We start from the raw sequence: 57,671 nt of genomic DNA on the forward strand, positions 1-57,671 counted from the left end.
CTTGGATTAAGACAATAACATTTGACAATGGAAAGGAGTTTGCTCGGCATGGTGAAATAGCAAAAGACGTGAATGCAAAAACATACTTCACAAGACCATACACCTCTCAAGATAAGGGAACTGTCGAAAACAGAATAGGTGTAATAAGAAGATTTTTTCCAAAGAAAACAGACCTTAGAGAAGTCTCAGCTAAGAGAATAAAAGAAGTAGAAAAATTACTAAATTACAGACCAATTAGAAAGTTTAATTATAATAACCCTATTGAAGTCCTAAATAATAAGTGTGTTGCACTTATGGGTTGAACTCAGCATAGTTTTAATGGAATTACTAGAGAATTAAAACTAAAAATTTTTAGAGAACAATTTCTAGGTCTTTCTAAGATAGCTAAATCTTGTACTATTTTAAATGAAGATGATTTGATATTCAGATACGATAAGAAACAAAAAAGAATTTCTGCTTTTGCAAACAAACCAGTACTGGTTAAAAATGAAGATTTACAATATTTAGTATCTTTTGAAATAGGGACCTTTAGCATCGATTTTAGTTACGTTAATCTTGAAACAAAAGATTTTGTAATAAAATCTGTTTTTTATAAAGGCACATCGTTTTATACTCCCTTAGAAGGTTCTCAAAATATAAAAGCAATTAAGAATAGACAGAAAGCCTACAAGGGGTCTCTTTTACATTTTATGAGAGCATTATCAAAGCAAAATCTCAAAGAAGAAAAATACAGTATAGCTAGTGGTGGTTTTTTAGTAAACCCAGAAAAATATATTTCTGTATCCAAGATAGATAGTAATATGCTTTTTAAAGTAAAGTTGCGTGCTCCTTTATCTGTTCTTTATAAAAATAAGTTGCAATCTGATATAACATCACCAAAGATCTACAATTATCGAAAGCAAAAACCAAAAAAGAAAATGCCTTTTAAAGATGGAGATACTTTAACTCCTCAATTATTGCTTAAAACTTTCAAAAAAAAGAAGGAAGCGAAAACACAAAACCCATGTTTTAATACAGAGTTCTTTATAGACAACTTTGGAAACTATAATCCAATAGAAGCTTTCTCTCTTATTGGGTATATGGCAGATTTAAGAGTTGGAGATAGCTTACCTCTAGATTATAGTTTAGAGGTAGCTAAGTGAGTACGCACAAAATCTTTTACGTAATCCTTAATCTCAGTACTAGCTTTAAAAAAAGCAGCATGCTTTTCTTCGTCAGAACCTATCACTTTTGAAGGGTCAAAAAAGTTATGATGTAACCTCATAGCATTCTTACTTGGTATGTAAGGACAGTTTTCATTGGCGTGATCACAAACTGTAAGAATGTAATCAAAATCAATCTCAGTATACTCCGTTACATTGTTAGAGGTGTGGTTAGAAATATCGATACCGTCTTCCTTCATTATTGAAACTGCTCCAAGATTTATACCGTGTGTTTCAATCCCTGCACTAAAGATGTTTACTTTTCCTTCAGTTAATATATTAAGATAACCATGAGCCATTTGGCTTCTACAGGAATTACCAGTACAGAGTAGAAGAATATTTTTCATGTTTTAATTATTAACAACAGTTACTATTTGGATCACAACAAGCGTCAACCGTTTCATTCGCATTTTCTAAAGTGTTTATAACCACTTCTGGAATACCACACAATTCTTTAGCTTTACAATCTGTTTTTTCAATATCTAATTGACAAGTAAGCGTATCATTTTCAATTTTGAAGTCAATAACAAATAATTGTGCCGTATGAAATGATGCGTTACTATATTCAAATTTGACTTCAGAGTCTAAGTCATAAGACTTCTTTTTACCAACCGTTTTTAAAATACTTAAGGCTTTTAAAACAGACATATGTTCCGTTTTATCTTTCTCTAAAGGGCTTTCCCAAAGTTGGATTATAGTTTCATTCCAAAAATCGGTTTGAGCACCGCAATCTACTGAGTCTATCTTGACATGCTTAACCTCTGTAATATGGTAATTGGCGCCTACAAAATTGTTTGCTGTATATTCAAATAGTAATGTTTTGTCTTGGTTTTGCTCTAATACTGAGAATAATTCTTGTGTTTTCATTCTGATTATGATTTTTATTTATGACTATGAATGAGATACCTACAAAGTCGATTATCGACAACTAACAACAGTTGGTTTTTGTTTTTATAAAAAAGGAATTTAGTAAGATTTGAAATTCTTCAAAGCGTTCTATATTGATGCAATAACATTTTTTCTTTCCTTCAAACCGTCCTTTCAATAAGCCAGCATCACCAATCACACTTAAATGTTGAGAAATTGTTGCTTGTGATAATCCGATTTCATCAACCAAATCGTTGTTAATGCAACCTTCCTGCTCACTAATATATTTAAGGATAGCTACACGAGCAGGATGTGCAAACACCTTTGCTATGTTGGCAATTTCATTAATACTTTGATTATAAATAAAGCGTTTTGTAGCTCCCATAATTTATTAATATGAAGTAAAGATAAGCTTTATCATCGTAATATTGCAATATTACGATGATAAAATGAAAAGGAAAGCCAGAACACAAAATTCTGGCTTGTAAATTATATACTTTTAAACCACTCTTGAAACTGGTTTCCTAGTAAAAATACTGGTTTCTTTTCTCCACTTAAAGCCCCTATTAAGCTCATTATCCACATCGCAACTGGCAAAATCCATGCAATAAAATTAACGACAGGAACAATACTACAAACAAATCCTAGAAGCATAATCCCTAAGACTTGACGCACGTAAAATGAACCATATTCCGTTTTGTTAGAGCTATTCATTACAATGGCAATAATCCATCCTATTAGTGTAATATGTGCAATTATTGCTATATTCTTACCATCATCTAAAACATCCTTAGCGTCATTTGCAAAATCTTTGGTTGAAGCTTTAGCTTCATCAGCAAACTCAGACGCTTTTTCTTTGGCATCACTAGCAAACTCTTTCGCATCCTCTGAAAATTCTTTAGCCGAACTACTAATTTTATCTCCTACACTTTTAGCACCTTCTTTTGTGTCTCCTATCATATCGTCAAGGTCGTCACTCAAATTTTTATTATCATCTGACATGTTTCTATGTATTTAATTTATAATTATCCTATAAATTTAACAAAATTAATGTATAATCCTTTTATTTTCTACCGAATACCCTTTGAAAAAATCCTTTTGTTTTTTCTTTAGCCTTAGCATATGTTTCTATAGCATCTTCTGAAAAATCTTCTAATTTGTCTTCTGACCTCTCAGTAAATTCAGAAACTTTCTCTTTGGCAACATCAGCATATTCTCCTAACGTTACTTCCGCTTCACCTGAAAACTTAGACGCCTTTTCTTTAGCATCTTCTAAGAACTCTGCGGTTGTTTCTTTTGCATCATCTGTAAATTCAGTAAACTTCTCACCCGCGTTACTTGTCAATTGAGAAGCCTTACGCTTTGCATCATTAAGCATTTCTTTTCCGTATCCCTCCATAAAATGAGTCGCCTTATCTTTTACGTGTCCGAAAGCTTCTTTAGCATCAGTTGATAATTCTTTAGCTTTTTCTTTTGCAGTATCAAAAGCGTCACTTGCGTTTTCTTTTAATTCATTTGTTTTGTCTGCAATACCATCAGTTGTTTCTGTTACAGGATCTTCAGTTGATTCCACAATAGCCTCTAAATCTTGTTCTAGGTTGTCATTTTTTTTAGTCATTCTAATCGTTTATTTATGAGTAGTTTACTTTGCATTTTTGTTACATTACTTCTTAAAAACTTGGTCAATCGGTTCCCAAAGCTCAATTTTATTCCCTTCGTTATCTAGGATCCAACCAAATTTACCATAGCTGTACGCTTCCATTTCACCTACTATCGTGACCCCTTCTTCTTTTAAGGCCACTAATAACTCTTTTAAGTTTTCAACTCGATAGTTAAACATGAACTCTTTTTTAGAGGGTTCAAAATATTTAGTATCATTTTTAAATGGACTCCATTGCGTAGAGCACTCATTGCCCTCTTTATCTTTCCACCAAAATGTACTCCCATAATCATCTGTATTAAACCCTAAATATTTATTATACCAATCTTTTGATGCCTTAGGATCCTTAGTTTTGAAGAATATTCCGCCTATTCCTGTGACTCTTTTTTTCATTCCTATCCCTATATTAATTAATCGTTATTTTATTTCTTCGGAAATGTAAACGCAACCTAATGTAGTTTTATTTTTTGATTATAGCCTTATAAACACGAATCCACTCTTGTACAGACATTTTTTCTAAAAGTTGTTTCATTAAATCATTTGGAATATCATCCATTTTATTTTTAAAACGCCCACAGCTTTTGCCCATATCTAATTTATACTTACAATGTTTAGGATACTCTGTCACAAACCAATCATACAATTCCTTCTTAGCATATATACCAGAATGATCTAGTGCAATAAAATTATTTTGAGACCCTAAATTTATAAATGACAAAGGCGGAAACGGTTTACAGTGACACCCATCTGGACCAACAGATTTTGGAACATAATACCATATAATATTCCAGCTTCTAAACCTTTAGGCATGTGTTTTCTAATAAGGGTGTCTAATGTTCTAATTGGTCCTTTTCTATCCTCGGGTAGTTCGTTGATATACGCTTCTGGCGAAGTTGCTTTAGATTGCATAGTGGTTCAAATGAACACACTAAAGTTAACAAAATTCTAATGCAATCTTATCAACGATCGTTTGAGCAAGCCTCTCTTTACTTTCAAGAGTCCATCCAGCCACATGCGGTGTTAAAATAACATTTTCTGCGGAAATGAGATACTTGAAAGCTTCTGGCATCTCGACTCCGCTCGATGTGACAGAAGGTTTAAATAAATTTACAAATGATGATTTTTCGTATTCTAAAACATCTAAACCTGCACCTAATATTTTGCCAGATTCTAAAGCTGAAACTAAATCTTTGGTCACCACGCTTTTTCCTCTTGCGGTATTAATAAGCCAAAACGGTTTTTTAAAACCATGGATAAATTCAGAATCTACCATATCCATAGTGGATGCTGTTTCTGGTGTATGTAAACTCAGTACGTCTACTTTTTCTTGAAGTTCTTGCAACGATACTTGAGTCGCATTCTCATCGCCTACATGATCTTTAATGTCATAACAAAGCACCTCAACGTCAAAACCTCGTAGTTTTTTAGAAAAAGATTTTCCCATATTCCCATAACCAATGAGTCCAACAGTTTTCCCGTCGAGCTCTAGTCCGCGATTTTCCTCACGTCTCCATTTGCCTTGACGAACTTCCCTATCTGCTTTAAGCAACTTATTAAACAAAGACAGCAACATGGCCAAACTATGCTCACCAACGGCATTTCGATTTCCTTCTGGTGCAGCGATTAGTTTTATCCCTTTTTGCTCAGCGTAATCACAATCTATATTTTCTAATCCAGCGCCCACTCGAGCTATAAATTTTAGATTTTTTGCAGAATCTAAGAAAGACGCATCTATTTTAAATCGGCTACGTATTATAAAGCCGTCGTATTGATGGATGATTTTTTCTATGGCCTCTTTTGAGGACGTATCGTCTTCATCATTAGTGTGCCCTAGAGCATTGAGTTGCTCTGTGAGTAATGGATGATTTTTGTCTAGGTGGAGGATTTTCATGTTTACTTCCTGCAAAAGCAGGAATCTCTTTTTAGGTTAGATGCTATTAAGGCACTTCGACTGCCCTCAGTATGACATTAATTAATTACAAATTTTAGAAATGCTTAGTCTTATATTAGTTAACTATATTATTGATTTTAGACATTCGTTTGTTTCTTGTCATCTCAAAACGTTCTAAAAACTTTTGCCACGAGTACTACGAATTTACACAAATCAAATCGTTATCTGAAAACGTACGCAAATCAGATCCTATCTATTTTACGAATAAAACAGAGTTTCAGTCTGTTTAAAAGCTTACCTGTTCCAAAAATATCGAAAAATACAATTATGAGTTAAATTTCCAGACCTCACAGGTTTTGAAAACCTATGAGGCCTTTTTGATAATTATATTTCAGGATATTCGGTTTGAGTCCTATCATCTTGCACATTACCCGTGTGTGCTGTATCTAATTTTTCAAATAGCAGTAAATGCACTTCTTCACCATCTTTTGTGGTTGGATTATGTTCTACGCCTTTGGGTACAACTATGATTTCACCTTCTTTTACAACTTCTGTCTTATCTCTAAATTGCATGTATAATGTACCTTTCACAACTTGAAATAACTCGTCTTCTTCATCATGACTATGCCACACAAATTCACCTCTTATTTTAGCGAGTATGACTTGCATATTATCTACGGTTGCAATGCGATGTGGATGCCATTGCTTAGAGAACAATGTGTGCTTTTCTTTAATATTTATGGGTTTCATTATAAAATGCCTTTAAGTTGTTTAAAGTTACAAACTTCTGCGCTAACGATTGTAGTGGAAATCCTTTTACTTTTTAGCAAAAGATTGTAGCGAAAAGCGTGACGAACCGCAGCTTTTTTTTTGCGAAGGTTGGTAGCGTCCAAAAAATTAAAACCCAATAATCAATCCTGAGAGCACAAAAAACAGGTAAATACCGAGGATGTCATTACTGGTTGTAATAAATGGTCCTGTCGCGATTGCTGGATCAATTCCTCGCTTATCCAAGATGATAGGGACAAACGTCCCAACAAGGGCTGCAACAACAATAACAGACATCATTGACACTGCTATTGCTAGACTTTCAGTAGTGTCTTGACCAATAATAAAACCGAAAAGAATCACCAATAACGCCAATACAAACCCGTTAATAAGACTTAATCCAACTTCTTTTAATAATCGACTACCCATGCTTCCTTTGACGTTATCATTGGCAATACCTTGTACAATAATTGCGCTAGATTGTACGCCTACGTTTCCAGCCATCGCAGCGATTAATGGTGTATAGAAAAAGAGTGATGGTACGGTTTCCATGATATTTTCATAGCCTTTCATAATAAACACACTTCCGAGCCCTCCAAAAAGCCCTAAAACAAGCCACGGCAATCGTGCTCTAGTAAGTTCTAAAATACTATCATCTGCCTCAACATCACCAGTAAGACCTGCAGCCATTTGGTAATCTTTTTCAGCTTCTTCCTTTAATACATCAACGATATCATCAATGGTGATTCGACCTAAAAGGGTCTGATTATCATCCACAACAGGAATGGCTTCTAAATCATATTTAGCCATGACTTTAGCAACAACCTCTAAGTCATCATTGACATTAACTGAGTCCACCGTGTCTTTAGAAATATCTGAAATTTTTTGATCACTTTTGGCTACAATTAAATCTTTAAGCGATAAGCGCCCTATGAGTTTTTCTTCCTTATTTACAACATAAATGGAGTGCACTCTTGTAACTTCTTTAGCTTGACCTCTAATGCGACGTAAACAACCACCCACTGTCCAAGTTTCATAAACTTTTACAAGCTCTTTGGCCATCAAGCTACCTGCTGTATCTTCTTCGTAAGCTAATAACTCTGTAATTTCATCACGATGCTCTTCGTCTTCAATTTTAGAGATGACTTCTGCTTGCCGATTTTCAGGCAGCTCTGCAATCATATCTGCAGCATCATCGGTATCGAGTTCTTCAACTTCTTCGGCAATTTCTTTTGCTGATAAGTTTTTAAGTACTTTTTCTCTGATATCCTCATCTAATTCCATGAGGATTTCTGAGGTGATTTCAGAATCAAGTAGTTTTATAACATAAACAGAATCTTCTAAATCTAGTTCATCAAGAATCTCTGCAACATCTGCGAAGTGAAATTCGTTAAGCACTCTCTTGAGCTCCTTATCGTCTTTATTTTCAACGCAAAGTTCAACCTGCTCTATGAGCTCATCTGTAAGTTCAAATTGACTATTTTCTCTTTCTAAGATCATGAGGTTTTGAAGTTTCTCTCCGCCAAAAGTGACGCGTTTTTAATCTTGATTCTCATCGTTTTCAACCAGTAGCGTTAATTCTAAAAATGCATCTACGCTTAGTTGTTCTGGACGTTTGTCAAAGATAGCATTTGCTTTTAAATTATCTGAAAGATTAAAACTTTTTAAACTGTTACGTAACGTTTTTCTACGTTGTTGAAATGCCGTTTTCACAACTCTAAAAAACAACTTTTCATCAACTGGTAATATAAAGTTCTTTTTTCTTTTAAGTCTTAAAACACCAGAGTCTACTCTTGGTGGAGGAATAAAAACCGTTGGCGGTACTGTAAACAAATACTCAGCCTCATAAAAAGCCTGAACTAAGACTGACATGATTCCATATACTTTTGAACCTTCTTTTGAGCAAATACGTGCTGCCACTTCTTTTTGAAACATTCCTGAAAATTCAGGGATTTGCTCACGCATTTCTAAAGTTTTAAACACAATTTGTGTTGAAATATTATAGGGAAAATTACCAATGACAGCAAACGGTTCATCCTTAAATACCTCTGTTAAATCATACTTTAAGAAATCCTCTTCATAAACACGATCTGCTAAATTAAGATAGTTGGCTTTGAGATATTCTACAGACTCCCTATCGATTTCTATAACATGGGTTTTAATGTCTTTTTTAAGTAAGTATTTTGTCAAAACGCCAGTTCCGGGACCAATTTCTAGAACTTGTTTATAACCTTCTAAGGTTAAAGTATCTGCTATATCTTTAGCGATATTCTCATCATTTAAAAAATGTTGTCCTAAATGTTTTTTTGCTCTTACTTGATGGTTATTTGACACCTTATTTAAATTTTACGTTATACTCATCTACAATTTGAAGTTCTGTTCTAAATGCTAACATTTTATCTGCAAATTTCTTTAGACCTTCTTGACGTAGCCTATCTGCATCTTCTTTATAATACGCATCTAATGCTTCTCTTGAGTAGGAGCGAAATTGAATGGAGTACGTTTTTCCTTCCATCTCTTCTTCTACTAATACCCGAGAAAACGTTGCTTTTTCAAATTTCCCAGTGCCTAATACCTGCGGAATATGTTCAGTCTTCATCCATTCTAACCATTCGTCATGTGCCGAATCGTCAATATTTACTGTGATGTTGTATATAATCATACTTTGTTGTTTGACTGATGTTGGTCGTCGTTAAGTTATTTTTTGTAGAGTTGTTGCGACATTGACTTTTTGTCCATAACAAAAATAGCCTTCTTAGAAAACCAATAACGCTCTGAGTATCTCTGTGCATCTCTACGAATCACTGAATCACAACTAACCTCTAAATTTATATCGTTTTTTTTGCAAATAACAGAAGTTCTTTGTCATCATCAAAGAGTTTTACTGTTTTTTGGTAAGATACCTCTAATTTTCCAAAAGGGTAATAGACCTTTTTTTTATTGAACGTGTAATTGAAAAGATGGTTTTTATCCTAAATCCGTTTTTTGCCAAGTTTCATGATTTTACTGTTGCTTCGTATGCCTAACCTTTGCCATAATACTCTTGAAGCATTTAACACTTAATATCCACGTGCCCTAAATTGTCGCGTTTTAGTAATAAGCAAGCTCCAATAGTTTTTAGGTCTTCTGCTTTGACTTGCTTTTTATAATAGTCAAAATCATAGTTTTCATGGCATGTGAGTTGGTTGTTTCTTATGAGCGCTGCTGCTGATTCAACAGTTTTGATATTGCGATTCCTATGCCTTTAAGCCAGCCATGTATATTAATTCTAGACTGAATGCTGCATCATCTGTTGTGATCTTGGAGAGGATTAGACGGTTGGTTTGGGCTATTTGCCTTTTGGTATTGAGTTATATTGTTGTATGTAAAGTCTATCGAAATTGTTGGTGGAAAACACCAACAATGGCTTGATAGTCAAAATCATAGTTTTCATGGCATGTGAGTTGGTTGTTTCTTATGAGCGCTGCTGCTGATTCAACAGTTTTGATATTGCGATTCCTATGCCTTTAAGCCAGCCATGTATATTAATTCTAGACTGAATGCTGCATCATCTGTTGTGATCTTGGAGAGGATTAGACGGTTGGTTTGGGCTATTTGCCTTTTGGTATTGAGTTATATTGTTGTATGTAAAGTCTATCGAAATTGTTGGTGGAAAACACCAACAATGGCTTGGAATTGTTGGGTTGTTTGGACAGTGAACTGAAACTGTTGGTAAAAAAAACCAACAGTGGCTGGGAATTGTTGGTGGAAAACACCAACAGTGGCTTGGAGCACCAATCCATGCCAATCTGTTTTTGTGGTTAGTTTTTTAATTCCAACTTTAAATATGTAACCTCTTTTGTGCAATCACTATGAAATTGAGACTCAAGTTTCAAATAGTAACTATTTCCCGATACTTTAGATTCTTTAGTTCTCCAATCTTGAATTCCGATAACGTATTGTTCTTTCGTTTTTAAATCTGTCATTGCAATTTCTTCTTCTCCATAATAATTTGAGTAAGAAATGGCTGTTTCTCCATTTGCCGTTAATGGTTTTCCCATTTTAAAGAAGGTTGACCCATCTTCCAAGTCAACTGATAGGAATCCCCAATACTCATACCAAATAGTTTCAATTAAAGCATATCCACAATAAACACCTTTGATTGTATCATCTGAATGTTCCTTTGTTTGAATTTTATTTTTACACACTTTTACATCAATCGCTTTAATTTCAAGTGTCTTGTTGAGATTTGCAGAGAAGAGGTAACAAGAATCTTTAAGCCTAAATATTTCTGGATATTTTTTAGTGAGATTTTGTTCAGATATTATTGCCAACTCAATAAATTCTTTTGGAACATCTTTTATCTGTTGATATTCAGATTTCTCAATAAGTGTAATCTCTGCATTAAGGGAGTTTGATACATTCTGGGTTTCAAAATCATAATTTTGAGCCGAAGACATCTGGACAATAGCGATTGCAAATATTAAAATCAGTCTCAAATTCATGGAATTACTCAATATAACCAAGACTAGTTTATCGCATCTCCGCGCAGCATCCTAAAGCGTTTTCTGGCTTCGATAAAATAAATACTATCTTCGTGATTAAAGATGATTTTCTCATAGAGGTCTTTTGCTTTTTCCGGCTGTGCTAATTGATTTTGGTAGAGTTCTGCCAAATAGAAATGCGCATCATCTGCCAGAATCTCGTCTCTATAATTAGCTATGATATATTCGTAAGCAGCAACCGCTTTATCTAGTTGTTTGGTTTTCTCATAGAGTTTAGCTTGCATATATAGTGCTTGGTCTTCTATAGATTCGCCTTTATGTTCTTTTAGAATTTTATCTAAAAGCATAATGGCCTCTTCGCTTTTGTTTTGAAATGACATCAAGTCTGCTTTTGCATACAAGTTCAAAGCGGTTTGTAATGAGTCCTCATCTTTATTATCTGAAATAAGTAGCTTTAATTCTAAAGCGTCATTAGCAATTAACTGAGACGTGGAAGCCTTCAAAATTTTTAGTTGTGATTCTGCCCACTCAAAATCACCTTTGTAATAACTCGTCTTGGCGACTTTGAACCTCGCTTCTTGAGAGATTGTACTGTTTTTAAGATTAGCTTGTATTTGTGTGTAATAAATCAAGGCTTCATTAAATCGCTCTTGAAATACTAATATGTCTCCCAACTTCAGCTTAACGGTTGCTTCTTGGAAGTTAGACAAATTCAATTTCAGACTCTTTTTCAAGAAATCACTAGCGTCCTTTGGTTGCTGTTGGTTGAAAGCTAGAAAATTTCCGTAGGCAATCTGAAGCGCAATCGTTTGCTCATATATACCATATTTATCAAATAAAATATTAAATTTTTCATCAATCTCTTCAAGCTTCTCTTTGTCTGCGTTTTCAATCTCAATTTCAAGCATGTATTGATTGGCTGTCAATTTGGTATTGATATCTTGAGAATTATCTAAGACAAATTCAAAAATAGAATTAGCACTATTATAATCTTTCTGCTTTACGGTTGTTAAAGCCAGATCAAGAATACGACTCAAACTCTCTTGATCCCTGCGATACAAAGCTTTTTCTTGTATAAATGCTTTATTATATTCTTTTTGCTGGATGTATAACCAGCTCAACATATCATTCCAGTGTGGTTGCGGATTGGACTGCGCCTTTTTAAGAAGAAGCGTTCTTAAAATAAAATTGTTTTCGTTCTCTTTATTCTCTGACACAAAATCACTAAACGCTCGTTTTGCTGTGTTAAGAAAACTGGGTTTAGCTTCTATGTAATCTAAATAGTTTGAGAATAATAGTTCAATATTTCCTTGTTCTCCATAAATGCGAGCAATTTGCATATTAAAATTGAGGTCTGGATTTAATTCCATTCCTTTTTTGTAAGCGACTAAGGCTTCTTCTAATAGAGAATGGTCTTCAAATTTTTTAGCAATCCCGTAGGTATAGGTCGGCCTCTCTTCTACCATTTGTATGGCTTCTTTATAGTACTTGTTAGCCAAATCTAGACTATCTTTAAGTTGGTAGTTATATCCCAGCTCTACTAATAAAGGCGGATATTTAATTTCTTTCATGCGCTGCAAAATTTGCACTTGAGCCTCATCATATCTTTCTAATTGCTGCAGTGTTTCAATAATTTTATAGATGTATTTAGAGCTTTTTTTATTCTCGTTTAATTTTTGGTAAGAAATCAATGCTTTATCAAATTCACCACGCTTAAAATAGTCATCGGCTAATTGCTCGCTTTGCGAGAACAGAAGACCGTATGATAAAAAGACTAAACATATTATTATTTGACGCATATTAGATTTTAATTTATGTAAATATAATGAACTCATCTTCGCTTTTTATTCCTTCTAAAAAATGACATAAATCTGCCCATATTTTAACTATTTTATGAGGTATAGCGATGAAATACCTTTCAAAAATAGTTTTATCTGAACAGATTTATCCTAATTTTCGGTTAAAAATTAAAAGTCAATACACGCAATAAGGAGATATTGTGACTGTTTTTATAATTAATTCGCTAAATCTTTATTAATATATGTCATCCCCCTTATTTCATTTAGATTGGAACAAAAAATGCCTAAACTTACGTTTAGGCATTACCGACAAAATAAATGTGCTATTAATCTATTTTTTACAAAAATGATTCAGTTATTCTGCTTGGCATTTTTAAATATTTTATATCAAATAGGTTTTAAAAGAAAACTTTACTTGCTAAAACAATCAGTACAACGAGTAGGACTATGCGTTTTATATTTTTCATGATTAAGTAGGTTTGTTCAAATTTGGAAATCTAATCTCTTAATTTAAATCCATAAAACAAAGAAAAAAGCTATAAAATCGTTGAATAACGTCTTTTTTTAGCGTTTAAACGATATTCAAATGTGGTTTTCCTACAAAATTAAATTTTATCGAATCCTGTATATGGAATTAAAACCTCTGGAATATTGATACCATCTTCGGTTTGGTTGTTCTCTAGAATACCTGCTAAAACTCGAGGTAGAGCCAAAGAGCTTCCATTTAAAGTATGCGCCAATTCATTTTTACCGTTACTATTTTTAAAACGTAATCGTAAACGATTTGCTTGGTAAGACTCAAAATTAGAAACACTAGAAATTTCTAACCAACGGTCTTGAGCAGTAGAAAATAATTCAAAATCATAAGTCAATGCAGCAGGAAAACCTGTATCTCCACCGCACAGACGTAAGATTCTATAGGGTAGTTTTAATTCATTTAAAATTTCTTTTACATGATCAATCATGCCATCAAAAGCTTTATAAGAATTATCAGGATGCTCCACACGAATAATTTCAACTTTATCAAATTGGTGTAGTCTATTTAATCCGCGCACATGAGCACCATAACTTCCAGCTTCTCGTCTAAAACACGGTGTGTATCCAGTAATACCTATTGGCAAATCACTTTCAGCTAATAACACATCTCTAAACACATTAGTTCCTGGAACCTCTGCAGTTGGAATTAAATATAAATCGTCACGAGAGTCATGGTACATTTGTCCTTCTTTATCTGGTAATTGACCTGTACCGTAACAAGAGGCTTCATTTACTAGAAGAGGCAATTGATATTCAGTATATCCAGCATTTGTGTTTTTATCTAAAAAGTACGCAATTAATGCCCGCTGTAATCTCGCACCTTTTCCTTTGTAAACAGGAAAACCTGCACCTGCTATTTTGTTACCAAGTTCAAAATCGATAATATCATATTTCTTAGCTAATTCCCAATGTGGTAATGCGCCTTCATGAAGTTTCGGAATCTCACCTTCACTAAAAATTTCTTCGTTGTCTTCTTCAGAATTCCCTTTAAGAACACTCTCATGAGGTACATTTGGAATCTTGTATAACAAATTAGTAAGCTCGTCTGACTTAGCATTTAGTTGATCACCTAACGTTTTGGAATCCTGTTTAAGTATCGCTATTTTTTCTTTTAAAATATTCGCATGAGTAGCTTTCCCAGATTTATAGAGGATTCCAATTTCTTTTGAAATGGCATTAGATTCTGCAAGCGTATTATCTAATTCTGTTTGTAATTGTTTACGCTCTTCATCAAAGGATATAGCATCATCAACCATTTGTGTGGCATCTATATTTCGTTTAGCCAAACCTGTAATAATGTCTTCTCTGTGTTCTCTAATAAAAGCAACTTGTAACATGATAGTCTTATGTTTAAATTCACCTCATCATATTGATAAAGTGTATATTTTAAAACGCCAAATTTAATACATTGACCGTTATTCTAGTCTAGATTTGAAGGTAAAATCCAATCATGGTGTTTAAAAGGATTCCATTTAACACTAGCGAGGTCAACATTGGAATCAATAAGTTGTTTTTTAGGTCTCCCATTAACGCCTACATAAGCTTTTACATAGACCTCTACAGCCATACCTTTTTTAGCGTAAACAAATTTTAAACGTTGCGCAAATTGCCACATCATATCTGGTTTACTACTCACACTTCTTATTTGTTTTTTAGTCAAATAGTCTTCTAACTTAATACGTGTTTCTAAATGCGTGACTTTATCTACAACTCTAAAACTGGTGGTTGCACTTTTAACTCGCAACATCATTCTCCAAGATAATCTATGACCTTCTTCTGTCCATAATACATCATCTTGTATAAAATAATGTCTTACTGGAAGTGCTATTTGAACGATAAAATATAAAACAAAGACCGTTTTAAAGACCCCTGCATGTGGCGGTATTTCTATTTTATCTTCGGAAAAAAGCGTCTTTCTTTTTAAAAATAGCTTCTGTATAAACTCAGGTTGAAAAAAGAAAACTGCAAAAGCTAAGGACAAATACGGAAAGATACCGACCTGAAAAATAAACGAGTTAAACAAGTGGAAAAATATCGATATAAAGAATGCTACTTTCCTAGTACGGTTCCATAACAATAGAGGTATTACAAGTAAGTCGAACAGAATTCCGCCATAAGCTACCAAATAAAGCATAAACTTTTGCTGTAGCACATTTCCGACGAGAAAATAATGCTGCTTACTTTTCATTAAAAGTTCTGGCACTGTTAAATCCAGCCAATCCGGATACATCTTAGCGATGGATGCGTAGGTATATAAAATGAATAATTGTATAATAAAAACCCAGCGACACCAATTAGGCATGGAAATTCTTTTGATACTTGGATTTTGCTTAACGTCAATAGACGCATATTTATGAGCTGGTAAAACCACCATGACAGCGCTCAGAATCATTAAAAAATAGTAATGATTATTATATGATGATTTTTGCATTAAATAGGTGGCTGCCCATAATAATGTAAAGGAGAGCATGCTTATTCTATATTTATAACCTACCATGACGAATATCCCACAAATACCCATAATGATATAATGCGCATACATCCAATCGCCTTGAATCGCCTGTAAAAAGTCAAAGCCTATAAAATTAAAAGTGAATTCTGGTTCTACAAGTGTTCGTCTAATCCAGCCTGTGATGACTGCTCCAATGCTTTCTAGAAAGATTAAGGCTCCAAATAAAATTCTAAATACGACAAGAGAACTATTATCTATATGTTTAAATAGAAACTTATTCATAGTACTTTTCTATATATTTTACAGCATTTATTTTATCGTTTTGAAGTTGTGCTTTAAGTAAAGTAACCGTTTCAAATTTGCATTCATTTCTTAAGTGGTTTAAGATTTCAACCTTTATTATTTTATCATAAAGATCTTTATTCAAATCAAAAAAGTGAACTTCAATAGATTGTTTTTCACCTTCAAAAGTTGGATTCTTACCAATATTCATCATTCCAAAAACAGTTACGCCATCCATAACTGACTTCACGACATAAACACCATCTTTAGGTATTAATTTATAAGTTTCCTGTGGGTCAATATTTGCTGTGGGGAAATTTAAGGTTTTACCGATACCTTTTCCTTTAATTACTTTCCCTGAGATAAAGTAAGGATATCCTAAATAAGAATTTGCGGTTTCAATATCACCCTCTAATAAGGATTGCCTAATTTTAGTAGAGCTTACAGCAACGTCTTCTATGTCTTGAGCGGATATTTCTTCTACAGTAAATCCATATTTTTTTCCATAGATTTTTAGATCATCAATATTTGCTGTTCTATTTTTACCAAAGTGATGATCATATCCAATAATAATATGCTTCGCGTTAAGCTCGTCTACGAGAATTTGCTTCACATAATCTTCTGCAGACAAATTAGCAAATTCCTTTGTGAATTTTGTAATGACGACATCATCTAAACCAAATTGAGACAAAACCTCTTGACGCTCGTCAATAGAATGCAACAATTTAATATCAAAATTAGGTTGCAATACCATTCTTGGATGCGGAAAAAAAGTAAGCACTATAGATTTTAAGTGTTTTTCTTTTCCGGTCTTTACTAGTCGTTCTATTATTTTTTGATGACCAATATGAACGCCATCAAAAGTTCCTATAGTAATTATAGAAGGGGATTTGTGTTTGATATTTGTAGTGTTTGGTGTCAGAACCAATTTTTTTGGTAAAAGTAGTTATAATCATAGATAAATAAAAAGAGGGTTGATTAAATCAACCCTCTTTTTATAAAAATGTTTAAAATATTACTCTTTGATAAACGGTAACGTTATCGAAGCAGCATCTTTTGTTATTCTAATAAAGTACATCCCATTGCTTAATGATGTTGTATTGATCGCAAGATCTTCGTTAGTAGCTATAGCTCTCTTAGTAATTGACTGTCCTAACATGTTAACAATCTCATAGCTATTAGGTAAATTGTTCGTGTTCCCTAATTTGATATTTAATTGATTAGCTGACGGGTTAGGATATACGTATAAATTATTATTTAAGAAATAATCGTCAACGCTAAGAGCATTCGCACGGAAATTTAAGCTTTCTGTCCCTCCAAAATCGCCTCCAGAGGCAACCAAAGCACCAGTTACATCATTTATTCTTAATTCATAAGAACCAACCCCATATGCACAGCAAATCCCATCATTAGCAGTATCGTTTATAGTAAACGTATAGCATTCATTTGTTCCTAATGGGATAGTAAATTCAAATAATGTGCTATCATTTGTCGTTCCATTATAAGGTCCTCCTGATTGTACAACAGCTCCACTGCTATCCACAAACTCCCATGTTGTCTCATTAGAATATGTATCTGTTAATAAACCAAAGTAAAGTTGCGTACCCTCTACTGACTCTGGAGCACTAGTTGCTGTATAATCAACACTTGTTATATCATTACAGTTACGCTCATCTGCATTACCATTTGGAGATGCAACTGACACATTTAAAACATGATCTCCAACACTAGAAGAAATAATTGGAAGATCAATATCTTCAAATTCTCCATTTGCTAAATTACCTGTCCAAGAAATATCTGTTGAAGATCCACCATCAATATTGTATGAAATCATTGCTGAAGTTAACGTAACAGTTCCAAAATTTTGGATTCTAATATTAGTTACAATGTCACTAGTGCATGGCACATTAACAATCTCATTAATTTCTACACTTCCATCATTGCTTACATCCGCTAAAGGCGTACACTTGTCTGAAGTAACCGTGTTAGGTCGATTTGGAGAATTTGTTAAGGCTGAAATAACTCTAGCCTTTTGATCATTCGTAAAAACATTCATACAAGAATCATCTGTATAATCCATGTAATTTCTAACCATATCTAAATCGCCACATGATTGGTGAGTTGTAGGGCAGCCAAAATTAGGATTATCTACAGCTGGCGTGTCAGCACATTGATCGCCTCCTGCACATCCACCTTGAAAGGTGTGAAATAGAGCTAAATAGTGACCCACTTCATGGGTCATTGTTCGTCCTAAGTTAAAATTACCAGGTATACTAACCCCTGGAGCATCATTACTTCCAAAATACGTGTAATTAGAAACGACACCATCGGTATTTGCAGGACCTCCAGGAAACTGCGCATAACCCAATAAAGAACCATCTGCAAAATTTACAGACCACATGTTCATGTATTGAGAAGCGTCCCATATAGTTGCAGGTTTTAAAACTGAATCTGTATTTCCACCAGGACCAGACCAAGTTGTGCTAACAGCAGACATGTTTACTCTGTCAATACCATTAGTTACACATCCATCTGGATTTTGTTTTGCTAAACAAAATTCAACCTCAACATCTGCTCCGTTTGGATCGTTGTTAAATCCATTAGTTCCTGCCATGCGTCTAAAATCTTCATTCAGTACTTCAATTTGTGAAAGCACTTGAGCATCAGAAATATTAGCACCTGTTCCTATTGGTTCTCCATTGTGAATTACATGAACTACAACAGGAATAGTAAACTGCAGCGCTCTTGATGAGCCAGATTCTAACTGTCTCTTAATTGCTTCAATTTTTGGAGCCATTTGGCGTTCAAAACTGTCGCTACCCATCATGTTTGGATTATTAATTAATAGCTGAGCATTGTATTCATCTGTAGCACAATTTCTCAGCTGTTCATTATTATTTTCTTGAGCTGTAAGGTTCAAACAAGAGAAAATTATTGCAAAGCAAATAAATTTAAAAGTAATGTTTTTCATTTCCTGAATTTTAAAATAGTTTAGATTGGCAAATTAATGAAATTAATTGAAAACTTAATTTTTTGTTAAAAAAAATAAGCTTAATAGTTCTATAATTTATTTCCAAAAAAAAAGGCCTTCCTATCCTCTAATTCTTAATATTTTTTTGTTAATCTTTTTGTATTTCTAACACTATTAGAATATTTTTAAAGAAAAAATCTAATTATGAAAATACAGCTACAAAAAGTTTTAGGCTTACTTATAACTATGACTATTCACTTTAGCTTTTTTCAAGACCAAATTTGGACCAAAAGCAACAGAACAAGAGATAATAATACACCCTCAAAATTCCATCTTGAAACCCCAGATCAAACTTTTACTTAGAATACTAATTGTTTAACTACAAGAATTCAACTTGCTTCTGTTAGAAGGTTACCAATACAATAATTATCGACTAAAATTAAAATTCACATAAAACTTCCAACACTATGAAAAAAACATTAAACCTAATTCACTTATTATGTTTCCTGCTCATAACGCTATGTCTTAATGCCCAAAACAATGAATGGCAACAATTAAATTCTACTAAACAAATAGATGGTGTCACGTTAGAAAAGTTAAACAAAACCAACTTTAGTATATTTCAACTTGATATTGAAGCCTTAAAACTAAGACTAGTTGATGCGCCTTTGCGACGTTTATCAAATGGTCAATCGAACATGATTGTTAGTTTTCCAGATATAAAAGGACAATTTCAACAATATAGAATAGTAGAAACAACTATTTTCTCATCTAATGACAATACTGCACAACATGCTAATATTAAAACATATTTAGGTTCTAGAACTGATCATTCTGGCACTAGAGTAAGATTTAGCGTCACACCTTTAGGTTTAAAGGCAATGATTTCAGAACCTGGAATGGAAGCCGTTTACATTCAGCCTGTAACAAAAGTGTCTAATGGACAGTATTTAGTTTATGATAGCGCGGCCAAGTTGAACTCATCTGATACTTTTGAGTGTTTAACTGAAGATGTTGATATTTCAAAAAGAATTATAAGCAGTGAAGTATCGCGTGACGCAAACAATCAATTATTAAGAACGTTTAGAATGGCGATGTCTGTTACTTCAGAATACACAAATTTTTGGGATGATGGAAATAATGCCAATGGTAACGCACAAGCAGATGCATTAGCCCAAATGGTTTCAACTTTAAACAGAACCAATGAAGTTTTTGAAGTAGACATGGCTATAACTTTTGTTTTAGTTGATACCGCAGATGATCCAGCATTAGATTTAATTTACTCTGGTACTGACCCTTATGGAGGAAATTTAAATGGTGATTTACAAAGTAATTTAACTGCTACGGTGGGAGAATCTGATTATGACATTGGACATTTACTAGCTTTTGGTGGTAACAATGGTAATGCTGGATGTATAGGATGTGTCTGCACTAATGGAAAAGGGAGTGGCTTCTCTTCTCATGGCTTTTTAGATAATGATGGAGGGCCTTACATGGCTGACTTTTTCGATATAGATTATGTGCCACATGAAATAGGTCATCAAATGGGTGCAAACCATACATTTTCTTTTAATTCTGAAGGAACAGGTGTAAATGCAGAGCCCGGAAGTGGAACAACTATTATGGGTTATGCAGGTATCACTGGGGCTAACGATGTACAGGACCATAGTGATCCTTATTTTCATTATTACAGTATAGACCAAATACTTAATAATGTAAATAGTGGTGCTAACCAATGTGCAGCTATAACTGCAATAACGAACAATCCACCTGTTGCGAATGCAGGTATTGATTTTACTATTCCAAAGGGAACAGCATTCATTTTAAAAGGTGCCGCTGCAGATGTCGACGGTGGAGATGCTTTAACATATACATGGGAACAAATTGACAGTGGTGTTACTACTAATGGAACTTTTGGTCCTACTAAAACTTCAGGAGCCGTATGGAGATCAAGACCTCCAAATGTATCGCCTAACAGATACATGCCAATTTTAAGTAGAGTATTAAATGGACAGTTAACGGAATCTAATCCTGTTGAGACAGTAACGAATACCTCTTGGGAAACTGTTTCTACTGTTGGAAGACCTTTAAATTTTGCGCTTACAGTTAGAGATCGTTCAGAAGCAGGAGGTGTCGGACAGATGCCTCAATCTAATTTTGATGCAATGACTGTTACTGTTGATGGTACTTCTGGACCTTTTGTTGTGACATCACAAACATCAAATGTGACATGGGATGCTGGTTCGTCTCAAACAGTGACTTGGAATGTCGCAGGCACAGATGCAGGTGCAGTAAATACACCGACAGTAAATATATTACTATCCATTGATGGAGGTCAGACGTTTCCATTCACAATAGCGTCCGATGTTCAAAATGATGGATCAGAAAACATAACTGTCCCTCTTACTGGAGGCGATACGTCTCTAGCTAGAGTAATTGTGGAAGGGAACAACAATATTTTTTATGCTGTAAATTCCAGTAATTTTAGTATTCAAGAATCTGAGTTTGTACTTACTGTCGATACTACTGAATTAGATATTTGTCAACCAAATGATGCTCTCTATAATTTTACATACAATACATTTTTAGGATTTAACGATACAACTACGTTCAGCGTTTCAGGGCTTCCAACTGGCACAAATGCTGCCATAAACCCAATGTCTGCGATCAATGATGGCACAACAGGAACTATTACAATAAGTGGAACAAATGCTGTAGCAACAGGAAATTATTCCTTTAGTTTTGAAGGAAGTTCAGGCGGTATTACTAAATCGGTAGATCTCGTTTTGAACGTCTATAGCGACACTTTGAATTCTTCAATATTAGCATTACCTGCGAATGGAGCAATTGATGTTCCAAGTGATGGTATGCTCACATGGAATTTAGATGACAATGCTGAAGAATACTTAGTAGAAGTATCAAATAATGCTAGTTTTGGAACCATCGTAGAATCTGCAACAGTACTAACAAACGCATATTCTACTACTTCACTAGCCTCTAATACAGAATATTTCTGGAGAGTGAGTGCTTCTAATAATTGTGTTACCGCTAATCCATCTTCCGTATTTAGTTTCACTACAGCAAACCTAACATGTGACACTTTTACTGATGATGTAGCTCAAGCGATTTCACAAAGTGGAAGCGGCAATTCTTATACTTCTGTTGTCAATGTTTCAGCAGATTTCCCCATTACAGATGTTAATGTAACTTTAGATATTACACATACATGGGCAGACGATTTAGATATAACTCTAACAAGTCCCAATGGAACTATAGTTGAATTGACCTCAGATAACGGAGGAAATGGAGACAACTATACCGCTACTGTATTTGACCAAGAGTCTACAAATGGATCTATAACAGGTGGTACAGCTCCATTTACAGGAACATTTGTACCTGAAGGAGATTTATCTACTATTTATGGAGAAATGTCTGGTGGTGATTGGATATTAACAATTGTTGATGATGCAAATCAAGATGGAGGATCATTTAATAGTTTTATACTAGAGATCTGTGTTCAAGGAACACTCTCTGTAGACAACTTGGAAAGCTCTATATCTGGGTTCTCGATATATCCTAATCCAAACAACGGATCGTTCAATGTTAATTTAAACAGTTCTTCAAATAATACTATTTCTATAGAGGTTTTCGATATTAGAGGAAGAAAAGTATTCGATAAACGATATGATAGCAGTCCAACAATTAACAAGGTTATTAATCTAGAAAACGTTCAATCTGGAATTTATCTCTTACAGGTTCGAGACGGGTTAAATAAACAAACTAAAAAAATTATTATTAACTAAAATATCACCTAATGGTAAATAAAAAAGGAGGCTCTCGGAGCCTCCTTTTTTATTTACCATTAAACGTATTCATTGTGTTATTTATTCCGGCTGTGCCAAATGACTTGATGAGTTCTACAGATGTTTCTAACCGTTCTGTAAGGGTTTTGTTTTCTTCATCAGTCCATTCTCCTAGCACATAATCGATCTGTCTTCCTGTACTAAACTCATCACTTATACCAAATCTAAACCTATTGTACTTAACTGTCTGTAAGGTGCTTTGAATATCTTTTAGACCATTGTGCCCACCATCGCTTCCTTTTGTCTTTACTCTAATATTTCCGAAGGGAAGATTTAAATCATCTGTAATGACTAACAGGTTTTCTAAAGGCACCTTTTCTTTTGTTAACCAATACTGAACAGCTTTACCACTTAAGTTCATGTATGTACTCGGTTTTAAAAGAATAAAAGTTCTACCTTTAAATTTATAGGTTGAAAGATCACCAAGTTTTTGAGTTTCAAACTTAAGATCTTCTTTTTCCACTAGAGCGTCTAATACTTTGAAGCCTATATTATGCCTTGTGTTTGCATATTTCTCGCCAATATTACCTAAACCAACGATAAGAAATTTTTTCATAGGATCTGTTTCTTCTACATCCAACGATGTGGAGTTCCAATTAAATATGTTACGGATAAATTTCCAGATAATAGTCGCGTTTAGGTTATTGAACCCATTATAATTTTTAATTTACTTATTTCCTAAGTCATAGCAATGATATATCTTTCAAAAATAATTTCATCTCATTTTTGGTGAATAACTAAAACGCAAGGTGAGTTCTTTTTCAAAAATAAAAAAGCATTCTAAATAAATAGAATGCTTTTTAATATAATAGATAAAATAAGTTCTATTCTTGAGCTTCTGCCTCTGGAGAATCTCCTCCTTCAGCTGCTGCTTCTCCTTCTTCTAATTCTTCTTCATCGCTATCATCAACAACAGCTGTTCTTGCTGTCTTAATTTGAACAACAACAGTATTATCAGTATGAAGTATTGTATAATCTTCACCCTCTAAAGCCGTAACATACATTTTACCTCCAATTTTAAGTGGAGTAATATCTGCTTCTAAGAAATCTGGTAAATTTTTAGGTAAAGCTTTTACTCTTAATTTACGTCTGTTTCTACGAAGAATACCACCATTTAAAACACCTTTAGAAGTTCCGATGATATGCACAGGAATATCCACAGCAATTTCTTTATCTTCAAATAAACGGTAGAAATCTACATGTAGAATTCTATCTGTTACTGGGTGAAATTGAATGTCTTGTAAGACAGCGTCATAATTTTCACCGTTTTCTATGGCAATCACAACTGTATGCGCATTTGGCGTGTATACAAGTTTAGAGAAAGCCAATTCTGGTGCAGAGAAATGCACATTTTGGTCTCCTCCGTATAATACGCAAGGAACCTGACCAGCATTACGTAAAGCTTTCGTTGCCTTCTTGCCTACGCCTTCTCTTTGAGATCCATTGATTGTAATTGATTTCATTGTTTATATATTAATTTAATTATTTACTCTTTATTGGTCGTTAAGCTCGTTACTGACTTTGTTATCAATAAGCCTATCGAAACTACATTAAAAATTTAGAGCTAATAGATTTGTTATAATGCACATTATGCATTACTTCTGCAAATAAATCAGCACAGCTTAAAACTCTAATCTTTTCACTTTTTTGTTTCAGCGGAATTGAATCTGTAACAATTAATTCCTGTAATTTAGAATTCTCAATTTTATTATAAGCGTCTCCAGATAAAATAGGATGTGTACAAATAGCTCTAACACTTAGGGCACCTTTTTCCATCATTAAATCTGCAGCTTTCGTTAAAGTTCCAGCGGTATCCACCATATCATCGACCAATACAACGTTTTTACCTGTAACGTCACCAATCAATTCCATATGGGAAATCACATTAGCTTTTGCACGTTGCTTGAAACAAATAACCACATCACTTGCTAAAGCTTTAGAATACGCATACGCACGTTTTGATCCACCCATATCTGGTGAAGCAATGGTAAGGTTCTCTAAATTAAGTGATTTTAAATATGGTAAAAATATAGTTGATGCAAAAAGATGATCTACAGGTTTCTCAAAAAACCCTTGTATTTGATCTGCATGTAAATCCATTGTAATGATGCGTGTAGCTCCAGCAACTTCTAGCATTTGAGCTACTAATTTAGCTGCAATAGGAACTCTAGGTTTATCTTTACGATCTTGTCTAGCCCATCCAAAATATGGTAAAACTGCTGTAATATGTCTTGCTGATGCGCGTTTTGCAGCATCAATCATTAGCAACATTTCCATTAAATTTTTGGGTCCAGGATGTGTAGAACCAATAATAAACGTTCGTGTACCTCGTATTGATTCTTCATAAGATGGCTGAAACTCTCCATCACTGTATGTTGAAGTAATGACGTTACCTAAAGGCACACCAAAGGTTGCTGCGATTTTCTCAGCAAGTTCTTTACTTTGTCCGCATGCAAAAATTTTTGCGTCTATAACTCCGTTTGGCATTGGTAATGAATTATTTGCGATAATAAAACACGCTTTAATTTAACGAGGTGCAAATTTAAGAATTTATTTGAACTGAAAAAGCATAAAACCTACTATTTTTGATTGATAGTAATAAATAATTTTATAATTTTGCAGTCCGAAATCGCTCAAGTGGTGGAATTGGTAGACACGTTGGATTCAAAATCCAATGTCGCAAGACGTGCGGGTTCGATTCCCGCCTTGAGTACTGTTTAAACCTGTTAATCATATGATTAACAGGTTTTTATATTTTAAACAGTAACAGCACAATAACAGCATTTCTTACATAATAAGTCATTTCAACCTCTATGAAGATCCTGTTTAGCGTAATAATCTCCTCAATGTGTTTTGCTTCCATTCAGTCAATATATAATAGATAAGTCTGTTTTACTTCTTAATACGCAAAATTTATAGATCTATAACTCATCAATTTTGGCATACAACTATTTATCCATGTCTATTTTTCAAATAAAATGAAAATTTAAGAAAAAACTTACTTTGCGAATTAAAACAGCTAAATTTGGTTAATTGTTATTAATTGGATATAGGCAATAGTGTATATACAATTGTTGTGGTTAATATAAAACTCGATAACTAACGAACTAAAATTAAGGAAATATGATTGAATTTTTTAAGAGCAATTACGAATGGTTATTTGGAGGTATTGGAGTAACTGCTCTGTTTTTTATAATTGATAAGTTTTTTTTCAAAAAAGAATCAAAAACGGAAAAAACAACAAAAAATGAAAATAAAAATTCAATAATAATTACAAATAATCTTACAAGTAATCCACCAGAACAGAAACAAGAAAAAGTAAATGAAAACAATGAACCTAAAAATAATGTTAGGATTTTATTTGTAGACGATGAGCATACGAAATACAAAATGGTTTCAATCCTAAAAAAAGCCGGCTGGAAAAACACGAAATCGGTTAAAGACATAACTGATTTAGATGATTACAAAGCTAAAGAAGCTGATATTATATTTGTCGATATAAATGGTGTTGGAAAAGCTTTATTCGAAGACCAGGGTTTAGGTTTGGCTTCAGCATTGAAAAAAAAGTATCCAGAAAAGAAAATTGTAATTTATTCTTCAGAAACCAAAGGAGACAGATTTCATAAAGCATTAAGAGAAGTAGATGATTGTTTATCAAAAGATGCAGAACCATATCAGTTTGTAAATTTAATTGAAACCTTATGTCAATAAACCATTTTTCTGTTACTAATATCGAGAAAGAAAGTATTGCTACAAATTTGACAAAAGAATGTGAAAATTGTTTTTCAAAAACGGAACATAATGGCAGAACAATTGATTGTCCATTATATTTCACTAAAAGACGAAATGGAAAAGTTTCAAATAATAATGGAACAACATTTCTTTGTTGTTCAACCACAAAAACCACAAAGTTATTTAAAGGAAAATTAGACGCTCTATCATATGCTTATTATGACTTAAACTTACCTATTGAGGCAATACAAACAAACCTAAAACTTAAAGAACAAAAAAGAGTTAATCGTTTAGTTCACAACCTAACAACAATAAACGCTAAAAACATTCAAGAAATTTATGATTTAGTTCCTCAAGAAATTCTAACTTCTGACTTTAATTCTCAAATTCCTAAAATTTCTGAAATAGTTAAGACCAATCCTAAAGATACAGCTTTAATGTTTTTGAGATTAGCAAAACATAATATTCATATGAAGTCGGAATTTTCTATTTATAGGAAACTCGATAGAGCAAATCCTACTTTAGAAAAAAGAAAACATCCAATTCACAAAGTCTTAATGAACGTTTTACATTCGTTTTTTATAGATTTTTCAGATAAAGAAGTTTATGTAAATGTTGGAGAATTTAGAGGTACTATAAATTGTGATTATGAATCTTTACAAGTTGCTCTTTATCATTTAATCGAAAATGCTTCTAAATATGTTAGACCTAAATCTACAGTTGAAATAATATTCAAAGAAAAAGAAGAAAACATTTTTGTTCATTTTAAGATGTCAAGTCTATTTATTGAAGAAAGTGAATATTCAAAACTATTTATTGAAGGTTTTTCAGGAAATGAAGCAAAAAAAACTTCAAAAGATGGAGAAGGAATTGGGATGTGGAGAATAAAGCAAATGTTGGAATTAAATGACTTTTCAATAGAAGTAAAACCAGGAAAAGAAATCGAAAAATTAAATGGGTTTAGATTTTCAGAAAATGAATTTATAATTAAGTTAAAAAAATACTAACCACAACACCGTATATAATTTATTGCTTTTTTAGGCTTACTTACGAAAGTCCTCGCGGACTTTCTTGGTCGGTAATTATTTATTAAATTAGTTGCTTGAAAGACGCAACAAACCATATACATAAACGTTAGCAAGTATTGAAATGAAAAAGATTAAAGGAATAATAATAATATTTATGCTCATTGTTTGTAATCATTCAGTGGCACAAAATGACAGTTTAGCTCCAGCAAATCTTCCATTCTATTCATTTTTAGTATTGACTAATGATACCGCTTTGATTATTGAAGCTCAAGACTCGTTAATAATATGGAAACAAACTGAAAAAATTGATTCTGATAAAAAATGGAGATTAATTGGACTCACAATAAGTGACTCAACAAGTCATGCTACTGAAGACTCCTATCCATGGACTTCAAATACTACTATTTATAAGTTTAAAGAGACTACTCTGGAAATTGATTCTGATACATTAAAAAACAAATTTGAACTTAATAAAAACCATTTTCGAAAGACGAGAGACTGGAGTCAATTTGATCTATCTAAGGAGTGGACTCCTTTTTGGAATGACAAATTCTTAATGATTAAAAAATGTGACATATACATATTCCAGGCATATGATAGTTGGACGACTTATGAATATTACTTTAAAGAAATAGAATAAAACACTTGCTAACACTGTATATAGCAAATAGGGCGTTCAGTGGTTTACGAAAATTCAGTACTATTTATAAACACCGCCAAATTTTTAATTTGGCTTTTAAGATGAATAAGTTAAAAACAAAATATAAAAATGTGGCTCAGAGCAAACTTGAAAGTTCATCGCTTTCTACTGCCCTACTTGCCATATACTAAACGTTGGCAGTAATTTGAAAAAATGAAGTACATAATCATAATTTGCATACTAATCTCGTGTAAACTTTTTTCACAAGAAAAGAAAGTTGTTTATTTAAATGAAAATCATCAAGAAATAGATAAAAATGAATTTATAGAAGGAAAAAACTCTAGAGAATATCTTGATTTATATTTTGAAAATGATTCTTTAGTTCAAGGCTTATTAGTAAGGAGAAAACCAATTGGAAAACTGAACGAAAATCAACTTAATGAATTAAAACAAAGCTTATCTATTCAAAATAAAATTGATGATGAGTTAATTGTCATAATTTATTATCCAGGAAAAGATAGATGCAATGGCATGGAAAGATATTCTACTTGGAATATATTTGACAGAGACTATTTAAAAAAATTAAAAAAAATTAGCGATATAAGTCACCACTGGATTTATAAAGATGATGAAAATTTAAAATATTATTATCAAAAAAAAATAGGATGGAAAAAAGACAGTAATCAATTAATTGAAAAAATGTTTTTTAAATATCATTTTCCTTGTTTTAGTTGTGTAGTAATAGACACTAAAGGAAATTTTATAGCAAACTATGGAGAATTCGGAAAACAAACTGTTTGGGAGATTTCGGAAGAACTTAAAAAAATTGAATAAAAACTACTGCCAACACCGTGTATAATTAATTGCTAGGGCAATTGCCTACTTGGAAAATTCCTTCGGAATTTTCTCGGGTTCGTATTTGTTTACTAAATTAGTTGCATAACCACGCAACTAACCATACACAATCACGTTAGCTACAAGCCGAAATAAATGCTCAATAGAATATTTAGGAAAAGTAAAAAGAAATTATCGAAAAGCGAGGAATGGAAAAAATTCGAACTTTTTGAATTATTCGATGATTTAGATTCAGCTCTAAAACTTGTATCTGAATATAGTGGAGGATACTCAGGTGTTTTTTTATCAGCAGAAGAATTTCACAAAGCTTTTTCAGAAGAATTACACGACCTAAAATACCAAAACGTGCCTGATTTTAAAACCATATGTGTTTGGTTTGCGCCTACTTCTGCTTGGGACAATTTTGTAGGAATGGAAGGAATTGAATTAGGTAGCAGAATTTTTGAAAGAGCCTATAAATTTCATAATTCCAATAACTAAAAAACATCAACAAAAATGACGAAAAGCTTCTTTATAAATATATGGTTATTCATTCTAATTTTGATATTAGTTTCATTGTCAGTTTGGGGTGTTTTTTACATCAATGATTTAGAATCGAAAATATCAGTCCTTGGAATAGTAGCAGTAATAGTTGCAGCATTTACTTCGGTAATGACAGTAAACATAAATAATAAAAAAACACGGGAAAGAGAATATGAATTGCACATATTAAAAGAAAAACAAAAAGTTTGCGAACACTTTTATAATGCGTTTTTTGAAATTTTTAAAAATGTAAAAAACAATCGAGATGGCCTTACAAAGAAAGCAACTGAAGAAATGGCTCTTTTCAAGAAAGGTTTAATGAATTGGGGAAGTGAAGACTTAATTAAAAAGTATGTTGAATATGAGGACAATCTCGATATTCATAAAGGAAATACAAGTGCTATTTTGAACAATGCAGATGGTTTTCTTAGAGATATGAGAAAAGAACTTGGATTTAAAGATTCCAAAAGCTTAAAACTTATGACATTGCTATTGACAGCAGAAGCAAGAACTGAATTGGGCCAGTAGCTAACAACGTGTATAACCCATTGTTTACTTTGTGTGTACTCGGAAAATCCTGCGGATTTCCCTCTGGTTCGTTTCTTTTTGCTAAATTAGTTCCAAACCAAAACAACGTGCCATACACAAGCACGTTGTGCTTCATTATGACAAACCGCTAACCAATGATAAAATTCTTTAGAAAAATTAGACAAAATTTACTTTCAGAAGGAAAAACTGGAAAGTATTTAAAATATGCATTGGGCGAAATTATTTTGGTTGTTATTGGAATTCTAATTGCCCTTTCGATTAATAATTGGAACGAATTACGGAAAACGAATAATAATCAAGAGAAATACTTAAAGCTACTAAAAGTTGAATCGCTCAAAAATCTAAATGAGGTTAACAGATATAAAGACTTGGTAACTGATATGCATTCCTGGCAATTAACTGCTATGAATCTCATTGATGCCAATCACGATACAATATCAGAGAGTTACCTCTCAAAGACTTTTGTCAACATTATTGGTAGTTCTTATAGTTTTGACTTTGAAAACAGTACACTTTCTGAACTTAAAAATTCTGGCGAGTTAAAAAATGTCAGTAATGATAGTCTTCGTAAATACTTAACTGCTTTAGAACCATTAGTAATGAAAATAAAACAAGTAGAACAAGATGTGGAAATTAGCCTTGATGAAGTTACCGAATATCTTAAACCTCGAATATCTTTTAGAAAAATGTTAATTGAATCAGATACTGAAACTTACTTTGGACTTCCCAATTCAACAAAACCTAAAAAGAGCATTATTCCAATCTTGGAAAACGAGGAGTTTGAAAACAGACTACTAACGTACACATTAGCTACTGGAAATCTAAAAAAAAATCACTATCCAAAATTAGAAAACCATCTAAAAAAGATTATTGATATTATAGAAAAAGAATTAAATAAATAACGAAAGCACAACACCGTGTATAATTAATTGCTTTGGCAAGTGCTTATTTGGAAAATTCCTTCGGAATTTTCTCGGGTTCGTATTTGTTTACTATATTAGTTGTTTAACCACGCAACTAACCATACACAATTCCGTTGTGTTTCATACTGACTCGTCCTGAAATATGGCTACAGGTTAGAATTGATTTTACGGTGTAGCCATATTTCAGGACAAGACACATACATCATTCGGATAGAGGAATACAGTATTGTAGCAATGTTTACACCCAAATACTTAAAAGAAAGAAAATAGATATTAGTATGACAGAAGAAAATCATTGTTACGAAAACGCAATGGCAGAAAGGGTAAACGGCATATTAAAAGATGAATTTTATCTTGACCAGACCTTTGCTAACGTGCCACACGCTAAAGCAGTAGCAAAAAATGCAATTAATTTATACAATGAAATAAGATTACATTTATCTTTAGACTTCAAAACACCAAATATGGTCTATAAATTAACCGCATAAAATCAATTCTAACCTGTAGCCATATTTCAGGGCAAGACATTCCGGAAAAACTAAATGACGTATAAAGATCTATACAATTTTGCTTATCATTTCTTATTAGAAAAAGATGGTGTAACTGAAAAACTGATTCAACAGCATTTTCAGCCAGAATACAATAAGCCAAAAAATATCAATACCATTTACCAAAGACTTTGTGAAACTGCTCAAAACAAGCAAATGAGTACAAAAGTTATTGGAGGATCAATTGGTGGCGTAGAAAAATTGAAAGATGTCCTTTTTGATTTTAACCCAAAAAAAATTGCTGAAACTTTCGGGAAAAATGATTCTGAAAAATTATTAAATGAAATAATCTCAAAATTAAAACCGAAAGGACAAATTCGGAGAACTTCACGAAGTATTTGGCCCTTATTTTGTCAATCAATTATTGATTCTGCCTATTTTCTAAGTGAGTTTAATAATGCTGAATCATTTTATAATTGGGCGGAATTTTTCGCAAAAGATGAAAAGGCAAAACCAGCACTTCCAATGTTGATTAGCATCGAAATTTCAGGAATTGGGTTTCCTTTGGCTTGTGATTTTTTAAAGGAAATTGGTTTCTTGAATTTCGGAAAACCTGACGTTCACTTAAAAGAAATATTTAAAGAACTAAATTTAATTAATCCCAATGAGAGGTCAACAATAAAACAAGATTATCAGACTCTGAAATTAATTGATAAAATTGCTATAGAAAATAATACTACTGCTTTTGAAGTAGATAAAATATTCTGGCTTATAGGAAGCGGAAACTTTTATCTTTCAAACATTCAAATTGGCAGAAACAGAAAATTATTTATTGAACAAATAAAAACCCATTTTAAATTATAAAACATAATGACCTTCAACCGTGATAAGAAATTTGACATAAAACAAACAAATTCAATAATTCTTAAAAAAAGAAAACCAAGTTATACTGGAGAGAGTTGGTTAGGACACACGAAAGATTGTGGAATTATTGACCACGAATTACTAAAAGGAGCAACTAAAGATGAATTAATAAAAAGAAGTGGTAGAGAACTTGGAGGAGTAGATTCTCACATAAGTCATTTAAAAGCAGAACACGGATTAATAGTTTCAAAAAATAATGATATTTATAAATTTGAATATTATCATCCAGAAACTAATAAAATTCTCAACGAATTAGATTTGGAAAATTTAATGAAAATAGATATTGAAAATGTAGCAAAATATTCCATTGTTCAATTAAAAAATAAAGAAGGTGATTTAAAATGGTATTCTATTGGTATTGAAACTCAAAACAAAAATGGAGAAGAAGTTACTTCATTGACAGAAAATAAGGGATTCGCTCAGAAATTAATAAATAAAAAGGTTGGTGATTATGTAGATTTTGGTACAGGTTTTAAAATTACGAAAATTAAAAAATACCTGAGTAAATAAAAAAACAAAATGCCAACAATGGTTATATTTAATAGGATTTTTGGCGCTTAACCCAAAGTGAAGTGCCTTGAATAAAGTCCGCAAAATTTTCAATTTTGCCTATCTATTAAATAAAAAAAAATTAAAAATCTGGCTAAGTGCTTAATGGAAAGTTCAGTTCCCTGAATTCTTGTACTAACCATAGCATGGACGTTCGAGTTATTTCAAAAACAAAATGCAGTTAACAAGAAAAAATATTATTCTATACTTAGTAATAGGCGGATTTATTTTCTACATATTAAGTGTTCTTTTAAGTGCTATATCCATTGCTCCTATACCTATGGATCAAGATTGGTGTAAATATGGTGAAGACATTCAAATTGGTGAAAATGAGTATGAATTTAGATGTTTAGAATACAAAAATGAATGGCAAGAAACAATATATTATTACAATCAAAAAGTATTAGAAAGATATATAAACTTATTATGGTTTAAATTAATTTTAGCATTAATAGTTACTGTTTTCATTTTCTATTTTATCCCCAAATGGAAAGGAGTTCTGAATAAAAAAGGAGAAAATATTATTGGAAGCTTAATCTTAATTGCATTAGTCATTGTGCTTATTATTCCATTCATTTTCTCATTCTTACTTCCTCCTCCAATAGAATGGCTACCAGATATTTTTGAAGAAATTAATGATGCTCAAATAAATGAAGCGATAAGAACATTAAAAAACAACCACTAACAAAAAATATAGGTCATTTGGCGCTTAACCCAATGATAAAGAGACTTTAGCGAGGTGGCTAAATTTTTAAATTTGACTTGTTGAGAAGAAAATATAATAAGAAAAATTTAAAAATCCGGCTTATGCTTAACCTAAAGTTTCGTGCTTAATAATCGCCTACTTTTCTTATACCAACCGTTGGCAAACAGTAAAAAACATATATGGATAAAATCGAAAAAATTGTAAAATTAATTCCAGTAGGAACTTTTTTAATTATTGTAGCGAGCTCTATAAAACTTGCAATTTATTATAGTGTATTCAATATCAATATTGTTGATTATATAGGGATATCTGAATATATACCACTATTTATTGATGATTTGCATAGCCTGTTATATGTTTTGGGATCAATATTTCTTGGATTCGTTGTAGGCGAGTTTGCAAGTAAAGAAAAGAAAAAAGATAAAAAAGAAAAACGAGATAAGCCAGATGACAGAAAAAGCCTTCGAATAAGATTTATAATAATTATCTCTATTTTACTTATTCTCTCCTCATGTGTTATCTATTTTAGTTTTGACAGCATATCGGAAAGATTAGAAAAATTGGATTTCCCATTTTTTGTAATAATGATTTGTCTGTTGATAATTAGGACTACTTATGAAAAAAATTCCAAAGTTTTTTTAATTAGCTGGTTTTTAAGCATATTGATTATTCCGATAGCAATTAATGGTTACCAAGAGGCTTATGCTGTTTTGGATAATCGAACTGATTTTAATTATGAATTAATTTTATTTGATAATGTTTCTGGTTCTGGTTCTAATTTAGATTATTTAGGCAAATCGAACGACTACTTATTTCTTTATGATAGGAAAAATAAACAATCAATAATTAAACCAATCAAAAACCTAAAAGAGCTTCGAATTAAAGAAAAAACAATTGAAAAATAAAAAAACATTTGTTAGTTTCTTCTTTACGTAATGGTTTGTGCTTTCTATATGCAGGATTAAGAGCTTTCCGTGTGTTAGTCTTATTCATTGAAAAAACTTGAAATGTTGTAAAAAAGATTAGTCATTAAAAATAACAATTTTAGCCTAATCTATATGCCTACAAAACAATTAAACATAAATAAATTAATCTCTACTTTTTATTATTAATTGTAGAACTCAATAAATCCTCCAAATCACAATTATAAATACCTTCAATTTTAAGTTGTTTATCTGTTTTACCTTCGGTCATATCCCATATATTAGCCTCAACACCGAGTCTTTTGAGGTTTGGTAACTTCTTTTTCATAATGGCTACAGCATTTTCGCTAATATCTGGAACAATCGTAACTTTCTCCCCTTCGAGAACCTTTATTTTTTCATCAGTTAATCCATTAATCCCTCCGTATGACAACCAAGTATAATTGGGTAATAAAATTGAACACACAATTGCTGTTTTTTCACTTTCAATAAGAATAATGGGTTTAGTATTTTCACATAAAAGGTGCTCGCCAAATAAACAACTATAATACCCATCTTCATTTTTATAAGGTACTTTAAAATAATCAGTTCTTTTTCCAACCTTTGAGTAATATACTATTTTTAATTTTTGAACTTTTCCATCCTTATTTATTGAACAGAATACAGTACCTCCATTTTCACTCGTACCAATGTGATACATTTTTTTCACTCTATCAACAACATCGTTGTCATGCATTGTTTGTAGATACAAAAGCAAATTGTTATCAATTTCATTGTTTTCTAAATCACTAACCACTTTGAAATCAATGTATTTAGTTATTTTAGATTTTATTGTATTACAATAATCATTGTTTGTATGACAATTTTGTAATACATTATTAGTGGAATGTACCACAGTTTCCTCAAATGCATTTGTGCTTTTATTCCAATAGTAAGGTGTACCATTTTCATCTTCATAAACTTGAGTTGGAGTTGTTGAAGTTCCGCATGAGTGACAATAACCGTAATTATCTGGATACCCTTTATAATTAACAAACTTCCCATCCCTATTTAATTTATCACAACAGGGTGTAATTAATCCTTTATTTCGCTTAGAGTTAAACTCTAACCTGTTTTCAATTTTTTGTAGCATAATTTTTTTTAATACAACAGGCAACTGGGAACTTTGATAAAAACCTATATAACACACTGTAATACAAATTATTATATGTGATTTTAACAGAAAACCGAGTTGCCTGTTGCGTGGTTTATACTTTATTCCATTGTTTAGAAATATGCCCTTTATTAAACCCCGTTATCTCACAAACTGCTTTTTGTTGAGCCTTGTTTTTCTTTGCCATCTCAATAATTGACTTTAAGGTAGGAGTATCATTATTAGCCTTGAAATTCCTTTCAATTATTGAACAAAAGTTAAGAAAGAAAAATTCGTTAATTTCAATAGCTAATTCAACACTATCTTCCCTCAAAACGTCAGCAAAAGTGGATTTAAAGGCATTTTTTATCATAAATACTATGACACATAGTTTCTGAATGGAAATTTGCATTTTAGACATGTATTCTTTAACAAGAGGTTTTGCGTTAGTCTGCCTATTTATCAACTCTTGTGTGTATTCAAAAATCCTATCATGAGCCTCAACAGGTAACTTTATTTCAAATTGCTTTTTTACCTCTTCTGGTTTTTCACTTTGACGTTTATAATCCAAGACATTTTTGATTGCCTTTTCATAATCATTCAAAACCTGCTCATTCATCTCACCCCTTACTAATTTTGGGTTATGAGTTAATTTTGGAGTGAGAAAAAGACGATCAATAAATCCACTTTCCAAATTACCATTTTGAAATAGTTTGCCAACGAATTGGTCTTGAATTCCACCAAGTAACGTAGGACACGTATTATTAATTCGAAAACTTTTAGTCGTTTTCCTCGACACATCTACATGTCCATTTGTGTAACCCTCAAGTAAAAAATTCCGCCAAGCTATTCCATCTCGACTGTTCGGATTAGACATTTTTTCAATCAAAGCAAATATCTCATCAATTGCTATTCCTATTGAATTGGGATTATCTAAATGCACCATGTGAGCTGCTTCAATAGATGCGTTTTGTACCAACACTTGTTTCCTTTTTACTTCAATATCATCATCTGAGGCTAACTGTATATTATTTACATACTCATCATATTCCTCATCATCCAATTTCTTAATTGGTCGTGTAGCAATATTGATCGCTTCTGATTTAGCATCACCCCGACTACCAACAATAGTAAAGTAACAATTCGCATAATTTTTATAGCCAAGTGCTTTAAGATAAAATGTTAGCCCTGTGGAGGTGCTAATTGTAAATAATATTGCACTTAACATATACTCCTTTGGCACTCGCTTATACTTAAAAGCTTCATTTATTAAACGAGAGAACTCATCAGGCAAATGCTTTATGATTCTGTTTAATTTCTCAATGGCTCTATCTTTGTCGTTTCTTACTAACTCCTGTAGTTTTATATCTATTGACTCTGCTGTCATTTTACTCATAGTCAATTATTTTATATGGATTACTTTATTATTTTCGTCATCATATCTTAAAGCATGCAAAAAATCAGAGAGCTTTAAATAATCGAAAGATTCTGGAAATTTAAAACCAGAAAGCAGACCACTCCATTCATCTAAAGTGTGATTTAGCTCAAATAACACTTTATTTAATTCTATTAGAATTTCATCTGTAAACAACGGGTGTTGATTAATCTCTTCGATTAACTTTATTAAAAATTCATAAAACTCTGCTATTTCACAAATTTGGGGATCTCGTTTTTTATCATATAACCAAAAGATTAATTCAGTAAAACCCAAACTTTCGAGTAATTGAATGTCATTAGAATTTAATCCCTCTACTATAAAATCATTTTTGTGATTATCAATCGAATTTATTAAGTGGTTCTCTATAGCTTCCCTTACAATATTTGAAATTGGTGTACTCAAAAATTGACTTAATATTTCAAGCTCTTCTTTTAATGATGAACTTATTCTTGTATTTATTATGGATGTTTTCATTTTCTTTATTTTTAAGGTTAGAATTATTTTTTGGAGATACTGTAAGTGGATGCTTTCCGCTCAAGTTCCTCGACGGTAGATTGCCGATTTCTCAGCAACCATTCATCTAATTCTTCTCTTTTAAAGAAAATAAGTTTGCCATGAGGCTTGTAATAAGGTACATTATTTGACGACGTATGTTTATACATACTACTTCGTGAAATACCACAGTACTTACAACCTTCATTAAAGGTTAGTACTGGTTTATGAAAAAAATAAATTTCTAAAAAATCTTGTAATACATGTTTAATATGCACTGTGTTTTTGTAATGTTCCATTTTAATTTGTTTTAAAATTATTAAAATGAAATAGCTATTTCGTCTTTGTGTACATTACAAAGGTGTAATATCTCTTGGTTAGGATGATTCAATGATTCATGAAGAACCAATATTATGAATCAATTTTAACATACTTTAAGACTAAACAGGCATAGAATCAAGATATTTTGAAATACATCTAACGAGTTCAAGGTTGATTTCGTAATCGTTTTTAGTCTCAGAAATTGAATGTGAAATAGTATCTGCTTTAATTGGAGTTCCCTTAAAACTATAAAAAGCTTGACTTTTTTCGATATGAGCTTTTTTTAAGTCAGATGAGATAACTTCAATTAGTGATGTTAAAAAATGTGAAGTTAATTGAGTGCTTGAAGAAAAGTGTATAATAGACCTGTGGTATAATGGATTTAAGTACAGTACTTTTATAAAATCTAAAAGAGTAGTCTTATCATTATTGATAATTCCTTCTTTGCTTAGATATCTGTAAAAATTGGCGTGAGCTATTTTATATTTAAAGCCTTCTTTTATCTTGAAATAATTTTCATTTATAATTGCATCAATGTTGTCATCAATATAAATTGGCACAGATATTCTATTTTCAAGTCCTGATTCGGCTACAAATTGAACGGTTTTGACTTTAGGCTCTGTCAATGTTTTATAAAATTCATCAACCTCATAATAAATATCTGTATTGGTTGTATGACAGGGATATTCTATTAACTCAAAGTCTTCCATATTTTGATACCCATCTAACTTCTTCAGTCTAAATTGACGCAGTATTAGTTCTCTGTTAAGTTTAAGAAGATGAATGACTTCTTGATAAACTTCCCTGTGAGCTAATTGAATTATAAATTCGTCAAATGTAATTTCATTATCTTCTCTTTTTATAAAATTCGGATACAATAATCTGGAAATTACTCTTAAAGGGTTTTTGGAAAAATTATGTTTTCGATCCTTAAATTTTGCTAATAAATCTAAATAACAAGATTCTTCAATATCGAATTTTGGTTTTTCATTATATAACTTTTCTGTTATAAGCTCAATTGAGTAATTATAGTAAAGATCATCTTCATAAGATAAAATCAAATCATTTTTAATTCCTTTAACTATTCCTTTCTTAAGCAAATTGAAAGTTTCAGTATATAAGGTTATGTGTTCATCCATATTGTTTAAAATTTAAGATCAGGTAAATTATCGACAGCATCATCTTTTAAATTGTCAATGTAATTTAGGTATTTAATCGTATTTCTTGTATTGGCGTGACCCATAGCATCAGCTACAGTCTTTAAATTTGCTCCATATTGTAAGAGTTGAGTCGCAAATGTATGACGTGCGCAATAGAAGGTAATGTGCTTGTCTATTTTAGCGCGCTCTACCCAATTTTTTAAACACTTATTAATACCATTATCTGATATTGAGTTCCCAGATGTATTTAGAAGGCTAAAAATCATATCTTCATTTTTGATCTTTTCACCTAAACTACCAATCAATGATTCCTTTAGTTTAAGTTCAATTTTTTGATTTGTTTTTGCTCTTCTCGTGGTTAACCGATTTTCTTTGATATTTATCCACTTAAGCTTTTTAATTTCAGCATATCCCAATCCAGTATAGCAAGCAAATAGAAATGCTTTCTTTAACTCACTGTTTCCGCAATCTGTATCAACCAATTTTTGAAGTTCCTCTGATGTAAGAACTTGCTTTCTTAACTCATCATCATTAGTTTTTCTTTGAAACCTTATATCCCTTGTTGGGTTTTCACGAATGAGACCTCTAACCTCTGCATCCTTAAGTATTTTTTTAAAACGAGTAAAATAATTATGAGGCGATTCTCCTGTTAGACCAGAAGTATCATTCAAATAATCCTTATAACCATTCATTATTGAAGGACTAACATCCGTTAATTTTAGCTTTGGATTATCAACAAAGGATTTAAAATGTTTTAGTGTAGCTTTTATCATCCTTAAATCCTTCTTCTTGTATTCAGTTACAAAGGATTCGGCAAAGTCGAAAAAATTGATATGTCTTAAATGTTTAGGAAGATAATTTGTATTTTGAGTTAGGTATTCTAACTCTCTATTTGAACGTATTAAATTAGCAATATCTTTCTTCTCTTTTTTAACGGACTTCGTATCACTTTTTTCTATCTTGATATCCAAAAACTCGTAAGATCGTTCGCCATCGATGTATATGTCTAAATAGTACTTAACAGCTCCTTTAGCTAACTTCTTCTCTCTAAGTTTTACGCTCATAAATCAGTAACAAATTGATAACAAAAATAAGTAAAAAAGAACCAATAAAAAGAAAATAGGACTATTATTATCTTCTTGTAACCCCTGTTTTTATTCATTTTTGTTATTATTTGGTTTCCGATTTTGTTTTAAAAAGTACCCGCCTTGAGTACAAGTCGAACCTTCTGCCTTTTTATAGGTTGGAGGTTTTTTCTTTTCAAAAAACGAATTTAATGCTTTGATTCGAGAATAGGCCAATGCAGTGCACTAAAGGCTTTAACGTTAACGTTAAAGCCTTTTTTATTTCCGTTTTAAAATGTAACTTTGAGTCAACCCAAATCCAATTACTATGATTGACAATTTTCTGTCAAATTTTCAAGATGGTGTTTACCACATCTTAAATATAAAATCCTACGACCATATTCTATTTTTAATAGTCCTTACAATCCCTTATTTATTTAAAGATTGGAAACGTGTCTTCACCCTTATCTCCGTTTTCACATTAGGTCATTGTGTATCATTAGCGTTGACGACTTATAATATCATAAATGTAAATATTAAATTGATTGAACTTTTAATTCCTATTTCCATTTTAATTATTGCTTTATTTAATGTCTTCACTGCAGGTAAAAAATCTCATGGCCCAATCATAGGCTTAGTGTTTTTTGCGACTCTCTTTTTTGGTTTAGTTCATGGCTTAGGTTTTGTTAGTACGTTCGAAACTCTAATTTATTCTTCTGAAAATAAACTTCTTGCACTTTTAGAAATTGGCTTAGGTTTTGAAGTTGGTCAACTTTTCATTGCTTTCATGGTCATCTTTTTGAGCTTTCTTTGTCAAACTATTTTTAGATTTTCCAAACGCGACTGGATTATGGTAATATCTTCAATTGTGGTTGGTTTTATATTACCAATACTCATTAAAAACAACCTCTTTTCGTAATAAATAGCGTTTGATATCTATACTTAGACAAAACTTTAATGTTATCAAAGTCTTAAAACGCGATGTACACTTTATATAATTATTACATTTGAACTATAATTTTAATGGTTGAGTTGATATTTCAGAAGAAAACGAACAACTCCAAACGTAGACAATGCCTGACAAAAAACAATTACGATACGACAAAGCATACTTAAGAATTGCTAAAGAATGGGGGAAACTTTCCCACTGCAAACGCAAACAAGTAGGTGCCATAATCGTAAGAGATAGAATGATCATATCAGACGGTTACAATGGAACTCCTACAGGTTTTGAAAACCATTGTGAAGATGACGAAGGCTATACAAAATGGTATGTCTTACATGCCGAGGCGAATGCCATATTAAAAGTGGCTGCATCTACGCAATCATGCAAAGGTGCCACATTATATATTACATTATCACCTTGCAAAGAGTGCAGTAAACTCATACACCAAGCAGGTATTATTAGAGTGGTTTACCACAAGGGTTACAAAGATGATTCGGGATTACAGTTTTTAGCAAAAGCAGGCATAGAATTAGAGTTAATTGAAGATATAAAAGTATAAATGGCATTCCATAAAAAATACATCCCTCTTATTATAGGTGTTGCTATTGCAATAGGTGTTTTTATTGGCGGAAAATTAAATTTCACAGACACTTCAGACCGCTTATTTACTTCAAACAGCAAAAAAGACAAGCTTAATAGACTTATAGATTATATTGATTACGAATATGTTGACGACATTAACACAGATAGCATCGTTGACGTCACTGTTAATGAAATCCTCGATAATCTCGATCCCCATTCTACTTATATTCCTAAAAGTGAATTAGAGCGCGTTACCAATAATATGAAAGGTGATTTTGTTGGTCTAGGTGTTAATTTTTACACCTTTAATGATACCATAACTGTGATTAGAACGGTTGAAGGTGGCCCAAGTGAGAAAGCAGGAATTAAAGCTGGTGACCGTATTTTGATGGCCGATGGTGATTCTATCTTCGGAAAAGAATGGAGCAATGCAGATATTATTTCCAAATTAAAAGGAGAAAAAGGCTCTAGAGTTAGGCTTTCTATTTTTAGAAAAGGAGAAAATCACTTGTTAGAGATTAAAGTAAAGAGAGATATCGTTCCCATTAAAAGTGTAGACGCATCTTACATGCTTACCGATAATTTAGGTTATATAAAAATCAATCGTTTTGCTGAATCAACTTATAAAGAGTTTAAGCGCGCTTTAGACGATCTTCAAGATCAAGGTGCAACACAATTAGCTTTAGATTTACGCGATAATCCTGGAGGCTTTTTAGGCATTGCCGAACAAATTGTTGACGAATTTTTAGAAGATGATAAGCTTATTTTATTTACAAAAAATAAGACGGGAAAAATAGAGAAAAGCTTTGCTACTAGACGAGGTGATTTTGAAGAGGGTGAGATTTATATTCTTATCAATGAAAACTCAGCTTCTGCAAGTGAAATAGTTGCGGGTGCATTACAAGATAATGATAAAGGTACTATTATTGGACGTCGCAGTTATGGTAAAGGTCTCGTACAACGAGAAATGTCGTTAGGTGATGGCAGCGCAGTAAGATTAACAGTTTCTAGATATTACACACCTACTGGACGCTCAATCCAAAGACCTTATGATAATGGCAAAAGCGGTGATTACTATAACGATTACTCTAAACGTTTAAGTAGTGGTGAGTTTGAAGATGCAGAGCAAATAAAAATATCAGATTCCTTGAAATTTACAACACCAAAAGGCAAAGTTGTTTATGGCGGCGGTGGAATTATCCCAGACATATTTGTGCCTTTAAACACCACCGTTCAAAACGAAACTATAAATTATCTTAAACGTCGCGAATACATTAGCAATTTTGTTTTTGAAGAATTAGATAAAGACCGAAGTATATATGATGGTGTAGCAGCCGATGATTTTGTTCCAAATTTTGAAGTAAGCGATGATATTGTTATTAAGTTTCAAGACTTTGTAAACTTTAAAGAACGAACGAACATAACCTTTGTGGCTTATCATGATCAAATAAAACGTCTTATTAAATCTGAATTAGCGCAACAACTATATGGCAGTACAATTGCTGAAAAAATCCTTAATGAAACCGATGATATGATTGAGGAGGTTATTTTATTAAGTAGAGGCGATAATTACTTTGAGGTTAATTTATCTGCTAAAAAGAATAAAGACTAGTTTGCCCAGAGGTTTCAGTAAATACGTATCCTAATGCAAAACGTGAACGGTTAACGCGCTTAATACGCAACTGTCTTCTAGGCTTGTTATAAGAATCAAAAACACCAATAACAATAATTTTTATAGAGTTTCAACAGAAAAAAATGTGGTCTATTCGTGAGCATGCTAATACTCTCGTGACGATTAATAGCAGTATTAGTTTCTGACTTTCGTCTTTACTTGTCTTTTTTATACACTACTAGACCTTATCATGTACTTTAGTATGTTTCCCGTCATTCCAAAGCGTGAGAATATCTGTAGCAACTTGAGCCCCACTGCCAGAGGCGATTGAAAATTGACTTCTCCAACCTGCTAAGGTTCCTGCGACATATAATCCATCATCTACTAAATGATCTTCATTTCTTAACCAAATACGATCTTTCTCTATTCCTGCTCTTGGATGTGGCTCTACATAATTATCTAATCCCTTTATCCTAAGCAAATTGGTATAACCCACTGTAATAACAACAAGTTTTGAATGGTACTTATTTTTATTGGTAGTAATAGTAAATCCTTCAGTAGACTTCAAAACAGCATTTACTTTTTCATTTTCAATTTGCTCAACATGAGGATATAAATCTTGAAGTTGTGATTTTCCAGTTTCTAAAATATCAGACCCTAAGGTACCAGGAGTCAATCCCAAAACATTATTAAATAATGCATTTTGCAAATGGCTAGACTTTTGGTGTACTGCGATAGCAATGCGCTTATCTGTCGCAAAAGGTTTTGATTTTGCAGACCCCAAAACTAAAGCACAAGACATACCAGCTGCTCCTCCTCCAATTATGAATGTATCGTACATTATGCGTTACCTTTCAATTTTTGATCTACTCGCTTAGAAAACCTCAAAACTTGCAACAAAATAATAGCGCATAATGATGCAAATATTGTAATAAGAGCGACAATACTCTGACCTTCAAATAAGTTATTGAAATCTAACATACTTACATTGAAAACGATTAATCCCGCTGCAATTAGAGTTACTAAAATGATAAAATATTTCATGAGTTCAAATTTCAAGATTAAGCCAGTTCAAAAAGCGCTTTAATATTGTGTGCAAATAACTTAACCGCAATGGCTAAAAGAATAACACCAAACACTTTACGAATAATGTTAATCCCGTTTTGACCAATCATTCGCTCAATTTTACTGGATGTTTTTAAGACTATAAAGATAATGATAACATTTAAGATAACTGCAATAATGATATTCTCTATTCTATATTCTGATCGCAATGACAACAAGGTTGTTAAACTACCAGGTCCAGCAATTAAAGGGAAAGCCAATGGAAATACTGAAGCTGTCATTGTTGTACTTTCATCCTGCTTATATAACGTTATCCCTAAAATCATTTCTAACGCTATGAAAAATAGAATAAAAGCACCTGCAACTGCAAAGGAATTGACACCAACACCTAAAAATGATAATATCGTTTTACCTAAAAACAAAAAGAGCACCATAATTATACCGGCAATGACAGCTGCTTTTCCACTTTCAATACGACCAGCCTTCTTACGTAAGTCAATTACAATAGGAATGTTACCAATAATATCTATGACTGCAAATAGAATCATAAATGCTGTAAAAATCTCTTTTATATTTAATTGAATATCCATGTTTTCAAATTTCGGGCAAAAGTAGGTCTTTATAAAACATCTGCAACGTTAAAAACCGGTAAAGTTTAAGTACTTTTGCTTTTATTTAATTCAGCTCATAATCACATGTTTCAACTAGGAAAAACAATCGTTTCAGAAGATATTATTGAAAAAGATTTTTTATGTAATCTATCTGCGTGCAAAGGTGCTTGCTGTATAGATGGAGATGCTGGAGCTCCCTTAGAAGCTAAAGAAGCTCAAATTCTTAAAGAAATCTATCCAAAGTTGAAACCTTTTTTGCGCCAAGAAGGAATTGATGCTATTGAAAAACAAGGCACATCTACAACGACGTCTTTTGGTGATCTAGAAACGCCATTAATCCATGGAGCAGATTGTGCTTATGTTATTTTTGATGATAAAAAAACAGCACTCTGCGGAATAGAAGAAGCCTATAATCAAGGTGAAGTCTCTTGGAAGAAACCGGTCTCTTGCCATTTATATCCTGTTCGTGTTAAGGAGTATTCTGAATTTTCTGCGGTTAATTATGACAAATGGGAAATTTGTGATGACGCCTGCGCTCTTGGTAAAGAATTACAAGTCCCTATCTATAAATTTGTAAAAGAAGCACTCATTAGAAAATTTGGAGAAGACTGGTATATGGAATTAGAAAACGTTGCAGAAAAGCATCTTAAGTAATTTATTCTATTTCCAATCATACATTATTTTAAACCACATATACATTTGAAATAGAAGCAGTTAATTAGTTTTGTGAATTGAATTTTCAATACTATTAATCTATAAATTTCAAAAAAAATCGGTTTTATCTTCCTGTTTTTACTCATCTTTCAAACTGTTTATTCACAAAAAGTGTCTAAAATACAATTACACTCAACTTACGATCTTTGATTACACCTATAAACTCAAGATGATACAGAAAGGAGGAGATGTAGATCTTACTTACTTTTTAAAGGAAAGTGCAAAATATTTTGGTTTCGACACAGCAGATATGACTAAAAGCACAGATACAAAAATGTTTATGGTAATTGATGGAAATCAAGGAGTAACATCTATGTTCATGGAAATGATGGACAAAAAAGTAGTTCAAAAAACAAAGCTTAAAGCTTCAGGTTTTGATAGTGATAACGATTCATCTGATTACACATATACAAAAGTCGACTCTAAAACCATTATGGGCTATGAATGTGAAGGTTTCGTGAGTGAGAACAATAAGACAAAAATCACATTCTATATAACAGATGATGTCCCTGTAAGTTTTAATCAGGTTTTTGGAGCAAATTCAAAAAGCATCCCTAAAGGGTTTAATTCAGATTGGATAAAAAAATATGCTGAAAATGGATTAATGATGGAAATGGTTTACATCGATAAAAAGAAGTCAAAAAATAACATGATCATGAACTGTATTGGTTTAGATAAAATAGATTTTTCAATAGACACCTCTTTATAGGGTTCTATGATGTCAGCTTTTAGCGGTTAAACTATTTATTTAACATTAGAGATCGTTGGTATTTTTACAATAACTTTGGTTCCAGTAGAGTTTTGATAATCATCATATAAATCTTCAATTTCAATTTGATAACCGTTAGTATAGCCTTTAGAAAAGTTTGCTAGTCGTGCTTTTGTAATCGCTATACCAACAGATTTTCGTTGAATGAGTTTATCTCTATTTATTTTATTGGACTCGACTCTTCCTATCCCGTTATCTTCTATTGAAATGATTACATAATTATCTTGTGTTCGATAGACATGTAACCTAATTTTCTTATCCTCTTTCTTAGAAGACAATCCGTGCCACAAGGCATTTTCTAAAAAAGGCTGCAAAACTAGTGATGGTATTTTTATACTTGCAGTATTTATGGTATCATCTACATCAATTTGAAAATCAATTTCGTCAGAAAATCTAATATTTTCAATATTCATATATAACTTCATAGTATCTAACTCATCTTCCAAGGAGTTTTCTTTTTCCGAAGAAGCCACCAAAATTTTTCTAATGAGTTTAGAAAATTTATTCAGATAATAAACCGCATTTTCTTTCTCATTATTTATAATGTAGAGTTTTATAGAATTTAAAGAATTAAATATAAAATGTGGATTCATTTGACTGCGTAACATATCCTGCTCTATGGTTAAAATCTGCTTTTCCTGACTCAACTGTCTGTTTCTGTACAAAGCAACCAATACACCTACTAGAACTCCAAAGACTAAAATAGAGTACCAAAAGGCTTTTTTATTGCGCTCTAATTTAGATTTTACGATTTGATTCTCACTAGCAAGTTCTTTTATTTCTTCATTTTTAGCTTCGTTTTCGTACTGAATAATGACATCATTAACATAACGTAGATTACGGTTGTTATTAATAGTTTTTTCAACTTTAACAGACTCTATATAGTGCTTCAATGCGAGCTGATAATCTTTAGTTTTACTATACAATCCTGAAAGATGCTTATCAGCCTCTACAATAGAAAGATTGAGGTTATATTGCTTAGCAATCTCTAATCCTTTTTTTAGGTTTTCTTCGGAAGCTGTAAGCGATTCCATCTCTTTTTGAACCCAACCTAAATTAATGTAGGAGGATGCGATATAAAATTGATCATTAATTTTCAAAGCCATTTCTAATGCCTTTTGGATAATCCTCTTAGCATCAACAAATTTTTGTTGTTTTATATAGACCTCACCAATGCTATTATAACAGATAACGCGACCTAAATTTGAATTGATTTGTTTATTAAAGTCTAATGACAATTTATAACTAAGTAATGCGTTCTCAAGATCACCTTGAGCTTCATAAGCGTAGCCAATATTTTGATAATTAATAGCCAGTCCTAATCTATTACACGCTTCCTTTTCAATAGCTAAAGATTTTTCAAATTGCTTAAGTGCTAATTCATACTGTTCTAATATGAGATAAATATTACCAATACTATTTTGAGATACTGCTATATTATAGAATATGGTTTTAGAAGGGTTCTCAATAGATCGCGCAATATCAAGTGCTTTTGTATGAAAATCTAACGCTGGCTTAACGAGATCCATTCGTCTATAAGCAACACCAATATTGTTAAGACTAATAATTTTAAATTCTAAATTATTAGTACTATTAGCAAGTTCATTAGCTTCCTTATGAATTTCAATAGACCTTTTATAGTGGGAAATATTTCTATATATCGCACCTAATGCGTTAAGCCCGTAATTCTCTCCTTCTATGTAATTGACGGTTTTAGTTGCCTTGATTAACGTATTCATCTTAGTACTATCTCTAGAATACTTTCTAAAAATAGAATCTATCGTTGCAAATGGCTTTGGTTTTAATGTTATTAAATTGGTAATATCCTGAGCAAATGCTGAAGTATTTTCTTGTGCCTGCGATAATTGAATACTACTCAAAAAGCATAGAAATATTACTAATAACACATTAGAAGGAGTCTCAATACAATGTAATCTGAGGTAATTCAAATTATAGTTTTTCTAAAAAATCTGATTTTCGTTGTCTCGCTACAGGTATTTTGTGATTGGATTCCATCACCACATAACCTTCACTTTTGATAAATTCTTTAATTTTATTCAAATTAACAATAAAGGAGTTGTGAATTCTAAAAAAATAGTGACTTGGCAAAATGGCATCCACTTCTTTTAACTTTTTGGTGATGACTATTTTTTGCTGTTTGTTAGTTACAATAGTGCTATAATTACCATCTGACTCCACAAATAAAATATCATCAATATCTAAAAATATAAGTTTACCATCTGTATTTATAGTAATCTTCTTTTTATCAAATTTCTCATTGAAGCTTAGTAAAACCTCTTCAATTTTTGATGAATTATCCAATCTAGAATTATACTTTTTTATTTTTTGAATGGTCTCTATCAGATCATCAGAATCTACTGGCTTAAGCAAATAATCAATAGCTTCATGCTTTAAGGCTTTGATTGCATACTCATCATAAGCTGTGGTGATCACCACTGGGAAATCTTTTTTGGTTAATTTTTCAAGAAACTGAAACCCATCCATAGTTGGCATTTGAATATCAAGAAACAAGCAATCTGGCGTATTAACATTCAAGTATTTAATAGCGTCTTCTGGATTTGAAAACGTTGCTATAATCTCAATATCATTACTAAAATTTGTGAGTTCCCATGACAGACCTTGTATCGCTTTTGGTTCATCGTCTACTATTACCGCTTTGATCATAATACCAAATATAAAATATAAAACTATGTCTCATTGGTAATATGTATAGTTAGCACAATTTTATGTATAATTTGTGAGAAAAAGTATGTTATGTTTTTAACTATTTTAGAGCCCTACCATTTATACATTTTTCCTAACCAACCACACAAATTGAAACTTTAAAGCACATTTTGTTTTTGATATTTGAATTGAAATTAATAGAAAAAAAATAGAGTGATCGTGGGGATTCACCGTTTTGATTAAATGCTATTAATCATTAAAAAGTCAGGGTAATACCTGACTTTTTTTAAACAGTTTTAGTTAGTTTAGTTAGTTTAGTTAGTTATTAAACAAGAAAAGAGAACTTTTTATAGTTCTCTTTTCTTGTTTAATAACTGTTTTGTTTTTCTTATTTAAAATACCTAGCAAACATCACTTGTAACTATTGTTTTAATAAGATTATACCTACATATTCTGATTAAACAAAAACACATTAAATTACTACACATCAATTAGTTATGATTATTTTTAACAAAACATATGTTTTTTTGAGAATATCACATTGTTAAAAACTTGTTGAAAAGCTTTCGTAAAAAACACAAAAATATCTCTTACATTTTTGAACCTTTGTTAGTCTAAATTCACACCAAAAGTTTTACCCTTTTTTTTAATAAACAAAATCCAATTAATATGTCTCAAGTTCTAGAACCAATTTTACAAGAAAATAAAGATCGCTTCGTAATTTTCCCTATCCAACACCACGATTTATGGGAGTGGTACAAGAAATCTGAAGCTAGTATTTGGACTGCAGAAGAAATTGATTTACATCAAGACATTAGCGATTGGACAAATAAATTAACAGATGACGAGCGTTATTTCATCAAACACGTACTAGCGTTTTTTGCTGCGAGTGATGGTATTGTTAACGAAAATCTTGCTGAAAACTTCGTTAATGAAGTTCAGTATAGTGAAGCTAAATTTTTCTATGGTTTCCAAATTATGATGGAAAACATACATAGTGAAACCTACTCACTTTTAATTGATACGTATGTAAAAGACGAAAAAGAAAAGGCTGGTCTTTTTAATGCGATTGAAACCTTTCCTGCTATCAAAAAGAAAGCAGATTGGGCATTAAAGTGGATTGATTCTCCAAGTTTTGCTGAGCGTTTGATCGCTTTCGCAGCGGTTGAAGGTATTTTCTTTTCTGGTTCTTTTTGTTCTATATTTTGGTTAAAAAAACGTGGTCTTATGCCAGGGTTAACATTTTCTAATGAGTTGATTTCTCGTGATGAAGGTATGCACTGTGATTTTGCTGTACACTTACACGAAAACCATTTAGTAAACAAAGTACCTAAAGAGCGTATCAAAGAAATTCTTATTGATGCTTTAAACATTGAAAGAGAATTTATAACAGAGTCTCTTCCTGCAAGTTTAATTGGCATGAATTCAAAGTTAATGTCGCAATATCTTGAGTTTGTAACTGATGGTTTGCTTGCAGATTTAGGATGTGAAAAGGTTTACAATACAGCTAACCCTTTTGATTTCATGGATATGATTTCTTTACAAGGAAAAACTAATTTCTTCGAGAAACGTGTTTCTGAATACCAAAAAGCTGGTGTTCTTAACAAAGAGGAAGAAGGAGATAAGTATGACTTTGGTTCAGATAGTTTCGATTTCTAGAACTGATATATAAAGACAATAATATTTTTAACTGGTTGACAGTTTCGGAAATTTTAAAATTTCCGAAGTAAAAGTGACAACCCGTTTTAATTTCAATATAAAAATACCAATAATTAATCCGTTATTAATCAGTCACCTACTGATTAATGATAACTAACTAACCCTTTTTCTGAATGGTAGCTTCAGAAAGAACTAAAAAATGTGTAACGTATGTTTGTACTAAAAAGAGACGGTCGAAAAGAGCCGATAATGTTTGACAAAATTACAGCGAGAGTTCGTAAATTATGTTATGGCCTTAATGAACTTGTTGATCCTATAAAAGTAGCCATGCGTGTTATTGATGGTTTATACGATGGTGTAACCACGAGTGAATTAGACAACTTAGCTGCTGAGCAAGCCGCAACAATGACGACTGCTCATCCAGATTACGCACGTTTAGCTGCGCGTATTTCTGTCTCTAACTTGCATAAAAACACAAAAAAGACCTTTAGTGAGGTCATGACAGATTTATACACATACGTCAACCCAAGAAATGGTAAAAAAGCACCACTTTTAAGTGACGAGGTTTATAAAGTAATCATAGATAATAAAGATAAATTAGATTCTTCTATCATCTATAACCGTGATTTTAGTTATGATTACTTTGGCTTTAAAACCTTAGAGCGTTCATACCTTTTAAAATTGAACGGTCAAATTGCTGAGCGACCACAACACATGTTAATGAGAGTATCTATTGGTATTCACCTTAATGATTTAGAGTCTGCCCTTGAGACATACGAGCTCATGTCTAAAAAATTCTTTACACACGCTACACCTACACTATTTAACTCAGGCACACCAAAGCCTCAAATGTCATCTTGTTTTCTTTTAACAATGAAAGATGATAGTATTGACGGTATTTACGATACGCTAAAACAGACTGCTAAAATTTCCCAATCTGCTGGTGGTATAGGATTATCTATTCACAATGTTAGAGCAACAGGAAGTTACATCGCGGGAACTAACGGAACAAGTAATGGTATTGTACCAATGCTTAAAGTATTTAATGATACGGCACGTTATGTAGATCAAGGAGGCGGAAAACGTAAAGGAAGTTTTGCCATGTATATAGAGCCTTGGCATGCAGACATTATGAGTTTTTTAGATCTTAGGAAAAACCATGGTGCTGAAGAAATGCGTGCTCGTGATTTATTCTACGCCATGTGGATGCCAGATTTATTCATGAAACGTGTACAAGAAGATGGACCATGGACATTAATGTGTCCTAATGAATGTCCTGGATTATGTGATGTGCACTCTGAAGAATTTGAAGCACTTTATGCAAAATATGAAACGGAAGGAAAAGGTCGCAAAACTATAAAAGCACGTGAACTTTGGGAAAAAATATTAGAATCTCAAATTGAAACTGGCACACCTTACATGTTGTACAAAGATGCAGCAAACCGTAAGTCTAATCAGAAAAATTTAGGAACAATACGTTCGTCTAACCTATGTACAGAAATCATGGAGTATACCTCTCCAGACGAGGTTGCTGTTTGTAATTTAGCGTCTATTGCCTTACCTATGTTCATAAAGAATGGTGAGTTTGATCACAAGGAATTATTTAGAATTACAAAGCGCGTTACTAAGAACTTAAACCGAGTTATTGATCGTAATTATTATCCTGTAATTGAAGCTGAATATTCTAATTTAAAACACAGACCAATTGGTTTAGGTGTTCAAGGTTTGGCAGATACCTTTATTAAACTACGTATGCCTTTTACTAGCGACGAAGCTAAAACCTTAAATCAAGAAATTTTTGAAACGTTGTACTATGCTGCAGTCACTGCAAGTATGGAAGAAGCGAAAGCTGACGGCCCTTATGAGTCTTATGAAGGCTCCCCAATAAGCAAAGGTCAATTTCAACACAACTTATGGAATATCCAAGAGGACACCTTAAGTGGCCGTTGGGATTGGGATAAATTAAGAAAAGAAGTTTCTAAACATGGTGTTCGTAACTCATTATTAGTTGCGCCTATGCCTACTGCATCAACGTCGCAAATTCTTGGTAACAATGAATGCTTTGAGCCTTATACATCTAATATTTATACGCGACGTGTATTGTCTGGTGAGTTTATTGTTGTGAATAAGCATTTATTAGAAGACTTAGTTGAACTTGGTTTATGGAATGATGAACTTAAAAATGAGATCATGCGTGCTAATGGTTCTATACAAGGTGTAGCTAATATTCCTCAAGATATTAAGGAGTTGTACAAAACAGTTTGGGAGCTTAGCATGAAAGATATTATAGACATGTCTCGTCAAAGAGGCTACTTTATAGATCAGTCACAATCCTTAAACTTGTTCCTAGAAGGTGCTACAATGGCTAAGTTGACGTCAATGCATTTCTATGCTTGGAAGAGCGGATTAAAAACAGGAATGTACTACTTACGTACTAAGAGTGCCGTTGATGCTAAGAAAATCACTGTAACTAGAGAAGTAAAAGCTGAGCCTATTGCAGAACCTGTAGTTGCTGCTGTAGAAGTAGATGCTGCTGAACAACAGCAACAAAAAGCTGCAGATACTGCTGCTAAATTTGCAAATAAAATTGCGAAAAAAGTTGAAACAGAACCAATGACTGCAGAAGAAATGAAAGCATTAATTACGCAAGCTAAAGAGGCTGAAGGTGATGATTGCTTGATGTGTGGGTCTTAAAAACCTTTTTATTAATTAAGAAAAAGCATTTCGATAATTATATATCGAGATGCTTTTTTTATGTTTAAGTATTCCAAACTATTCTCTAACCATGGACGAAGACACATTTAAGATCACTCAAGATCTCTTAGCTAGCAAAGGGCAACGCTTTCTTCACCATATTATAGATTCAATTCCGCAATACGGATTTATGTATGCTTTATCTTATGGCTTTTTCTATCTGGGAGAGTTCACTGGTAATTACCAGCTAAATGATTACTGGAATAATATGTCTGAAATAGAAGACTTAATTATAAGTTACCTATTCATGTTTATGTATTACTTCTTAATGGAAAAATACACCTCCAAAACACTAGGAAAATATGCAACAAATACCATGGTAATATCTATTGATGGGAGAGAACCAACAACAAAACAATTAGTTCAAAGAAGCTTTAGTAGATGGATTCCCTTTGATGCGCTTTCTTTTTTAGGCACAAATGGAAGAGGTTGGCATGACTCTATTGCAAATTGTTATGTTGTAAAAGCAGATAAATTTAATGAGAAAAAGAACGCCATAATTGAATTAGAACAAATAGGGCAAATAGGTGAAGACGCTTAAACATGTTCGTTTCATTACTTTATTATCAATACCATATTTAGAATTACAAAAAGAAGTAAGTCAATCCAAATGTAAAATAAGAATCTTGTCCTTCAATTTCATCTCTTAAACCAACTATAGGAGCTTGTCTATACGGGTCTGTAAGACCATGATAATATTTAAGATTAGCCATTATAATCTCATCATACTGCACGCAAAGCCCTACCGCTGCAAATACATTAAAAGAAACCTCTTCATTAGCTGAGTCGAATGCCAAATCATTAGGTGATGCGTATAATGGATCTAAAACATAAGTCTCTTTAGACTCATCATTCAAATTGAATTCATGGATAAAATTCAAAGAGGCTCCCGCATTAAATCCAAATTTGAAATAATTGACCTCATAAAAGAAATAATTGAAAGTCATAGGTATACTAAACTCCTGCAAATTGAATTTTAAATCCTCAGGCTCTGCAAGCTCATTCTCTCTACCAACAAATTTTACATTATGATAATTAAAGTTGAACTCTAAAACAAATGTGAAATTTTCATTAAACTCTGAAACACTCATAGCTCCAATTGTAAAACCAGTACCAGATTTTGAAGATAATAAATTAGTATCTGTGATATAATTTGTAGCCCCTAAAGTAAGTCCAAATTTGCCATCGTATTGAGCTAAAGCTAACCATGAAGACAAAAAGAGTAAAATCGTGAAATAATATTTCATTAGTTGAGTTTGAGTTTTAGCAAATATATATAATTACTATATTTGTCAGAAATATTATACAATGAAAAAATTATTGTTTATCTCCTTATGTTTTTTGGTCTTTGGCTGTGAAATTGAGAATATAAGCTCGACTGCTCCTTATATGATTACTTACGCGCCAGAAAGTATTTTAACGAATACTGCTAATTTAAGTGGAAAAGTATTAGGAGAAGGCGGAAGCAATATTACAGAATATGGTATCGTTTGGAGTGAAACATTCCCTCCTAACATTAACGATACAAAACGTATTGAAGGTGAACGTATAGGTTTTTTTAGCACTAATTATACTGATTTCAATGCCAACACAACATATTATTGTGCCTCTTACGGAATCAACGAGATTGGTGTAGCTTATGGTCAAATCTTTGAGTTTACAACTACGAGCGAGCCTGCTTGCGAACCAACTATAGACAATTATATAGATCTAGGTCAAAGCAACATTATAATTGATACGGTTGATTATGAAAACCCGTCTGGATTTAATGATGGCAATGTCCAATTTGAAACCAATACTTGGACGTCTGCATTACGAATGAAACTACGATTTAATGAAATAGATGGAAATTTCCCTTTAACGGGTGAGTACACTACAGTTTTTGAGTATGATAATCAATCAACAAAATCAAATGGCGAAATAGTTGTATCTATTACAGATTTTGGATCTGGGAGTTTAGGCGGAGGATATGCACAGGCAGAACAAAAAGTTTATGTAGAGAATGATGGTTCAGATAATATCACCTTTATATTTTGTGGTGTTACCGTAAGTGATGACTATGAGCTAACAGGAAAGTTCACTTATAACCCTTAAATCTTACTTTTTTAAAACATCTGTACCTAAATACTCATCGTCTTTATTATAATACCAGGCTCTGTTTTTAGGCATTTTAATGGCATTTATAGTTTCTGTTGCGGTTAGAAGGATATATTCTCCACTATCGGATTTTGACCTACCATTCTCATCTGTTTTAAAAAATTGATAGATTTCCATAGCACAGGTCTTTGCATCAAAATACCAATTATCACTCCCTATACTTTTATCATAGCTAAAACTTAAAACGAGATATTCTTTTCCCATAAAGGTTTTACGCTCAATCGTATCATTAATGTTCGCACCTTCATCTTTCAATTTAATTGGTAATCCGTAGAGATAGGTATAGTAATTTTTATACAACGTGGCTCTGTCACAACTCAAGTTATAGGTTTTAATGTTTACTTCGGAAATATCTGCTGAACCATTTAATTTGATGGAATATTACGTTTTTTATAGGGTATATTCTGTAGTGACTGTATCTCGTTTGGTCTGGATATAAAAATATTCTGAAGGTAAATTAATGATAATTTTACTCTCACGACTTGCGTTGTTTGGAGTTTCCATAGTGACAAATAATTCGCCCTTAAACGTTGACCAATTATGATCTGGATCGTGATAATTAATCGCTTTTTCTAACAGTTCTTTTCCAGTTAATTCTTAAGCAGATAGTAACTGACTAGCAAATACGGTCACAATGAATAAGAAAAAATATTTCATTCTATAAAATTTATCATACTAAGTTAAACTATTTAAGATTAAACTAAGAGTATTATATTTGAGATTCATTAACCAAAACCAACCTATGAACCCAATTAAATATACAGTCACGACAGATATCTTAGCAACCAAAGGCATGAGATTCGCAAATTTTATAATCGATTATATAGTGCAAATTATCCTTGGAGTTGCCATAGGCATGGTTATTGGAGTGGTATCAGAACTAACAGGAAGCTATGGACTTTATGATCTAGTCGTAGAGACAGAAGGTCGATTATCTGACTATATTTTTGGAGCAGTCATTTTGATTGTATACTATCTCATCATTGAAACACTTACGGCACGCTCTTTAGGAAAGTATATTACAAATACAAAAGTCGTCCTCTACGATGGCTCAAAACCAACATTTAATGAAATTTTAGTGCGTACGCTATGTCGCATTATTCCTTTCGAACAGTTTTCTTTTCTAGGCGATGTCGGCAAGGGTTGGCACGATTCTATCTCAAAAACTTACGTTGTAGATAACGCAAAATTTGAATCTCAAAAAGCCACATTTGAAGGTTTAGATGAAATTGGAAGAATTGGTGAATAAAACTGGGTAACGCTACAAAAAAAAGACCATCTAATAGATGGTCTTTTTTTATTCTTCTTCTTCAGGACTTAATCCTGGAAGTCTAGCAGGCTCTATCTTACTATCATGGGCATCATGATACTCTTCTAAAAGACTCATAGTTGCTTTTAATAAATCTTTAGTTTCTAGTAATAAACTAAAATAGAGTGTCGTGTTCTTTGGACTAGATTCATCTGTTCGTGTGCGCTCAACTTGCTTATGTATTTTTTCAGTTACCATGCTCATAATATCGCCCTTCTCTTTAAGAATAATACCAATATCTTCAAATGAATTGTTATCAAATGCTGCCTTAATGTTCGCAAACATAATCTCCATAGCCTCATCAATCTCTTTAAGTTCTTTAATTTGACTAAACTTTAATTTCTTGTGGTTATTATTAATGTGCTTGTAACTCACATTAGATATATAGTCTAAAGACTGAGCCATATCCTGTAAATATCCTAAAATATTGATATAGAAATTACTTGCAGATACACTTGGTTCTTCAAGATTTTTAATAAAGTAGAAAATATTATCTCGTAAATCATCAATTTCTGAAGATAGCTTATTAATGTTTTTCTTATTCTTTTTAAGCAGTTTTAGATTTTGAGTTGCTAAACCATTAATA

At 32.3% G+C, this 57,671-nt stretch carries 60 protein-coding genes, 1 tRNA gene and 1 pseudogene (1 of these 62 running past the window's edge); 26 read left to right on the forward strand and 36 right to left on the reverse strand.

Annotation, left to right across the window (positions count from 1 at the left end; translation table 11 throughout):
- Both H593_RS18885 and H593_RS0109830 read left to right on the forward strand, forming a co-directional pair.
- Nucleotides 1–302: IS30 family transposase (locus tag H593_RS18885; RefSeq protein ID WP_157588815.1), on the forward strand; the 302-nt coding region annotated here is incomplete at its 5' end.
- Nucleotides 303–416: 114 nt separating this feature from the next.
- Nucleotides 417–1,142: a hypothetical protein gene (locus tag H593_RS0109830; RefSeq protein ID WP_028872297.1), complete on the forward strand. Its 726-nt coding sequence runs from the start codon at nt 417–419 to the stop codon at nt 1,140–1,142.
- On the opposite strand, the gene H593_RS0109835 is transcribed toward H593_RS0109830, so the two are convergent.
- The 19 genes from H593_RS0109835 to H593_RS18900 form a co-directional block, all read right to left on the reverse strand.
- Complete coding sequence (locus H593_RS0109835; protein ID WP_028872298.1) at nt 1,118–1,549, reverse strand: arsenate reductase ArsC; 432 nt, start codon at nt 1,547–1,549, stop codon at nt 1,118–1,120. The genes H593_RS0109830 and H593_RS0109835 overlap by 25 nt on opposite strands.
- A 10-nt stretch (nt 1,550–1,559) precedes the next feature.
- Nucleotides 1,560–2,069 carry a DUF6428 family protein gene (locus H593_RS0109840; RefSeq protein WP_028872299.1) on the reverse strand — a complete coding sequence of 170 codons (510 nt, stop codon included), beginning with the start codon at nt 2,067–2,069 and terminating at the stop codon, nt 1,560–1,562.
- Nucleotides 2,070–2,130: 61 nt separating this feature from the next.
- On the reverse strand, nt 2,131–2,454 hold the full coding sequence (locus H593_RS0109845) for an ArsR/SmtB family transcription factor (protein ID WP_028872300.1): 324 nt from the start codon (nt 2,452–2,454) through the stop codon (nt 2,131–2,133).
- Between the two features lie 104 nt (nt 2,455–2,558).
- Entirely contained in the window at nt 2,559–3,071 is a 513-nt protein-coding gene (locus H593_RS0109850; RefSeq protein WP_028872301.1) for a hypothetical protein, read from the reverse strand.
- 61 nt (nt 3,072–3,132) lie between these two features.
- On the reverse strand, nt 3,133–3,687 hold the full coding sequence (locus tag H593_RS18890) for a hypothetical protein (protein WP_037052010.1): 555 nt from the start codon (nt 3,685–3,687) through the stop codon (nt 3,133–3,135).
- 45 nt (nt 3,688–3,732) lie between these two features.
- A complete protein-coding gene (locus H593_RS0109860) occupies nt 3,733–4,122 on the reverse strand; it encodes a VOC family protein (RefSeq protein WP_028872302.1) in 390 nt (129 codons plus the stop codon).
- A gap of 67 nt (nt 4,123–4,189) precedes the next feature.
- Entirely contained in the window at nt 4,190–4,513 is a 324-nt protein-coding gene (locus H593_RS21525; RefSeq protein ID WP_425414358.1) for a DUF1801 domain-containing protein, read from the reverse strand.
- The gene (locus tag H593_RS21530; RefSeq protein ID WP_342663082.1) at nt 4,435–4,638 is read right to left on the reverse strand and encodes a hypothetical protein; all 204 of its coding nucleotides are present in this window, start codon (nt 4,636–4,638) and stop codon (nt 4,435–4,437) included. The genes H593_RS21525 and H593_RS21530 overlap by 79 nt, the downstream gene beginning before the upstream one ends.
- Nucleotides 4,639–4,663: 25 nt before the next feature.
- Nucleotides 4,664–5,620: a 2-hydroxyacid dehydrogenase gene (locus H593_RS0109870; RefSeq protein WP_028872303.1), complete on the reverse strand. Its 957-nt coding sequence runs from the start codon at nt 5,618–5,620 to the stop codon at nt 4,664–4,666.
- A gap of 384 nt (nt 5,621–6,004) precedes the next feature.
- Nucleotides 6,005–6,370: a cupin domain-containing protein gene (locus tag H593_RS0109875; protein WP_028872304.1), complete on the reverse strand. Its 366-nt coding sequence runs from the start codon at nt 6,368–6,370 to the stop codon at nt 6,005–6,007.
- A gap of 147 nt (nt 6,371–6,517) precedes the next feature.
- On the reverse strand, nt 6,518–7,888 hold the full coding sequence (gene mgtE, locus H593_RS0109885; protein WP_028872305.1) for a magnesium transporter: 1,371 nt from the start codon (nt 7,886–7,888) through the stop codon (nt 6,518–6,520).
- Between the two features lie 39 nt (nt 7,889–7,927).
- Entirely contained in the window at nt 7,928–8,722 is a 795-nt protein-coding gene (gene rsmA / locus H593_RS0109890; protein WP_028872306.1) for a 16S rRNA (adenine(1518)-N(6)/adenine(1519)-N(6))-dimethyltransferase RsmA, read from the reverse strand.
- A gap of 1 nt (nt 8,723) precedes the next feature.
- Nucleotides 8,724–9,050, reverse strand: coding sequence for a DUF4286 family protein (locus tag H593_RS0109895; RefSeq protein WP_028872307.1), 327 nt, complete (start codon nt 9,048–9,050; stop codon nt 8,724–8,726).
- A 1,138-nt stretch (nt 9,051–10,188) separates the two neighbouring features.
- Complete coding sequence (locus H593_RS0109905) at nt 10,189–10,866, reverse strand: hypothetical protein (RefSeq protein ID WP_147231888.1); 678 nt, start codon at nt 10,864–10,866, stop codon at nt 10,189–10,191.
- A gap of 29 nt (nt 10,867–10,895) precedes the next feature.
- Nucleotides 10,896–12,707 (reverse strand): tetratricopeptide repeat protein, encoded by a 1,812-nt coding sequence (locus tag H593_RS0109910; protein WP_245585034.1) that lies wholly within the window; start codon nt 12,705–12,707, stop codon nt 10,896–10,898.
- A 569-nt stretch (nt 12,708–13,276) separates the two neighbouring features.
- Entirely contained in the window at nt 13,277–14,545 is a 1,269-nt protein-coding gene (serS, locus tag H593_RS0109915; RefSeq protein ID WP_028872311.1) for a serine--tRNA ligase, read from the reverse strand.
- Between the two features lie 83 nt (nt 14,546–14,628).
- Nucleotides 14,629–15,942, reverse strand: coding sequence for an HTTM domain-containing protein (locus H593_RS0109920; protein ID WP_028872312.1), 1,314 nt, complete (start codon nt 15,940–15,942; stop codon nt 14,629–14,631).
- Nucleotides 15,935–16,870 (reverse strand): bifunctional riboflavin kinase/FAD synthetase, encoded by a 936-nt coding sequence (locus tag H593_RS0109925; protein WP_037052015.1) that lies wholly within the window; start codon nt 16,868–16,870, stop codon nt 15,935–15,937. The genes H593_RS0109920 and H593_RS0109925 overlap by 8 nt, the downstream gene beginning before the upstream one ends.
- A gap of 87 nt (nt 16,871–16,957) precedes the next feature.
- Complete coding sequence (locus H593_RS18900; protein ID WP_051229692.1) at nt 16,958–18,913, reverse strand: M43 family zinc metalloprotease; 1,956 nt, start codon at nt 18,911–18,913, stop codon at nt 16,958–16,960.
- Between the two features lie 467 nt (nt 18,914–19,380).
- On the opposite strand from H593_RS18900, the gene H593_RS18905 reads away from it, so the two are divergent.
- Nucleotides 19,381–22,716, forward strand: a complete 3,336-nt coding sequence (locus tag H593_RS18905) for a zinc-dependent metalloprotease (protein ID WP_051229693.1) — start codon at nt 19,381–19,383, stop codon at nt 22,714–22,716.
- A 49-nt stretch (nt 22,717–22,765) separates the two neighbouring features.
- Here the strand turns inward: H593_RS18905 and pth are convergent, their stop codons facing one another.
- From pth to H593_RS0109955, 3 genes are all read right to left on the reverse strand, one after another.
- Complete coding sequence (pth, locus tag H593_RS0109945; RefSeq protein WP_084142305.1) at nt 22,766–23,332, reverse strand: aminoacyl-tRNA hydrolase; 567 nt, start codon at nt 23,330–23,332, stop codon at nt 22,766–22,768.
- A gap of 268 nt (nt 23,333–23,600) precedes the next feature.
- Nucleotides 23,601–24,239, reverse strand: a complete 639-nt coding sequence (locus H593_RS0109950) for a 50S ribosomal protein L25/general stress protein Ctc (RefSeq protein WP_028872315.1) — start codon at nt 24,237–24,239, stop codon at nt 23,601–23,603.
- Between the two features lie 82 nt (nt 24,240–24,321).
- Nucleotides 24,322–25,263, reverse strand: a complete 942-nt coding sequence (locus tag H593_RS0109955) for a ribose-phosphate pyrophosphokinase (protein WP_028872316.1) — start codon at nt 25,261–25,263, stop codon at nt 24,322–24,324.
- A 144-nt stretch (nt 25,264–25,407) separates the two neighbouring features.
- On the opposite strand from H593_RS0109955, the gene H593_RS0109960 reads away from it, so the two are divergent.
- The 13 genes from H593_RS0109960 (at nt 25,408) to H593_RS0110020 (ending at nt 34,597) form a co-directional block, all read left to right on the forward strand.
- Nucleotides 25,408–25,489, forward strand: a tRNA-Leu gene (locus H593_RS0109960).
- Between the two features lie 410 nt (nt 25,490–25,899).
- Nucleotides 25,900–26,487 carry a response regulator transcription factor gene (locus tag H593_RS0109965; RefSeq protein ID WP_028872317.1) on the forward strand — a complete coding sequence of 196 codons (588 nt, stop codon included), beginning with the start codon at nt 25,900–25,902 and terminating at the stop codon, nt 26,485–26,487.
- Entirely contained in the window at nt 26,478–27,515 is a 1,038-nt protein-coding gene (locus H593_RS0109970) for a histidine kinase (RefSeq protein ID WP_028872318.1), read from the forward strand. Before H593_RS0109965 ends, H593_RS0109970 begins: the two co-directional genes overlap by 10 nt.
- A gap of 142 nt (nt 27,516–27,657) precedes the next feature.
- A complete protein-coding gene (locus H593_RS0109975) occupies nt 27,658–28,176 on the forward strand; it encodes a hypothetical protein (RefSeq protein ID WP_028872319.1) in 519 nt (172 codons plus the stop codon).
- Between the two features lie 213 nt (nt 28,177–28,389).
- Nucleotides 28,390–29,010, forward strand: coding sequence for a hypothetical protein (locus H593_RS0109980; RefSeq protein ID WP_028872320.1), 621 nt, complete (start codon nt 28,390–28,392; stop codon nt 29,008–29,010).
- A gap of 156 nt (nt 29,011–29,166) precedes the next feature.
- Nucleotides 29,167–29,511 (forward strand): hypothetical protein, encoded by a 345-nt coding sequence (locus tag H593_RS18910; RefSeq protein ID WP_037052040.1) that lies wholly within the window; start codon nt 29,167–29,169, stop codon nt 29,509–29,511.
- Between the two features lie 15 nt (nt 29,512–29,526).
- Complete coding sequence (locus H593_RS0109990; protein ID WP_028872321.1) at nt 29,527–30,081, forward strand: hypothetical protein; 555 nt, start codon at nt 29,527–29,529, stop codon at nt 30,079–30,081.
- 155 nt (nt 30,082–30,236) lie between these two features.
- Nucleotides 30,237–31,004 carry a DUF6090 family protein gene (locus H593_RS20010; protein ID WP_051229694.1) on the forward strand — a complete coding sequence of 256 codons (768 nt, stop codon included), beginning with the start codon at nt 30,237–30,239 and terminating at the stop codon, nt 31,002–31,004.
- Nucleotides 31,005–31,297: 293 nt separating this feature from the next.
- Nucleotides 31,298–31,513, forward strand: coding sequence for an integrase core domain-containing protein (locus tag H593_RS0110000; RefSeq protein WP_281168563.1), 216 nt, complete (start codon nt 31,298–31,300; stop codon nt 31,511–31,513).
- Nucleotides 31,514–31,567: 54 nt separating this feature from the next.
- Nucleotides 31,568–32,377 (forward strand): hypothetical protein, encoded by an 810-nt coding sequence (locus tag H593_RS0110005; protein WP_028872323.1) that lies wholly within the window; start codon nt 31,568–31,570, stop codon nt 32,375–32,377.
- Between the two features lie 6 nt (nt 32,378–32,383).
- Nucleotides 32,384–32,947 carry a hypothetical protein gene (locus H593_RS0110010; RefSeq protein ID WP_028872324.1) on the forward strand — a complete coding sequence of 188 codons (564 nt, stop codon included), beginning with the start codon at nt 32,384–32,386 and terminating at the stop codon, nt 32,945–32,947.
- A 214-nt stretch (nt 32,948–33,161) separates the two neighbouring features.
- Nucleotides 33,162–33,671 (forward strand): hypothetical protein, encoded by a 510-nt coding sequence (locus tag H593_RS0110015; protein WP_028872325.1) that lies wholly within the window; start codon nt 33,162–33,164, stop codon nt 33,669–33,671.
- A gap of 200 nt (nt 33,672–33,871) precedes the next feature.
- Nucleotides 33,872–34,597 (forward strand): hypothetical protein, encoded by a 726-nt coding sequence (locus H593_RS0110020; RefSeq protein ID WP_028872326.1) that lies wholly within the window; start codon nt 33,872–33,874, stop codon nt 34,595–34,597.
- 190 nt (nt 34,598–34,787) lie between these two features.
- Here the strand turns inward: H593_RS0110020 and H593_RS0110025 are convergent, their stop codons facing one another.
- The 6 genes from H593_RS0110025 to H593_RS0110050 form a co-directional block, all read right to left on the reverse strand.
- A complete protein-coding gene (locus H593_RS0110025; RefSeq protein ID WP_157588819.1) occupies nt 34,788–35,747 on the reverse strand; it encodes a DUF6371 domain-containing protein in 960 nt (319 codons plus the stop codon).
- Nucleotides 35,748–35,862: 115 nt separating this feature from the next.
- The gene (locus H593_RS0110030; protein WP_028872328.1) at nt 35,863–37,143 is read right to left on the reverse strand and encodes a DUF3987 domain-containing protein; all 1,281 of its coding nucleotides are present in this window, start codon (nt 37,141–37,143) and stop codon (nt 35,863–35,865) included.
- 6 nt (nt 37,144–37,149) lie between these two features.
- Complete coding sequence (locus H593_RS0110035; RefSeq protein ID WP_028872329.1) at nt 37,150–37,659, reverse strand: hypothetical protein; 510 nt, start codon at nt 37,657–37,659, stop codon at nt 37,150–37,152.
- Nucleotides 37,660–37,682: 23 nt separating this feature from the next.
- Nucleotides 37,683–37,976, reverse strand: coding sequence for a helix-turn-helix domain-containing protein (locus tag H593_RS0110040; RefSeq protein WP_084142302.1), 294 nt, complete (start codon nt 37,974–37,976; stop codon nt 37,683–37,685).
- A gap of 141 nt (nt 37,977–38,117) precedes the next feature.
- Complete coding sequence (locus H593_RS0110045; RefSeq protein WP_028872331.1) at nt 38,118–39,137, reverse strand: hypothetical protein; 1,020 nt, start codon at nt 39,135–39,137, stop codon at nt 38,118–38,120.
- 5 nt (nt 39,138–39,142) lie between these two features.
- Nucleotides 39,143–40,222, reverse strand: coding sequence for a site-specific integrase (locus H593_RS0110050; protein WP_028872332.1), 1,080 nt, complete (start codon nt 40,220–40,222; stop codon nt 39,143–39,145).
- A 328-nt stretch (nt 40,223–40,550) separates the two neighbouring features.
- On the opposite strand from H593_RS0110050, the gene H593_RS0110055 reads away from it, so the two are divergent.
- The 3 genes from H593_RS0110055 (at nt 40,551) to H593_RS0110065 (ending at nt 43,362) form a co-directional block, all read left to right on the forward strand.
- On the forward strand, nt 40,551–41,141 hold the full coding sequence (locus H593_RS0110055; RefSeq protein ID WP_028872333.1) for a HupE/UreJ family protein: 591 nt from the start codon (nt 40,551–40,553) through the stop codon (nt 41,139–41,141).
- 154 nt (nt 41,142–41,295) lie between these two features.
- Entirely contained in the window at nt 41,296–41,727 is a 432-nt protein-coding gene (locus tag H593_RS0110060) for a deoxycytidylate deaminase (RefSeq protein WP_028872334.1), read from the forward strand.
- On the forward strand, nt 41,728–43,362 hold the full coding sequence (locus tag H593_RS0110065; protein WP_028872335.1) for a S41 family peptidase: 1,635 nt from the start codon (nt 41,728–41,730) through the stop codon (nt 43,360–43,362).
- A 238-nt stretch (nt 43,363–43,600) separates the two neighbouring features.
- Here the strand turns inward: H593_RS0110065 and H593_RS0110070 are convergent, their stop codons facing one another.
- Genes H593_RS0110070 through H593_RS0110080 form a run of 3 tightly spaced genes read right to left on the reverse strand, consistent with a single transcriptional unit; the run spans nt 43,601 to nt 45,011 of the window.
- The gene (locus tag H593_RS0110070; protein ID WP_028872336.1) at nt 43,601–44,203 is read right to left on the reverse strand and encodes an NAD(P)/FAD-dependent oxidoreductase; all 603 of its coding nucleotides are present in this window, start codon (nt 44,201–44,203) and stop codon (nt 43,601–43,603) included.
- Nucleotides 44,203–44,406, reverse strand: a complete 204-nt coding sequence (locus H593_RS0110075; RefSeq protein WP_028872337.1) for a hypothetical protein — start codon at nt 44,404–44,406, stop codon at nt 44,203–44,205. Before H593_RS0110075 ends, H593_RS0110070 begins: the two co-directional genes overlap by 1 nt.
- Before the next feature lie 17 nt (nt 44,407–44,423).
- Complete coding sequence (locus tag H593_RS0110080; RefSeq protein ID WP_028872338.1) at nt 44,424–45,011, reverse strand: MarC family protein; 588 nt, start codon at nt 45,009–45,011, stop codon at nt 44,424–44,426.
- A gap of 111 nt (nt 45,012–45,122) precedes the next feature.
- Here H593_RS0110080 and H593_RS0110085 point away from each other — a divergent pair, with 111 nt between their 5' ends.
- Nucleotides 45,123–45,692 (forward strand): DUF3109 family protein, encoded by a 570-nt coding sequence (locus tag H593_RS0110085; protein ID WP_028872339.1) that lies wholly within the window; start codon nt 45,123–45,125, stop codon nt 45,690–45,692.
- Between the two features lie 229 nt (nt 45,693–45,921).
- The gene (locus H593_RS0110090) at nt 45,922–46,461 is read left to right on the forward strand and encodes a DUF4412 domain-containing protein (protein WP_028872340.1); all 540 of its coding nucleotides are present in this window, start codon (nt 45,922–45,924) and stop codon (nt 46,459–46,461) included.
- A 35-nt stretch (nt 46,462–46,496) separates the two neighbouring features.
- Here H593_RS0110090 and H593_RS0110095 read toward each other — a convergent pair whose 3' ends face one another.
- Both H593_RS0110095 and H593_RS0110100 read right to left on the reverse strand, forming a co-directional pair.
- Entirely contained in the window at nt 46,497–48,470 is a 1,974-nt protein-coding gene (locus tag H593_RS0110095; protein WP_028872341.1) for a tetratricopeptide repeat-containing sensor histidine kinase, read from the reverse strand.
- A gap of 1 nt (nt 48,471) precedes the next feature.
- Nucleotides 48,472–49,206 carry a LytR/AlgR family response regulator transcription factor gene (locus H593_RS0110100; RefSeq protein ID WP_028872342.1) on the reverse strand — a complete coding sequence of 245 codons (735 nt, stop codon included), beginning with the start codon at nt 49,204–49,206 and terminating at the stop codon, nt 48,472–48,474.
- A 669-nt stretch (nt 49,207–49,875) separates the two neighbouring features.
- On the opposite strand from H593_RS0110100, the gene H593_RS0110105 reads away from it, so the two are divergent.
- The 3 genes from H593_RS0110105 (at nt 49,876) to H593_RS0110115 (ending at nt 54,160) form a co-directional block, all read left to right on the forward strand.
- Nucleotides 49,876–50,865: a ribonucleotide-diphosphate reductase subunit beta gene (locus tag H593_RS0110105; protein ID WP_028872343.1), complete on the forward strand. Its 990-nt coding sequence runs from the start codon at nt 49,876–49,878 to the stop codon at nt 50,863–50,865.
- A 210-nt stretch (nt 50,866–51,075) separates the two neighbouring features.
- Entirely contained in the window at nt 51,076–53,559 is a 2,484-nt protein-coding gene (locus tag H593_RS0110110) for a ribonucleoside-diphosphate reductase subunit alpha (protein ID WP_028872344.1), read from the forward strand.
- Between the two features lie 91 nt (nt 53,560–53,650).
- Complete coding sequence (locus tag H593_RS0110115) at nt 53,651–54,160, forward strand: RDD family protein (RefSeq protein WP_028872345.1); 510 nt, start codon at nt 53,651–53,653, stop codon at nt 54,158–54,160.
- A 43-nt stretch (nt 54,161–54,203) separates the two neighbouring features.
- Here the strand turns inward: H593_RS0110115 and H593_RS0110120 are convergent, their stop codons facing one another.
- Entirely contained in the window at nt 54,204–54,866 is a 663-nt protein-coding gene (locus H593_RS0110120) for an outer membrane beta-barrel protein (RefSeq protein ID WP_028872346.1), read from the reverse strand.
- 61 nt (nt 54,867–54,927) lie between these two features.
- On the opposite strand from H593_RS0110120, the gene H593_RS0110125 reads away from it, so the two are divergent.
- A complete protein-coding gene (locus tag H593_RS0110125) occupies nt 54,928–55,713 on the forward strand; it encodes a hypothetical protein (protein ID WP_028872347.1) in 786 nt (261 codons plus the stop codon).
- Between the two features lie 3 nt (nt 55,714–55,716).
- Here H593_RS0110125 and H593_RS18920 read toward each other — a convergent pair.
- Nucleotides 55,717–56,355, reverse strand: a pseudogene (locus H593_RS18920) (DUF6503 family protein).
- 163 nt (nt 56,356–56,518) lie between these two features.
- On the opposite strand from H593_RS18920, the gene H593_RS18925 reads away from it, so the two are divergent.
- Nucleotides 56,519–57,025 (forward strand): RDD family protein, encoded by a 507-nt coding sequence (locus H593_RS18925; RefSeq protein WP_051229695.1) that lies wholly within the window; start codon nt 56,519–56,521, stop codon nt 57,023–57,025.
- Between the two features lie 48 nt (nt 57,026–57,073).
- Here H593_RS18925 and H593_RS0110140 read toward each other — a convergent pair whose 3' ends face one another.
- Nucleotides 57,074–57,671, reverse strand: partial view of an inorganic phosphate transporter gene (locus tag H593_RS0110140; RefSeq protein WP_037052021.1) — the end only. It continues 1,688 nt past the right edge of the window; only the last 598 of its 2,286 coding nucleotides appear in the window; its start codon lies off the right edge, out of view — the gene reads right to left on this strand; the stop codon is at nt 57,074–57,076.

The organism is Psychroserpens burtonensis DSM 12212 (assembly GCF_000425305.1).
In the GTDB taxonomy this organism is placed as follows: Bacteria; Bacteroidota; Bacteroidia; order Flavobacteriales; family Flavobacteriaceae; genus Psychroserpens; species Psychroserpens burtonensis.

Bases quoted from the DNA above. Each gene is read 5' to 3' on its own strand.
- H593_RS0109835 (WP_028872298.1), bottom strand. From the start codon at position 1,549: ATGAAAAATATTCTTCTACTCTGTACTGGTAATTCCTGTAGAAGCCAA.
- H593_RS0109840 (WP_028872299.1), bottom strand. From the start codon at position 2,069: ATGAAAACACAAGAATTATTCTCAGTATTAGAGCAAAACCAAGACAAA.
- H593_RS0109845 (WP_028872300.1), bottom strand. From the start codon at position 2,454: ATGGGAGCTACAAAACGCTTTATTTATAATCAAAGTATTAATGAAATT.
- H593_RS0109850 (WP_028872301.1), bottom strand. From the start codon at position 3,071: ATGTCAGATGATAATAAAAATTTGAGTGACGACCTTGACGATATGATA.
- H593_RS18890 (WP_037052010.1), bottom strand. From the start codon at position 3,687: ATGACTAAAAAAAATGACAACCTAGAACAAGATTTAGAGGCTATTGTG.
- H593_RS0109860 (WP_028872302.1), bottom strand. From the start codon at position 4,122: ATGAAAAAAAGAGTCACAGGAATAGGCGGAATATTCTTCAAAACTAAG.
- H593_RS21530 (WP_342663082.1), bottom strand. From the start codon at position 4,638: ATGCAATCTAAAGCAACTTCGCCAGAAGCGTATATCAACGAACTACCC.
- H593_RS0109870 (WP_028872303.1), bottom strand. From the start codon at position 5,620: ATGAAAATCCTCCACCTAGACAAAAATCATCCATTACTCACAGAGCAA.
- H593_RS0109875 (WP_028872304.1), bottom strand. From the start codon at position 6,370: ATGAAACCCATAAATATTAAAGAAAAGCACACATTGTTCTCTAAGCAA.
- mgtE (WP_028872305.1), bottom strand. From the start codon at position 7,888: ATGATCTTAGAAAGAGAAAATAGTCAATTTGAACTTACAGATGAGCTC.
- H593_RS0109895 (WP_028872307.1), bottom strand. From the start codon at position 9,050: ATGATTATATACAACATCACAGTAAATATTGACGATTCGGCACATGAC.
- H593_RS0109910 (WP_245585034.1), bottom strand. From the start codon at position 12,707: ATGAGTTCATTATATTTACATAAATTAAAATCTAATATGCGTCAAATA.
- serS (WP_028872311.1), bottom strand. From the start codon at position 14,545: ATGTTACAAGTTGCTTTTATTAGAGAACACAGAGAAGACATTATTACA.
- H593_RS0109920 (WP_028872312.1), bottom strand. From the start codon at position 15,942: ATGAATAAGTTTCTATTTAAACATATAGATAATAGTTCTCTTGTCGTA.
- H593_RS18900 (WP_051229692.1), bottom strand. From the start codon at position 18,913: ATGAAAAACATTACTTTTAAATTTATTTGCTTTGCAATAATTTTCTCT.
- H593_RS18905 (WP_051229693.1), top strand. From the start codon at position 19,381: ATGAAAAAAACATTAAACCTAATTCACTTATTATGTTTCCTGCTCATA.
- pth (WP_084142305.1), bottom strand. From the start codon at position 23,332: ATGAAAAAATTTCTTATCGTTGGTTTAGGTAATATTGGCGAGAAATAT.
- H593_RS0109950 (WP_028872315.1), bottom strand. From the start codon at position 24,239: ATGAAATCAATTACAATCAATGGATCTCAAAGAGAAGGCGTAGGCAAG.
- H593_RS0109955 (WP_028872316.1), bottom strand. From the start codon at position 25,263: ATGCCAAACGGAGTTATAGACGCAAAAATTTTTGCATGCGGACAAAGT.
- H593_RS0109965 (WP_028872317.1), top strand. From the start codon at position 25,900: ATGATTGAATTTTTTAAGAGCAATTACGAATGGTTATTTGGAGGTATT.
- H593_RS0109970 (WP_028872318.1), top strand. From the start codon at position 26,478: ATGTCAATAAACCATTTTTCTGTTACTAATATCGAGAAAGAAAGTATT.
- H593_RS0109975 (WP_028872319.1), top strand. From the start codon at position 27,658: ATGAAAAAGATTAAAGGAATAATAATAATATTTATGCTCATTGTTTGT.
- H593_RS0109980 (WP_028872320.1), top strand. From the start codon at position 28,390: ATGAAGTACATAATCATAATTTGCATACTAATCTCGTGTAAACTTTTT.
- H593_RS18910 (WP_037052040.1), top strand. From the start codon at position 29,167: ATGCTCAATAGAATATTTAGGAAAAGTAAAAAGAAATTATCGAAAAGC.
- H593_RS0109990 (WP_028872321.1), top strand. From the start codon at position 29,527: ATGACGAAAAGCTTCTTTATAAATATATGGTTATTCATTCTAATTTTG.
- H593_RS20010 (WP_051229694.1), top strand. From the start codon at position 30,237: ATGATAAAATTCTTTAGAAAAATTAGACAAAATTTACTTTCAGAAGGA.
- H593_RS0110005 (WP_028872323.1), top strand. From the start codon at position 31,568: ATGACGTATAAAGATCTATACAATTTTGCTTATCATTTCTTATTAGAA.
- H593_RS0110010 (WP_028872324.1), top strand. From the start codon at position 32,384: ATGACCTTCAACCGTGATAAGAAATTTGACATAAAACAAACAAATTCA.
- H593_RS0110015 (WP_028872325.1), top strand. From the start codon at position 33,162: ATGCAGTTAACAAGAAAAAATATTATTCTATACTTAGTAATAGGCGGA.
- H593_RS0110020 (WP_028872326.1), top strand. From the start codon at position 33,872: ATGGATAAAATCGAAAAAATTGTAAAATTAATTCCAGTAGGAACTTTT.
- H593_RS0110025 (WP_157588819.1), bottom strand. From the start codon at position 35,747: ATGCTACAAAAAATTGAAAACAGGTTAGAGTTTAACTCTAAGCGAAAT.
- H593_RS0110030 (WP_028872328.1), bottom strand. From the start codon at position 37,143: ATGAGTAAAATGACAGCAGAGTCAATAGATATAAAACTACAGGAGTTA.
- H593_RS0110035 (WP_028872329.1), bottom strand. From the start codon at position 37,659: ATGAAAACATCCATAATAAATACAAGAATAAGTTCATCATTAAAAGAA.
- H593_RS0110040 (WP_084142302.1), bottom strand. From the start codon at position 37,976: ATGGAACATTACAAAAACACAGTGCATATTAAACATGTATTACAAGAT.
- H593_RS0110045 (WP_028872331.1), bottom strand. From the start codon at position 39,137: ATGGATGAACACATAACCTTATATACTGAAACTTTCAATTTGCTTAAG.
- H593_RS0110050 (WP_028872332.1), bottom strand. From the start codon at position 40,222: ATGAGCGTAAAACTTAGAGAGAAGAAGTTAGCTAAAGGAGCTGTTAAG.
- H593_RS0110055 (WP_028872333.1), top strand. From the start codon at position 40,551: ATGATTGACAATTTTCTGTCAAATTTTCAAGATGGTGTTTACCACATC.
- H593_RS0110060 (WP_028872334.1), top strand. From the start codon at position 41,296: ATGCCTGACAAAAAACAATTACGATACGACAAAGCATACTTAAGAATT.
- H593_RS0110065 (WP_028872335.1), top strand. From the start codon at position 41,728: ATGGCATTCCATAAAAAATACATCCCTCTTATTATAGGTGTTGCTATT.
- H593_RS0110070 (WP_028872336.1), bottom strand. From the start codon at position 44,203: ATGTACGATACATTCATAATTGGAGGAGGAGCAGCTGGTATGTCTTGT.
- H593_RS0110075 (WP_028872337.1), bottom strand. From the start codon at position 44,406: ATGAAATATTTTATCATTTTAGTAACTCTAATTGCAGCGGGATTAATC.
- H593_RS0110085 (WP_028872339.1), top strand. From the start codon at position 45,123: ATGTTTCAACTAGGAAAAACAATCGTTTCAGAAGATATTATTGAAAAA.
- H593_RS0110090 (WP_028872340.1), top strand. From the start codon at position 45,922: ATGATACAGAAAGGAGGAGATGTAGATCTTACTTACTTTTTAAAGGAA.
- H593_RS0110100 (WP_028872342.1), bottom strand. From the start codon at position 49,206: ATGATCAAAGCGGTAATAGTAGACGATGAACCAAAAGCGATACAAGGT.
- H593_RS0110105 (WP_028872343.1), top strand. From the start codon at position 49,876: ATGTCTCAAGTTCTAGAACCAATTTTACAAGAAAATAAAGATCGCTTC.
- H593_RS0110110 (WP_028872344.1), top strand. From the start codon at position 51,076: ATGTTTGTACTAAAAAGAGACGGTCGAAAAGAGCCGATAATGTTTGAC.
- H593_RS0110115 (WP_028872345.1), top strand. From the start codon at position 53,651: ATGGACGAAGACACATTTAAGATCACTCAAGATCTCTTAGCTAGCAAA.
- H593_RS0110120 (WP_028872346.1), bottom strand. From the start codon at position 54,866: ATGAAATATTATTTCACGATTTTACTCTTTTTGTCTTCATGGTTAGCT.
- H593_RS0110125 (WP_028872347.1), top strand. From the start codon at position 54,928: ATGAAAAAATTATTGTTTATCTCCTTATGTTTTTTGGTCTTTGGCTGT.
- H593_RS18925 (WP_051229695.1), top strand. From the start codon at position 56,519: ATGAACCCAATTAAATATACAGTCACGACAGATATCTTAGCAACCAAA.